Source organism: Microcoleus sp. B9-D4, assembly GCF_036705105.1.
In the GTDB taxonomy this organism is placed as follows: Bacteria; Cyanobacteriota; Cyanobacteriia; order Cyanobacteriales; family Microcoleaceae; genus Microcoleus.
Window position 1 is genome coordinate 1 of record NZ_JAUBTS010000043.1, and the last position, 56,998, is coordinate 56,998.

Here is a 56,998-nt window from a genome sequence, read left to right on the forward strand (position 1 = left end):
CCTACAGATTCGGGCGGGCACGGGGGCACCGCCCCTACAGATTCGGGCGGGCACGGGGGCACCGCCCCTACAGATTCGGGCGGGCACGGGGGCACCGCCCCTACAGATTCGGGCGGGCACGGGGGCACCGCCCCTACAGATTCGGGCGGGCACGGGGGCACCGCCCCTACAGATTCGGGCGGGCACGGGGGCACCGCCCCTACAGATTCCGCCAACTCTCATTGGTATCGGTTGTTTGTGGGCGATTTTAGAAGAAGCTCACATTATAATGCTGGCAATTCATCCTCAGTTTCAAGGTCAGGGTTTGGGACAAGCTCTGCTTTTGGCTTTGCTAAAATCGGCTTGCGACAGGCAATTAGAGCGATCGACTTTAGAGGTGCGGGATTCTAATTTAGCGGCAGTTTACCTGTACAAAAAGTTTGGTTTTAAAGAGGCTGGACGGCGCAAGCGATACTACGAAGACACTGGGGAAGATGCTCTGGTGATGTGGCGCAGCGGTCTGGAAAAACCGGAATTTCAGCGATATTTGGCGGATGAGAAACGGGAGATGTGCGATCGGCTGCATCAGAAAAACTGGCATTTGGCGATCGATAATTTTGATTTTTGAGTGTAATTTGTTGCGTATTTAACTGGTTTTGACAAATAATTGGTTACTCGATATCAATTTAGTTCAAAATCCTCATATAGAATCAACCTCAGCTCTTGACGAAACATCTGCCTGCCCGGCCATACTTACCGCTTTGCTTCGCGCTTCGATAATTTGACCTATCTCGCGGCCCAAGCTTGGTTGACGTTCAATCATCGTATTTACAGCATCTGAGTAGACGACAAGAACCTGCAAATCGTCAACGGCGACAACCGATACCGGACTCGGTTCCCCACTAAACAGCGCCATCTCGCCAAAAAACTCACCACTCAAGATAGTCATTACCTCCAACTCCATGCCCAACTTGTTCGTGACTGTTACCTTAGCCTGACCCGCAATGATAATGTACAAAGCATTACCAGGATCGCCCTGCCGGATGACTTTCTCACCCGCACCAAACTTCTGTAAAATAGTTCCCTTAGTTAAGTCATCTAAATTTTTTGGCTCTCTAGCTAAAGGCATAAATCCGGGAATTGAGTGCAGGCTTTGGGCTAACTTACTTGAAGCGCTATCTGCCTTATCAGCAGCTTCCACAGCATAGGAGTATCGGTAGCGATATAGCGTCAGGTTGTTTCGCTGCGCTGCGTACCAGATTCGTGTCATAAATCGATCGAGTATCTGCTCCATATCTTCAAAGTTTTCGATAAAAAACTCCACCTCATAGATAATTGCAGTCTCATCATAGGATGTAGTTTTGCTCTCAGGTTCGGGTTCGGCTAATATCCCCTGTGTAGCCAAAGCTGTACTTAGCAGTACCTGCTTCACCAGGTTAGGGGGGCTATCGTAAGAAAAGCCAATATTGATACGTTGGTTGTAAATGCGTTCTGGTTGGCTGTAATTATGAATTATTTCTTTTCCAACAAATTGATGGGGAACGATAATCACCTGCCGCTGGAGATTTAGCAGGCGAACAGAGCGCCAATTGATATCAATTACCTGCCCTTCGATATCTCCAATTCGCAACCAATCACCCACACTGAAGGGGCGTTCTAGAAGCAGCGCAATGCCAGACATGATGCTGCCTAGTGTGTCCTGAAGCGCCAAACCGATCACGATCGAACTCACGCCCAATCCCGTAGCAAGACCAGCCAAATCTGCACCCCACACCACCGCCAGCACGATCGCGCTTCCCACAAGCACCAAAAATAACCTAGAAAGGTCGATCAGCAGTTTGGGCATCCGTGCCCGCCATGTATTTGCCTCAGCTTCTTCAAACAAAATTACATTAAACAGCGAGAGAGAAGCGTAGATAACAGATATCCAAAACAGCGTTGCGACGAGCTTTGCAAAATTCCCGTCAACGTCAAGCCTCACGACATTCCTGATTAAAACCATCAGCATTAAGACTGGCAGTACGAGGTTTTTTACAACCTGCAGCGTAGCCGCCAGCGGTCTACCGCGCCTTTCTAGATGATAAATAACCTCTCCTAGTAAAACGACCAGGAGTGGGAACCCTAATCCGACAATTACCGCCCAGGTTTGCCAGTCATTTGAAAAGCTTAAATTACTCATAAACTTCTTCCTCTCGAACACTTACGGTCAGCTTAGAAGTTTTGACTTGCCAAGCCACTAGCTTTTCTTTTCCAGGTTCTTGAATTTCACCAACCAGCTCAAAATCGTAGAGATCGTGGAGCCGCGAGCAGAGGTCTTGAGAAACTAAGATTGTTCCTGGCCCACAAGCCGACTTCAATCTATTGGCAATATTTACACTATCGCCCCAAACGTCGTATAGCAATTTATTTTTACCAATCACGCCTGCAACCACATCTCCTGAATTGATACCGATCCGCAGGTCTAGATGTAAGTCTTTTTCATAACTAAATCGGCGGACAAACGACAGCATTTCCAAAGCAAAATCTAGCGTGCGTTTGTCATGATCCAGACGCGGCATACCAAGCCCGCATACAGCCATGTAACCGTCACCAATAGTTTTAATCTTCTCTAGACCGTATTTATCTGTCATTTCATCAAAGCCTGTTACCAGTTCATTCAGCAAGCGAACAACCTCTTGAGGCGACATTGATTGAGTCAGTTTGGTGAATTGGTGGAGGTCGGAAAACAAGATCGAGACATTAGAAATTTGCTCGGCAATTTCTCGATCGCCCTGTTTGAGGCGTTTGGCGATTGCCGGACTAAATATACTTAAGACTAATGCTTCATTTTCGCGATTTTCGCGATCGATTAGTTGAGTTTCGGTACGAAGGCTGCCTATCGTTTGGTTAAATGACTTAGCTAAGTCTCCAAATTCATCTTGCGAACCCGATTTGACCACGGCATCAAATTCCCCAGCCCCCACCTGGCGAGCGCTTTTGATTAAAGTATTGATGGGTCTGACAAAGATTGAGGTCAGCCACATGGCAACAAGGGTGATTAGCGCGATGATTAAAGTAGCGCCAATCAAAACTTTTTTTTCAAACGAGTGAATTGAGGCATAGGCTTCAGAAACATCCATCTCCGCCAAGATCGCCCACTTCAATCCATTAATCTCTAGTGGAGCATAAGAACTCAAAACTGGAATATTACGATAATCGTCGATCGCCTCCGTGCCCTGTTTCCCAAAAAAAGCTTCCTTCACTGCTTTTGTTTGCACTTCCTGTAGGAGGATTGTAGTATTGAACTCTTTGATTTTCTTGACAGTCTTTTCATCAGTGCCGATCGAGCGTAGAGTTTTTGCATGACCTTCTGGGTCTTCAATCTGGAAACGAGACGCAGAGCGCATTAAATAATCCGACCCAACCAGATAAGTTTCTCCTGAATCGCCCAGACCATTTTTTTTCCAATTTTTGTTGCCAGTCATCACATTGTTAATTTTGTCAACGGGAAGCTGGAACGCCAAAACACCAATGAATTGGGAGTCGTTAAAGATTGGGGTAGCGATAAAAGCCGCAGGCGAACCGTAGGAAGGGCTGTAGGGTTTGAAATCTACTATTTTCACATAGCCCTTTCCATTTGCTTGTCGTGCCGCGGCGATCGCGGATGCTAGGTTACTCTCGTTGTAGGGGCCGTTGGTGAAGTTTGTGGTAAAGTCAGCTTCTTTAAAAACCGTGTAGACAACAGTTCCTTCGGGATCGATCAAAAACATATCGTAGTAACCGTATTTTTCCACTATATTGCGAAAAATAGGGTGGTAGCGGGCGTGAGCGCGGCTGTAAGCGCTGGCGTCGCCTGGATTGTCAAGGAGAAGTTTTTTGCCAACGGGGTTGGGGTTGGCAGCGATATAGTGGTACTGCAAGTAACGGGCAGCAGTTGTTTTTGGCGTGTAGGATGCCAGAACGGGGGAACCCTCGTTAGTTCGCGTTAGTTTAGTTAAAAATTCTGTCCGGTAGAAGGTATCAATTTTTGCGTCAAAATCCGCTGGTACTGTTGATTGTTCAAGTTGGCGGTAGGCTGTCTTGAACTCCTGCATGGCACCGACGACTGTTAGGTCTTCGCTTAAGGTTTGGCTATGGTGGTAAAGGCTTTGAAAATAATCTTGGATTTGATCAGTTTTGGCCGCCCGAAGGCTGGTTAATTGGTTGAAGACTTTTTCGGTCAGAGTAGCTTTCCCACTGCTAGAGCATATATAGGTGGTGGCGACCATAGCGCAAACACTGACTACCAGCAACATAACTATGAGTTTTGTCTTTATACTTAATTGCTTAAATAATTGCATAGGATTTTTCCTTATCTTCTTTCCCTTATTTATTTTATATCCAAAAAATTAAAGAGTAATTTCTCACCATTAGTAGCGATCGCATTTCAGTAAGCCAAAGCTTTTCTACTCACGGTGTCGTCACCTTGAGTAGAAAAGCAGACATGAAGGTCAAAAACAAGCTGGGATCAATTTATTTGTTTGTGGCCTCATCTTCCAGAGACTTATACTTCGATCCATCAGGCATAACAGCACCTTCGAGCAAAGCACCACTCAGGTCAGAAATGCTAACTTTAGCACCTTTGAGATTTGCACCAGTTAGGTAGGCACTCTTCAAGTTTGCACCACTCAAACTAGCATCTCTCAAATCTGCACCACTCAGGTTCGCATGACTTAAATCTGCACAAATTAAACTAGCATTACTAAGATTCGCACTACTAAGATTAGCCTGAGTCAAGCTAGCAAAACTCAGTTTTGCATGACTTAAATTTGCACCACTAAGTTTCACCTGACTGATATTAGCATTATCTAAATTGGCATAAGTCAAATTAGCATTACTCAAGTCGCTTTCCATCAAATTGGCTTTACTAAGATTGGCATGAGGAAGATTAATATCTACTAACTCCGCACCAATAGCATCCAAACCTCTAAGAGAAACACCATCCTCATTCAAATCTTGGAGTGCCAGAATTCTGGCATAGCTAACTTTTACGCCGTGTGCTGCATCAACTATACTCCAAGCTTGGTAATGAAATTGCTTTCTGCGATCGGGTGCTTCCTTAATGAATAAAATTAAAGCAACGACAAGACTGAGAGCATCAACACTCTCCAAAATCTCTCCAATCAGAGAATTATCATCCGCCCCCACATAAATTATGATGAAGAGAACGGCTGAAACACTAGCCACTAACCAGGCTGGTTGCGTCCAAAAATTATCAATGAATTTTTCTAAAATTCCTTTGAGAACTTCACCCAATCGCTGAACGAATGATTGACCTTGAAATTGCTGATAACTCTCAGTTATTTTCGAGAGCATTTTGGGGATAATTTTACCATCCAACTGAATTAATCCTAAAGGCTTTTTTTGTTCCTCGGTTGGCGGCGCTATGGGCTTAGATTCGTTCAGTAATTGTGTCTTTGATTCTTGTGGCTGATGGTGGGTGACATCTTTTTCATCTGGAACAACATTGGGTGTAGAAACAACACCTGCGCCTTTTAACATCAAACCAGTAATTGTTCTGTAGGCATCTGTCCATGCCCGCTTGACTTCGGGAGTCCAATCTTCTTGGAGATACTGCTCAAAAGTCATCAGCAGTGCGTCTCCAACTGGCCCATAATATTTGGGAATTACCCCATAGCCGATGTGTCTGCCTCCCAAGGCCTTGAGAACTGGCCCTAAAGCTGCTGGAGAGCGGAGATTTTCTACTACCAATACCAAAGCATTTATGAGCTTTTTCTGTTGCTTTTCTATCTCAATATTGGCAAACAGCGGTTTATATTCTGGGTGAGCGATGAAGAGGTTTTCGTAGAAGCTAGCGGCAAATTCATCAGCACGAGGTTTGATTTTATCGAAACTGCTTTCCAGTACATCTACGGCTAACTCTGGCTCTTTTTCTGGAACTGATTCTAGTGGGTGATTAGCTGCTATATTTACCTGTTTATCGGGAATAATCTCTGTTTCTAATTGAACTTCTTCAGGTGTAGTTTCTACACCTGCGCCTTTTAACATCAAAGCAGTAATCGCTCCGTAGGCATCGATCCATGCTTGTTTGACTTCAATAGTCCAATCTTCCTGAAGATACTCCTCAAAGGTCATTAGTAGTGCTTCTCCAACTGCCGGGTAAGAATTGGCGATCGCTCCATAACCCACGTGTCTCCCTCCCAGTGCGTTTAGAACTGGCCCTAAAGCCTCTGGAGAACGAAGATTTTCTACTACTAAAACCAGAGCATTTATCAGCTTTTTCTGTTGCTTTCCCATTTCAGTATTGGCAAACAGTGGTTTCACTTCTGGATAAAGTTTAAACAGGTTATCGTAGAAAGTAGTCGCAAATTCATCAGCACGAGGTTTGATTTTCTCAAAACTTTGCTCTAAAAGTTCAACATTTAAAGACATATTTTTGTTTCTCTCTTGAAAGTTGACCATCCCTTGTCTAAAGACCCGGTTTTTTAACGATCCGGCTCTGATGAATGCTTTTAATAGAGAGTTGGAAGAGAGTTTATTTGCTGACGCCAGGGCAAAATATTACAAACTCAAATTTTCCAATTCTTGAGACACCATAGCCATAAACTCTCCTGCATCGTTGATGCCCATTTCTCCTAAAGCTTTCCACTCTTCACTGCTGTAATCTAAATCGAGTCCCATCACCTCTTGAGTCCAATAGGGCAAATTAGATGGGTTTTCCATTAGCTCACAGGTGATCCTTAAGATTTCTGTTCCGCTCATCTTTTTTCTAACCTTTGTGGCCAAGCAAAAGGAGAACAATTTCGCCAAATTACTTTCTGGTGGGATGGCTATTAGAAATGCCATATTTTGTGCTAGTACAAACTTGTCTAACTTCATTGGATCTTTACCTCGTATTTTTGTATTCAACTAAGTTTTTTTTGTATGAGGGAGAGCAAGTTCAGGAATTACGCAAAAGTTCAAATAAACCTGGTTTTTTGACTTGGATAAATAGCCAGTAAGCCGATTTTACGTCAAAGAACCCCGGTTTATGTGTAAGTCCTAAACTTATGACTCTCGCTGAAGATCATAAATCAATTGCCAGAAGTTTTGCTAGAAATTTTCTTTCCTATAGCCAAACCCGTATTTATGGCAGAGATTTCTCAATTGTACCGAGAGTCCAGGAGGGCCGCAGAAATATACGTCAACTTTATTGGGCGCGTGTTGCTGCGCTACATCTTTAAAAATCTCCTCCCAGTCTGGACGACCCGTTTGTGTACGGCTCTTTAAACCTGTAATCAAATCAACCTGTGTTTGGGAATGCATCAAATCCATTGCCACAAATAGGGTGCTGGATTTCATATCTGACTTTTGTTGGGCACCTGTCAGATACAAATTAATGTCAAATAAGTTGTTAGTGTCTTGGGCTTCGATTCTGGATAAGAGTTCAACAAACCATTCAAACGCTTTTTGCTCTCGGTTGAGCCAGTAAAAATGTACCTTTTGTAAACGCATTCCTGAAGAACCGTGTTGGCTTCGGTACAGCATACTTTTCAGAATAGAGGCAAAGGGAGTTACGCCAATACCCGCACCGATGAGAATAGCGTACTTAGATTCAAAGATATGGGTACTTGGTGTCCCATAGGGCCCATCTAAATGGACAAGCACTCCAGGCTCGTATTTAGAGTTACCTGACCGTATCCATTGCTCGTGCTGTTCTCGGAAAAGTTGATATAATTTTCCAGTCCAACTGCCCGCAGAGCGTATGTGTACAGATAAGACATCCTGCATTTCGGGGGCGCTACTAATTGTGAATGGATGCCATTCATATTTGGAGAGACTGGGACATTTAACAAACACGTAGTCCCCTGGTTGATAGTGGAAAGATTTCGGACGTGCAATTTCCAAACCTAGAACTTTGGAGGGGAGTAAAGAGGCATTAACTACATAGGCAGGCTCTTTTGTATTCTGGCGGCGAATAACCAGTTCGATCGCGAATCCCACAACAGGTAACAACACCCACTGCCAAAAAACTGGCCCGTGAACTAACGCCAGGGCAAACCACACGACGTACAACATATGAGCTGTATAGAAAAGCGCAAATTTTCCGCCTTTGCGGATTGGAGCTTGCGCTGTCACCCACATAACTGCGAAAACTAGCAGTAATAAAAATCCTGACAAGCCAGCCTTCGTTGCAAAAAGACTTTGTGCAAAGGGAACGGGCAATGTGGTGTAATTGAGAAAGTGCGCGATCGTATGGACGATCGCAAAGGCAAACATGAATTGACCCACGAGCTTGTGAAACTCGATGCCCTCATCTATCGGCAGATAGTTGTTGATCCTCGTTTTGCGAAGCCAAGTCATAAAATGCCGCAGCATGGGAATCAGGATCAATGCCCCGTTGAAGTTGAGCGCTGCGCCACATCCCCGCGCAATTTGAACGTACACATTTGCGCCTTGACTTGCATATCGATCGACAGCCCCAAAGAAAAGAACCAGATTGGCAATAAGATAGAGGGACAAAAAAGCGATCTTGACCCAGTTGTTTTGAATATAATGCTTGATGTACGCCTTTGGCGACCTTTTCTCTTTGGGCGCAACTGCTATGGCGTCGTCGTCTGGCTGGCGAGGTTTTAACCAGCTAACCGGGCTAACTGCCATCGCCTCAAGCAGATCGGGATGCTTTCCGATTAAACCTTTGAACTCTTCAAAAGAAATTTCGCCACTTTTATCGGTATCAGCTTCTAAAAACAAAATGTCAACCAGACCGGTAACTTGTTCCGGCGGAAAGGTTAAATTATTTTCCTTCAAGCTAGCAGCAATTAAGTGAGAAACTTCGTCTTTTTCGATGGAGCCATCCCCGTTAATGTCGTGCAATTGATAAGCAAATTTTAGTTTTTCTTCTTCTGTGGCAAAGACAAGTTCTTCTACTGTTTTCAAAAATTCATCAAGGTCTATAACGCCACTTTTATCGTTATCAAACATCGCAAACATTCGCTCGGCAAAATATTCATCTTTCAGCCCCATAGCTTTCTTAAACTCTGAGCGATCGATTTGTTGGTCTTTTCCACCAATCTTGGTAAAGACTTGTCGCAATTCCTCTAAAATTTTTCTCGGAGTATCCATCGTGAGATTAACCTCGGTTTTTTTTGTTTTCCAATTTTTCGCCAGTTATGGAGCCAGCTAAAACTATCATTCTTGCATTACTGTATACAGCAGTCGGACAAATAAGCATGACATCATTTTTCAAATTTGAATATGATGTCATGCTTAAGCTGTGGAGCATTTAAACCACTAAGGATCGTCAATGAAATAATTTCCCTTTTTTCTTGTGGGATGGGCGTCCCGCCCGTCCTTTCTGGGCGGGCGTCCCGCCCATCCCACAACAGTCATGAAAAGTGGATTTTATTTAATTCTCATCCCTAACGAGGCCAGTAGGGTGCGTCAGCTCTATCGCTTCCACCGGCAAGGGAAACGCTGCGGAATGACGCACCATACAATACTATTTTAAATGCTCCACAGCTTATTGAACCAAAGTTTAGATTTGAGCAACGTTAAGGTTAGCAACTAACCCATACGTTGATATGTACTCTTCTAACTCCGCTAAATCAACACTGCCATTTTTATCGGAGTCAAGAGTATTAAAAAGATAATCAGTGATGTAGCTTCTGACTTCTTCAGAGCTACGTTCGCCTGTTGTCATATCTTCGATTAGCCCTAACAACTCCATAATCTCAGTTCGTTCTAGCGCCTTACTTCCATCCGTATCCAATTGCATGAAAAGCTTTTTGATATCTGCTGTTGCCACTCTCGAAGAACGCAGTGTTTCTCTCAGTATGTCATTGCCAAATGAATTCATGAACAATATCTGTTCGATGAGTGGTATGCAGAAGAACCCCAGCGCTGCCCAAAAAATTGCATATCTTACGGCTTCTGGATTTGCAGTTGTACTAACTCCGATGAAAAGAGCAGCCCAAAGGAAAAAGTTTGGATTCACAAGCAGGATGTAAGCATCGCGAGCTTCTGCCTTGCTAAGCTTGCCCTTTGTAAATGCTGAGGTTAATACAGCCAAAACCCGCATTGAGACAAAGACCAAAGTTGCCAATGCTAGTTGTTGCAGACAAGCGAGCGAGCGATTCGGATCGGTTGAAGAAAATAGATCCGAAATGAAGGTTGATGGAGTAAACTGAAAGCCTGTTGCCAAGGCCATGAATGCGACAGCAAGCACTCCGATGAATTTCCAGTTTTTACTGTGGTGGTTTGATTCAACAGGGGATTTGTCGCGCCAAAACTGGGCGATCGCACCCGGTATTGCCAGACCTAAAATTAGAATAATGCCGAAAAAGATCAGGCTGTCAACGTTAATGGGTAAATTGGCAACCTTCAATGTAGCCAGAAGCGCCAGTGGAGCAACGATTGATAGCGTTCTTGACAAAAGAGCCGACGGATAAAGATTACCGCCCCAAAGCACTGATAAAACTGGGGAAGTAAGGGCTGGCGGAACCATCCAAAACAGCACCCACAAAACTTTGTACAGATCCGCTTCAGTCTGATACAAAAATCCAGAAAATATTAAAAATAGCCCAACTGCCCATCGCACTGCCATCCACCCATAAACTAGATATTTCACAGTAGAGGTTACTTTGCGTTTACTCGCTGCAAAGTCAATGTCTAGGTAGGTATAAAACGTTGAGGCGGCAAGACACGCAACGATTATTGCTCGAAATAGGACTGAGGGAATCCCTGCTTCTGAGGTGCTGATTGCCCTTGCCAAGCTTCCCAGCAAGAAGGCGGTGGCATAGATCAAAATCGCCCACATAATTGAAAGATCGTTGATCTCTTTCCGCAGGGAAGCAGCACCGCCGGATTCCTTATCGCGAAACTTGACGAGATCCACACCGCTGAGAGCTTTGCCATTGGGGAGTTTCAGGTGTTTATAAGCTGTCGGCGGTAGACCGCTTAAATAAAGTGCTAGAGGCTCCAATACATATTGGTGGCACACTACTAGAACTGTTTCTCCCCGTTCCAAGTGCGGTACTATTTTGTCTTCGTAGAAACGGGCTGCGCGAGAGTAAACTTGGGCAATCTTTTCGCCAGCCGGAGGTGCTTCGTTATGTGAATGCAACATTTCCTCGAAGCCTTCGTAGCCCAGTGCTAGACGCAGCAAATTTAGGTTACGGCCCGCAAAAATGCCAAAGGATTTCTCGCTAATTCGATGGTCTATCTCAACCGGGGTATTTGGCGACTTTAGTGCTTGACTTTCAGCAAGGGCGATTTCACAGGTTTGCCTAGCGCGTCTCATGTGGGAGACATATACTGCGTCAAACTTTGTACCTTTTTTCTTGAGGTCAACACCTGCACGGCGTGCCTGCAATCGGCCAAAGGATGTGAGGTCAACATCCAGAACTCCTGCAAAAATATTGCGTTCGTTACTGGTACTTTCACCGTGCCGAATAAAGTAAACACGTCCTAGCTGTTCTGCATTGAATTCTTTGTGTGAAGCCACAGAAGTTGTTGTGGATCCATCCTGGAATTTACCTGTAACTTCGATCGAGCCATTGTCGGTACTTTCTACCTGGTCATCTAAGTTTTTAGTGTTCATTATTTACTTTAACTACGCCTTAAACAGGATTTAGATTCTTTTCCACGATTGAAGTTTCAGACTTTTAAGTTCAGACGAGTTAACGACCAAAGCACTCTGCTACGAAAGCAAGGTCTTGAACCATGCTGAGTATAGTCTGAGGCAAACTCCTCGGAGTGTAGCAACGCTCACTAATTGCTCAGGAGCGATCGCACAACTGACAACATGAATACTACCCAAATCTTCAAAGGATCTCAAACAAAATTTTAGAGAAAAAAGCCCAGCTCGCTCTTTCCCTCGCAAACCAAAAGATTCTTGAGATGGACAGCAGCTTAAGAGGGAGTTTAGGGGATCGATCGCCCATCTAACTAATAAGTTTTGTGCAAAACCCGGCCTGTACTTCGAGAATTATCACTTTTGCACCTGCATGACAGCCAAAAAGATTATGCTAGAATCCTCAATACATAGTCGTAGGTTGGGCACAGGCCGAGAAGAGCAATCTTCTTGCAGTCTAGGGGAGGTTGTAGGTCAGCCACCATTTGGGTCTTCCCAGTTGAAAGCCATCCTGCAACGGCAGCCTAGAATCTGCAACCGCTTTTCCAGTGCGGCAGAGCGGTTGGGAGTGTCACGCTAGAATAAGCAGTACGAGTAGGGACACGGCATTGCCCTGTCCCTACGAGAACAAAAACGCTCGTTGTGCGAGCGTGACCTCGAAACGGGCACATAGCAGCAGGTGATGGGAATAAATCATGTTTGAACGCTTCACAGAAAAAGCAATAAAAGTAATCATGTTGGCCCAGGAAGAAGCTCGCCGCCTGGGTCACAACTTCGTAGGGACAGAACAGATCCTCCTGGGTCTGATCGGTGAAGGAACCGGGGTTGCAGCTAAAGTCCTCAAATCAATGGGGGTCAACCTCAAAGACGCTCGGATTGAAGTGGAAAAAATCATCGGGCGCGGTTCCGGCTTCGTAGCAGTAGAAATTCCGTTCACCCCCCGCGCCAAGCGGGTTCTAGAACTATCCCTAGAAGAAGCTCGTCAACTCGGACACAACTATATAGGTACTGAACACCTGCTGCTGGGCCTGATCCGCGAAGGTGAAGGAGTAGCGGCTAGAGTCTTAGAAAACCTGGGAGTAGACTTGTCGAAAGTCCGCACCCAAGTGATTCGGATGCTGGGAGAAACCGCAGAAGTCGCAGCCACTGGCGGCGGCGCTCGCACCAAAACCCCAACCCTGGATGAATTCGGTGCCAACCTGACTCAAATGGCGGTCGATGGCAAACTAGACCCAGTAGTCGGACGCCAAAAAGAAATCGAACGGGTAATTCAAATCCTCGGTCGCCGCACCAAAAATAACCCGGTGCTCATCGGCGAACCCGGAGTCGGCAAAACCGCGATCGCCGAAGGTCTGGCCCAGCGCATTGCTAACAACGATATCCCAGACATCCTCGAAGAAAAGCGCGTTGTTACCCTCGACATCGGCTTGCTGGTTGCCGGTACCAAATACCGGGGCGAATTTGAAGAACGCCTCAAAAAAATCATGGACGAAATCCGCACTGCGGGTAACGTGATTTTGGTGATTGACGAAGTGCACACTTTGATCGGTGCGGGTGCTGCTGAAGGGGCGATCGACGCTGCGAACATTCTCAAGCCGGCTTTGGCAAGAGGCGAACTCCAGTGTATCGGCGCTACAACTTTAGACGAGTACCGCAAACACATCGAACGCGACGCAGCCCTAGAACGGCGCTTCCAGCCCGTGATGGTCGGCGAACCGACTGTTGACGAGACGATCGAGATTCTCTTCGGCTTGCGGGAACGCTACGAACAGCACCACAAGCTGAAAATCTTGGACACGGCCCTGGAAGCTGCAGCCAAACTATCTCATCGGTACATCTCCGATCGCTTCCTCCCAGACAAAGCAATTGACTTGGTAGACGAAGCTGGTTCTAGAGTCCGCTTGATCAACTCCCAACTGCCCCCGGCTGCCAAAGAACTTGACAAAGAACTGCGCCAAGTCCTCAAAGATAAAGACGAAGCGGTGCGTTCTCAAGACTTTGACAAAGCCGGCGAATTGCGCGATCGGGAAATGACGATCAAAGCCGAAATTCGCGCTATTTCCCAAGCCAAAAAAACCGACTCGGCCCGCACCGGCGAAACAGACCCATCGCCAGTAGTCACCGAAGAAGATATCGCTCAAATCGTGGCAAGCTGGACGGGAGTCCCGGTCAACAAACTGACCGAATCCGAATCCGAAAAGCTGCTGCACATGGAAGATACCTTGCACCAGCGCTTGATCGGCCAGGAAGAAGCAGTGAAAGCCGTTTCCCGCGCCATCCGTCGCGCTCGCGTTGGCTTGAAAAATCCCAATCGCCCGATCGCCAGTTTCATCTTCTCCGGGCCTACCGGCGTAGGCAAAACCGAACTCACCAAAGCCCTAGCCGGCTACTTCTTCGGTTCAGAAGACGCGATGATTCGGCTGGATATGTCGGAGTACATGGAACGTCACACCGTCTCCAAACTCATCGGTTCTCCTCCCGGCTACGTCGGCTACAACGAAGGCGGCCAACTCACAGAAGCAGTCCGCCGCCGTCCTTACACCGTCGTGCTGTTCGACGAAATCGAAAAAGCCCACCCCGATGTCTTCAATATGCTGTTGCAAATATTGGAAGACGGCCGCTTAACAGATGCCAAAGGTCGCACCGTGGACTTCAAAAACACGCTGCTGATTATGACCTCAAACATCGGTTCTAAGGTGATTGAAAAAGGCGGCGGCGGCCTCGGCTTCGAGTTCAGCGACAACCAAGCCGATGCTAATTACAACCGCATTCGTTCTTTGGTTAACGAAGAACTCAAAAACTACTTCCGCCCCGAATTCCTCAACCGACTAGACGAAATTATCGTCTTCCGCCAGTTGAACAAGGAAGAAGTCAAGGAAATCGCGGTTATCATGCTCAAAGAAGTGTTCGGTCGTTTGACAGAACAGGGAATCACCCTGGAAGTGACCGAAAAATTCAAAGAACGGCTGGTAGAAGAAGGCTACAACCCCAGCTACGGAGCCCGACCCCTGCGCCGCGCCATTATGCGCTTGTTGGAAGACAGTTTGGCTGAGGAAATCCTTTCTGGCCGCATCAAAGACGGCGACACCGCTGTTGTGGATGTGGGCGAGGACGGAATTGTTAAGGTGCTGCAAGGTCAAAAGCGGGAATTGCTGCCCCAAGGCGTTGAGTAAGTTTGAGTAAGTGCGATCGCGAGTTAAGTTGGGAAAGAACCAATCTCGCGATCGCAAACAACTCAAAATCCTCACATAAAAAAGGTAGAGAATTTAAATTCTCTGCCTTTTTTATGAGTTAATATCAACAGGAGTTATGGCATAAATATTTGATTGATAGGGAAACCGCAGATGCAACGCAGATGCCTTTCAAGATACTTTACAAAGGCTTGCACTGCACGTCTAGTAATTAACAGCGACATACTTCAATGGTAAGATCTACTGCATTTAAATTGTATATTTTGGGCTGGTTCGCGTGCCCAGCCCGCTCATGCTTTGATAATTTGTAGAGATGCAATTTAAATGCTGAGTGAGCTTAATCAGATAATTAGTGGCAACTATTTAGCGAGGACTTTCATGACATCTGAAAAAAAGAATGTGGGTACAGAAGTAGCAGAAAATCCCCCTGCTGAAAGCTGGTGGCAGAAAGCGTGGAAGTCACAGCGAGAAAATCTTCAGATAGTGATTATTGCTTTGAGTTTAGCAATAGTGATTCGAGCCTTGGTCGCCGAACCGCGCTACATACCCTCAGATTCTATGGTACCAACTCTGCACGTGGGCGATCGGGTCGTAGTCGAAAAAATCTCCTACTACCTCGAACCTCCGAAAACTGGCGACATCGTAGTATTTGCTCCTCCCGAAAAGTTGCAAGAACAAGGCTTTACCCAAGACCAAGCATTCATCAAGCGGGTAATTGGCTTACCGGGTCAAACCGTCGCCGTTAAACAAGGTTTAGTTTATCTCAACGACAAACCCCTCGTCGAAAAATATATTGCCGAACCTCCTAAATACCAGTGGGGGCCTTATCGCGTCCCAGACAATGAATACTTTGTGATGGGAGACAACCGCAACAACAGCAACGACTCCAGCAGGTGGGGATTTTTACCTAAGCAGAATATCATCGGCCGCGCTGTAGTGCGGTTTTGGCCTCTAGAACGCATCGGGGAAGTTTGAAGTCAGTTGACTGTTGACAGTTGACTGTTGACAGTTGACTGTTGACTGTTGACTGTTGACTGTTGACTGTTGACTGTTGACTGTTGACTGTTGTCATCGCAAGCCCGATGCCCGATGCCCTGTTTGGCCGATGCCCTGTTTGGCCGATGCCCTGTTTGGCCCATGCCCGATGCCCTGTTTGGCCCATGCCCAATGCTCAATGCCCGATGCCCAATGCCCATGCCTTATGCTGTACGGAAATTTCTACTTATTCTTGTACCTTGAGGGGTAGGGACTTCCTCCGGCAACTGATAAAATAGTAGAAAAAGCAGCGGGATTTCTCGCTTAGATCAAAATTAGTTGAATATTAAAAAATTAGGAAAGCTATGGGATTTTTTGATTCAGAAATTGTTCAGCAAGAAGCCAAACTGTTGTTTGAAGACTATCAATCTCTCATCAAACTAGGCGGCAATTACGGGAAATTCGATCGCGAAGGCAAGAAAATGTTTATCGCTCAGATGGAATCGATGATGGAGCGGTACCGTATTTTTATGAAGCGCTTTGAGCTGTCTGAGGACTTCATGGCTCAGATGACTGTAGAGCAGTTAAAAACACAGCTCAATCAATTTGGCATCACGCCCCAGCAGATGTTTGAGCAAATGAACTCAACGCTGGAGCGGATGAAATCTGAGCTGGAAAAACAATCTTAGTGAGCAGAACGAAGAAGGAAGAAGGAAGAGGGAAGAAGGAAGAAAAAGAAAGTATTCCCAATGCCCTGTTTTTGTTTTGCCCATGCCCTGTTTTGCCCATGCCCTGTTTTGCCCATGCCCAATAATTAAGGGCGCTCAAAAGATGAAGCAGGTTTGAAACTTTCTGCGGGAACTCCCTGCAAAGCTTGGCTCATAAAATCGCGCCAAACAGGGGCGACAATCCCACCCCCAGTAGCACCGTAGCTCATCGGTCTATAATTGTCGTTGCCCATCCAAACAGCCACCGACAACTGCGGCACGTAACCCACAAACCAGATATCCCGTTCTGAGGAAGTTGTACCAGTTTTCCCAGCAGCCGGCCGGCCAAGTTGAGCCGCCCTTGCCGTTCCGCTGGTAATTACTCCTTGCAGGGCGCTGTTGACAGATGCCGCCGCCCAGGAATTGAGGACTAATTTGGGTTTGGGCGTATTGTCGAGCAAGACGTTGCCGCTGCTGTCAGTGACTTGCACGATAAAAGTGGTGTCAGAATGCCAGCCGTTGTTGGCGAAGGTAGCAAAAGCTCCGGCCATTTCTAAAGGAGTGAGGTCAACCGCACCCAAGGGCAAAGAAATCACCGGTTCCATCGGACTTCTGATGCCGAGCACGCGGCAAATCTCAATCACTTTATTCAATCCGACTTCTTGGCCAAGCTTGACGGCGGGAATGTTCAGAGATACTTCCAAAGCTCTGCGGATGCTGACTGCACCGGAGAAGCCGCCGCCGTAGTTTTGAGGGTAGTAGTAGCCGTCGCCGTCGCGGTAGCCCACAGGGGAGTCGTAGACAACTGAATCGGGGCTGTATTTCCCGCTAGCAAAGGCAGCGTAGTAGATAAAAGGTTTAAAAGAAGATCCGGGCTGGCGGCGTGCTTGAATGGCGCGGTTGAACTGACTCTTTTCGTAATCGACGCCGCCAACCATTGCTTTGACGAAGTGGGTGCGGGGATCGACGGCGGCTAGGGCAATTTGACCTTCATCGCGATCGTAAAACAGCCCTTGGTAGTAAAGCCGATTGTGCCACGCTTTGACTGTTTCTTCGGCTATGCGCTGCATTTTGAGGTCGATCGTGGTTTGAACGCGCATTCCTCCCTTAACCACGGCATCTCGCCCGAAACGCCTCGTTAGTTCCTGGACTACGGCTTGTGTTACGTAAGGAACTTGAGAGCCGCCAAAAGAGGTAATTTTGCCTAGCTTAATTTTTTCCTGGCGGGCAGCAGTCTCTTGTGCCGGCGTAATCCATTTAAGATCCTTCATGCGGCCTAAAACGAGGCTTTGCCGCTCTTTTGCCAACTTGTAATTGACGAAAGGACTGTATTCTTCGGGGGCAGAAATTAAGCCGGCCAGCATCGCTGCTTCTGAAAGAGTCAAATTACTTGCTGATTTGTTGAAATAGCTTCGAGAGGCTGTCTCTACGCCGTACAAGTTGTGACCTAAGTAGATTTGATTGAGGTATAGTTGCAGAATTTGGTCTTTGTTGAGAATTTGCTCCAAGCGGATAGACATTACCGCTTCAGCTACCTTGCGACTAAATTTTGACTGGGGAGAAAGAAACAGGTTCTTGACTAGCTGCATAGTCATAGTCGAGCCCCCTTCCACGGTTCGACCTTTCTCTAGGTTGACTATCAGAGCTCTGGCTATCCCGCCAGGGTTGATGCCTTTGTGGGTAAAGAAGTTGCTATCTTCGATCGCCAGAACTGCTCGTTTCAGGTGCGGGGAGATTTGGTCAAGGGGTACGACATCCCGGTTGGCTTCGTCGTGGATGCTGGCTAGCGGCTTGCCGTTGATGTCGTAAATGTGGGTAGTTTCGGTGGGAGAGTAGGTTTGCAAGATCCGAACATCTGGCAAATTGCGGAAGCTGATCGCTAAGCCAACCAGTCCACCAGCGACTACGGAACTGGCAAGCATTGTCATGCTGAGTATGGTTCCGGCGGTCACTTTACTGACTGACTGAACAAACTCGAATACGGGGGCTGAGTTTTCCGTGTTATTGCGGACTGCGTTGGTTGACACGTGGATTTCACTTCCTCACTCGATTTGGGGTTTAAGACTTTTAATTTTAGATGCGAAACCTAGAGACTGTCAGTCGATTTTAGATTTTAGATTTTAGATTTTAGATTTATTCCACAGATGAATCTGGGAGTTTGAACAAGAGTCTAAAATTTGGGGATCTCCACGACTGTTGTACGTGGCAGCGTATCCGTTTTTGGGCGGGGTCAGCTAATGAAAGCCGGTCAGCTTTGGGATTATAGTAGCGCTATAGTTATGTTTTTATGCGTCAACCAGTGAGTGTAACTAATTCTGCTGCACTTTGGCAAAATATGATGGACGATCGCTCCCCGATGATAACTCCTAACCTTTCAGCGCTTTACCGCGGCGTCAGCGAGATTTTTCCAGATCGACCTGATTCTAGCAACCCTGACGAAAATTTAGCCCAACTCCTGGCCCAAGTCGATCGACCGTTGCGCGTCAAACTGGGAATTGACCCGACAGGGAGTGACATTCACTTGGGACACAGCATTTGCGTCCGCAAGCTGCGGGCTTTTCAAGATGCCGGTCACACAGCCGTACTGCTGATCGGAGATTTTACCGCAAGAATTGGCGATCCGACAGGGAAATCCGAGATGCGCCCCCAGTTGACGGCCGAACAAGTGGCGGAAAATGCCAAGACTTATTTAGACCAAGTGCGTCCGATTCTAGATTTTGACACACCCGGACGTTTGGAAATTCGCTACAACTCCGAGTGGTTGTCGAAATTGGACTTGGCGAAGATTTTGGAACTGCTGAAGACCATGACGGTGCAGCAGATGCTCGCTAAAGAGGGATTTGATAACAGGATGCAGCAGGAGAATGCGATTTATCTGCACGAGTTTTTGTACCCAGTAATGCAGGGTTACGATTCGGTGGCTTTGGAAGCGGATGTGGAGTTGGGGGGAACCGACCAAAAGTTTAATATTGCGGTGGGGAGAGATTTGCAGCGGCATTTTGGGATGAAGCCGCAGTTTGGTTTGCTGATGCCGATTTTGATCGGAACTGACGGCGTGCAGAAGATGTCGAAATCTTTGGGAAATTATGTGGGTTTGTCGGAAGACCCGCTGACGATGTATTCTAAGTTGGAGAAAATTGCCGATAGTTCGATCGCCCAATATTTTGAACTATTGACAGATTTGCCGCTTGATGAATTGCCAGAAAATCCGCGAGAAAAACAGAAACTTTTGGCGGTTGATGTGCTGCGCCAGTATCGCGGTGCGGAAGCGGCGGATCGCGCACAACAAGATGCAATTGCGCTGGTTAAAGGTGCTGCGGGACAAGCTGATGCTGTGCCCGAGTTTTCTTTGGCAAGTGTGCAGTTTCCGGCTAAGTTGTTTTATATTCTGAGTGCTAGCGGGCTTTGTAAAAGCAGCGGTGAGGCGCGAAAGTTGATGCAGGGCGGTGGGGTCAAGTTGGAGGGCGATCGGGTTTCTGATGTTAACCTTACTTTTGAATCACCTGCTGATTTATGCGGTAAGGTTTTGCAGGTTGGGAAGAATAAGTTTGTGCGATTGGTGTCTTGAATCTCTTTTTTAACCGCAGATGAATACTGAAGATGAATACTGAAGATGAACGCTGATAATCGAATTATTGTTGCTTTGGATGTTTCGAGTCAAGAAGAGGCGATCGCACTTCTTGACAAACTGCCTGATGTATCCTTCTGGAAAGTGGGTTTGGAACTGTTTGTGAGTTCCGGGCCGGGGATTTTGGAAATTTTAAAACAGCGGGAAAAGCGGATTTTTCTCGATTTGAAGTTTCATGATATCCCGAATACTGTGGCTGGTGCTTGTCGGGCTGCTGCTAAGTACAATGTGGATTTATTGACGATCCATTCTACTTGTGGTAAAGATGCTTTGAAAGCGGCACAGTTGGCTTTGACTGAAGGGGCGGCGGCTGTCGATCGACCGACTCCTAAGTTGATTGCAATTACCCTGTTAACGAGTTTGAATTCGCGACAGTTGGCTTTTGAGTTGAAAATACCTTTGGAGTTGCCGGAATTTGCTTTGCACATGGCATTGTTGGCTAAGGAAACGGGTTTAGCTGGGGCTGTTTGTTCTCCGCAAGAGGTGGAACAGTTAAGAATGAGTTGCGGGGATGATTTTGTGTTAGTTTGTCCCGGTGTGCGTCCGAAATGGGCTGATGGAGGCGATCAAAAGCGATCGATGACTCCGAAGGCTGCTTTGAAAGCTGGTGCGGATTATCTGGTGATTGGGCGCCCGATTACTGCTGCGCCCGATCCGGCGGCGGCTTTTGCGCGTATTTGTGAAGAATTGGAGTAACAATAGGAATGTTGTTTTTACCGCCGATAAACGCCGATGAACGCCGATAGAATTTTATCTGCGTTCATCTGTGTTTATCTGCTTATATCTGCGGTTGCAACTCCGACTTGGGCAGTTAATTTGGTGACAAATCATGCTCACAGTATTAATGCCAGTGGGTATGATTTGTTAGCGCGATCGCCCTGTCCCGCTGATTTAGAAACTTTGGTCGATCGCCTGTTGCAAGATTTGCCGAGTTATGCTAATCGCGTAATTGTGCGATCGCACTTTTCTCCTAACAAAAACACACCGCCCGGTTACGCGCTGCCGCAAATAATTTTAGCCGGCCGCCCGGAGTTTGAACCGCTACCTTTAAATTTTGAAGATGCACTTCCTGAAAATGCCAGTCAAGTTTTCATTACTACTTTGGAACGGCAGTATCGCGGGGGAAAACCAGTCGAAATTGAGCAATATCATTGGTTATTTTTCACTAAAACCGAGAACGGGTGGGAATTAGTGAAAATTGTTTCTAGGTATGATACCGTGGCGGATGTTAGTCCGTTGTTGCGGCCACAGGGGGAGAAAAGCGAAATTGCAGAGGCGATTCGTTTGTGGCTGCGAGATTGTCAGGCAAAGCCATAACTTTCGCTGGTTCCGATGATTTTTTTTACACTTAAAAATAGCCTCTTGACAGCACGTCATCTTCGTCTAGTTCATCTTTACCAATCATCCCTTCAATCTCATTTAAAAATCTCATAAAAACTTCCGGTGCAAAGGGGTTGTTATCGAGATGGTTGACAAAATAATCTTTATTTTTCTTTCTTCCCTCTACCGTACTAAAAGCACTTCTTATATTAGACGATAAGCGTTTTGCTTTTCTTAAAATTAGTATCTCATCAATAGCTGTGAGTGATGAGCTAATCGGCGACATATCAAGCCACTCACATAGCAAGAAATACTTGGCTCCTGGTACACTCAATTTTACATCCAGGGCAGTTGCTGCGCCCTCTTGAAACATGGTTTTATCAAGATTTGTTTTACACTCAGCCGCAACATAAGCAATATTTGCCTCACGGGAGGTAGTCTCCTTAAAATCTTGGTTATGAGAGGCTTTTAGGAATATTTTTCTACTAATCGCAAAATCTTGATCCTTGGCTCGAATACTCATCCCGCCGCCTTTTGGACTGAGTTTTAAACTTGACTCAAATCGTAGTGATGAAAAACACTGTGTTGGGCCAAAGGATAATTCTTTGTCCTTTAATGAATCTGCAAAGACGGTTGTAACTAAGATAGGTATAAATTCTTCAATAATTGAGTTGTCAAGTTTTAATTGCCCTTTTTGACGGTACAAAAAATCATTGTCACTGTCAAAAATTAGTTCAACGTCAATGTATCGCTTATAGGAGGTTAGATGGGATACCATCTCTGGAACAACTTTCAGATCATCCCCCCTGATGTTTTTAAGCGTTTCCAACCATTTTTTATAGTATTCGATTGCTTGATTAACACGCCGTTTATCTGTAGGAGGTAATTTCACGTTATCAAGTAATGCTGCTAGTTTGTCCCCATGTGGTTGAGCTAAATTAAACATAATTTTCTTCTTTTGGGTTGAGTATTTCAATGGTTTTTCGTGAACGCTGCAGATCGAAATAAGGTGAGGGCTGTACTGTGGCAGCCTTATCGATAGCATCCTTGATTTCATCTTTTACTTGTTCATTGGCTACGGAATAAGCAGATATTAAAGCTTCTATAGAAAGAGTTCTGGCTTGATGTATGGCAAAATAATACTGTAAGTCTTCTCTTTTTGTAAAGTGTAGTATATCTTCTTTGATAATTTTTCCATAACGATTTACAAAACTTCTTTCTTGACGGATATCTAAGCTAATCCCCAATACTTGACGAGCAACTTCTGCAACTAACTCCCCATTTAAAAAAGGCGTTCCTCTAATATTTGATTCTTTACCTACTACAAATATTATTCTACTGTTAGGGCGGCATATTCTTAACAATTCTTGCAAAGTATAGGCGAGGTCTAAGCAATATTGAATGACAGTTAGAAATCTATTACTTCTATGCTTGCGATTAGAACCAAACTCGGATTTTGCCACCTCTAAAATTTTCCAGTTTAGTGCTTCAGTAGAACCGCGATACTGCTGATGATAGTTAAATACATTGATATAAGGGGGGGAGGTAATCACAAGATTGACGCTGGAGTTTTGTAAGGGAACGTGTCTTGCATCGGCATTGTAGGCATTTATCGGCTTTTTACTATAGGGTAGTTTAAGGACAAAAGTAGCGATATTTTCCGCAATTGTAAAAACTCTTAATTGGGTAAGTTTTTTGTTTTCTAAGTCTAGCAATATCACTAATGCTTTATGTAGAATATTAAGGAACTTTTCTTCATCATCAACGGCTACGTCTACAATTTTATCTATTAAATCATTGGGTGTAAGTTCTTTTTGTATAGTTTGGAATAGTGGCATTCTCTCCCATATCTCTGTTTTTAGTTGAGTGAGAAAACAATTGATACATTTTTCACGCTTTCTTGGTGAGATAGTGATGAATTTATAAGTGTTAGCTAGGATTAAAGCTGCTGGATTGATTTCTGTTCCGCAGGCTTCCAGTCCGAATCTTCCTGCCTCATATAAAACAGTTCCACTACCTAAAAATGGATCAAAAATCACACTATTTTTATTGGCATATTTCTCAATTAAAGTTTCGACGAACTGGGGTGAAAATTGCCCTTTCCAAGGAAGTGGATTAGTACGTTGTTTATCTTCAATGTCTAATAGTTCTTGAGGAATTTCTTGTCTATTGATAGGAGTTTCACTAAAAATACTAGAGACAACCATAATTCGGATTTTTACTACGGGGCGTGAATTTATGAATGGAAAGCGGGAACTTGTTTTGTAGATGGCAGGTAAAAATCAGAGATTGTTGGTGAAACCAGCCCCCTACAAATTACACATGAAAATTAATTATAATTTTTCGGTGGGTGGGGGCGGGTTTTAAGATTGTGGGTAAAAATCCGAGATTGTGCCTCAAACCAGCCTACAAATCCACAAGAAAAATTGATTAGAATTGCTCTTTGAATTCATCCAGTTTAGCCTTGATAGCCTGCATATCTTGCCACATATACCATTTTGGAGTTTCCGGTTCGCGGGAGGGGTTTCGCAGCAAGTACGACGGGTGAAAAATTGGCATACACAAACGATTTTCCCATTTAATCCATTGACCTCTGATTTTACTAATGGGGCGCTTGTCGCTTAGCAAACCTTTGAGGGCTGTTGCACCGGTTAATAAAATAATTTTGGGGTCTAAGATGCGAATTTGTTCGAGCAAGTAAGGTTTGCAAGCTTCGATTTCTTTTGCTGTCGGAGGGCGGTTGTTGGGAGGGCGACATTTGATGACGTTGGCAATGAATACGTCGGTTTCTGCACTCAATCCCACGGATTCTAAAATCTTATCTAACAGTTTGCCCGATCGCCCGACGAAGGGCAATCCGGTTTCATCTTCGTTTTGTCCGGGCGCTTCTCCCACAATCAAAATTGAGGCTTGAGGATTGCCGCGCCCGATGACGGCGTGAGTGCGGCTGTTGCCCAATTCGCAGCGGTAGCAGCGGTTGCAGTGCTCGCCGATTTGTTCCATATTTTGATAAGTGCCCGGAGGAATGGGAATTTTGGCATTTGCTGGTATTGAGTCTGTTTGGAAAGTGGCACTTTGATTGTTGTCAAAAAGGCTGAGTTGCAAGTCGCTGGACATAGTTTTTACAATTAGGGAGATATTTTGGAGTCTAGAGTTTATAGTTTAGATCGGGTTTGGTGATTTGAGATTGGCTAGAAGCTTGTAGGTGATGCTGTCGATTCCCTACGGGATAGCTACGCTGGCGCGTACAATCTCCAATTGTTTGGTTGAGCTCGTACAGGCAAAAATATGTTCTCTAACCCGTTTTTTGACGATCGCGCCGATGCAGGCGAAAAACTGGCCGAGGCAGTTGCGGACGAGTTCGGCAAGTTGAGTTTAATGACACAGAAGGCGCTGAAACCGATTGTTTACGCCTTGCCGCGCGGGGGTTTGCCCGTTGCTGTGCCGATTGCGCGTCGCTTGGGCTGTCCTTTGGATGTGGTTGTTGCCAAGAAAATTACTCGTCCAGATAATTTAGAATTGGCGATCGGGGCTGCAACTGCTGATGGTCACGTCCTCTGGGAAAAGCAAAAGCAGCACAATTTACGCTTGCAAAAATCAGCATTGCCCGTGGCTCAAAATAATGCTCAATCTCTGCTGGCAGATTTGTCTCCGGGACGCCCCAATATCAGCGCGGCGGGGGCTTTGGCGATTTTGGTTGATGACGGCATTGCTACAGGGATGACGATGGCTGTGGCGGCTAAGGCTTTGCAGTCGCAGCAACCGCTGGCTTTGTGGATTTGCGCGCCTGTGGCCCCGGCAGATTTGATGGGATTTTTGGCCAAAATGGGCGATAAGTTGATCGTTCTGGAGACTCCTCACCCTTTTTACAGTGTCAGCCGCTTTTACGGGCAATTTCCGCAGGTTGAGACGGCTGAGGCTTTAAGGTGTTTGCAGCAACAAACTGAATGGCGATCGTAGGTTAAGCTAGAAGGCTAAATCCAAAAGCTCGATCGCTAACACATGAGACCTTGGCAATATTGGTTGGACACTTTGATTCTGTCTACTCAGCACAATCCGCCTCGCTTTGTTGAGTTGGTAATGTTGACTTTGGCGATGATGTTGCTGGGGCTGTGGAGTGTAACATTGCAGTGGCAGTATTTAACGCTGTGTTTGAGTTATATAATTGGTTCGTCTTTTTCAATTTTGGTGCGGGAATCGATCGATCCCCGGTCTCAATTTCAGCTAACTCACCTGACTGCTTTGTTGTTATTAATATTAATTATCAGTTTTTATAGTTTTGCTGAACTGATTAGGTAGTTGATGTTTTTTTTGACGAACCGCGAAGACGGGAAGAACCACAGGCGGGACGCCTGTTCCACAAAGGAAGAGAAGAGGATAGAAGAGAAGATCGAGAGTTCACCAATAATTAGCCCTCATCCTACATTCTCATGGGATTGATGTAAAATTATGCGGTTCCCGGCAGGATCGAAGGCATAGATTTCTAGACCGTGAGAAGCTTTGATAATTTCTCCGCTGGGCGGATAACCTAAAGCCCAAATTCTGGCGATCGCAGTTTCGATATCGCTGACTTCCAAACAGAGACTCATGCCTGTTTTTGCTCGACTTGCAAATTCCGATTTGTGGGAATCTTTGGGTTTGAATATGCCGAGTCTTAAGCCTGGGAGTTGAAATTCAGCATAAGTATTGGGAATGTAAGGGTTGGGTTCTATGTCGAGAAATTTTGTGTAAAATTTAACTAGAACTTCTTTATCAAGGTCGGCTAAAGTCACTAGGGCGGCGCTGTATAAAAAACTCATATAAATTGGTAATGGGGAATTGGTAATGGGGAATTGGTAATGGGGAATTGGTAATATTATTATAACTTTATCTCTATTTAAAATCTTCCAATTCGTCCGACTATTTGGATTTTACCTTGTGGATATCCTTTGAGAATCACAGCTTCGCCGCTTTGCGGTACAATATCAGTGATAGCGGTAATATTTACTTGATGAGTTACCATAATAATCGCGCCTTTAGTGTTGCGGTTGTCCAGAATTAATTTGCGAATGGCTGCTGTTTGGCTGGCTTCTTTGCTGCTGTCGCTAAAGAACGAGTTCAGGGCTGGGAACGGTTCGACTTTGCCTAAATTTATCAGTTTTGCTGTTTCCAAACACCGACACCACTGACTCGATAAAACTCTGGCAACTTTGATGTTGCGGTTGCGAAATTCGGCTCCAATTTGCTGGGCTTGGGTTCTTCCTTGTGCAGATAAATTGCGCTGGGTAGAACAGTCGCCCAACTTAAAGTTAGCAGGATCTCCCGTACCTGGGGCGATCGCGTGTCGCATTGCTACCACCAACCCTGTCTCATCCCGCTGCAACAATTGCCACCCTGCTTGAGTTTGCGCCTTGGTTGCTGCGTCAGAACTTGCAGTTGCAATCATTAAGCCGATCGACCATACTAAAGCTAGCGACCGGAAAAACCATTTCCAGTTAAGGTAAATCCGTGCAGCCATTGTTGCAGAAGTTAGGAATTAACTTATCATATTATAATACAACAAATATTGCTCTATGGAACTCACCAATTTTATTGCTCTGTCTGTCATTATTGCCCTCGTGCTGGGGATTGGGTTTGGAACAATGACTTGGGCTTACTTCGGCAAGGGCAGCATTTCTGTACTATTTAAAGAACCAATTTTAACTTATCCAGAATTTCCCGATACCGACAGCGGTACCAAAGCTTCCGTTTATTTTCAACAAGGAATTGAGGCTTATCAGTCGGGAAAGTACCGCAAAGCAAAAGATAAATTTACCAGCGCTGTAGAACAAGTTTCAACTTTGGCAGAAGCTTACCACAATCGCGGCTTAGCTTTTGCAAATTTGCGATCGGATGAGGAGGCTGTGGCAGATTTGATCCGTGCCAGCGAATTATACCAACAGCAGGGGGCTGGATTTGCGATCGACACAATTAAACAAAATCTTGCCGCCTTGAAGCAGCGCAAATTAGAACGAGAAAAACAAAAAGCAGTAGCGACCTAAATTATTAGGTTCGCCCCCTGGAACTCAACCCAAACCTAGAGTTTGGGCCTGAAAAACCCGGTTTCTTTAAGGGTGGGGAGAAACCGGGTTTGTTTACATAATTTTTATTAAAGTTGAAACTCAATATTTAACCTTCTCCCGCTCAACTAAATTGTTCTGGAATCTTCTATTTTGTCGATTTTAGCAATCATCATTTCTCGGCTAGGTGCCACAACTCGATAATTAGTAATAGGATCGTAAGCTTCCCATTCTTGAGTTACTTCGCTGTCTTGCCACAAAAACCATTCGCGGTAAATTTCGCCGTCATCAATGTCGCCGCACAAGGGAAGCCAATCATCTCCTCCCAAATTATCAAAGTCTCCTCCTACTAAGTCAATCCAAGCTGTCAGGATACAAGAGTCAATAGCATTATTATTAACAGTGACTGCGTTAGAGTGAAGAGAAGTTTCGGGAAAACAAAGTGTGGATTTCATAAGCTGTACCTGAATGTTATGTTATTAATTTATAAAAAAATCCTCTACGGCAGTGACAGCAGAATGCCACTATCCTAACCTCCACAGTTCCCACCTCGAAAAACCTTGACACCAAAAGTGCTCAAATGCCTCTGCTGTATGACTTGAGACCGCTTTGAGTCAAGTCGCTACACAGGCTAAATTGAGCCACTTTGCCAACTGGCATACAAGAAAGCCCGATCGACCAAATATTGCTGGCGAAGGATCTCGCGCATTGAGGAGCAAAGACAGCGCGACTGGCAATTCTATACTGGGTAAGTTGGCGAGTTTCCGTACAGTTTTTGTGATAAAATTAGCAGTAACCGGACTTTCGTACCGACAGCCTGGTCTTGTCAAAAGCTTTCCAACGAGCTTTCCAATCGTGGTGCGATCGCCAGTTTTGATTTATTGTTAATTTTGCGAAGTCCCGATCGACTGTTAGGGGGAAAAAATTATGCAAGCAACCAACCAAGAAGGAATTATCAATCTGACAATCCACTATACCAACGGCAAACAGCAACACTTCCAGTTCATTGCGCCAGAAGGAACAGTAGGAGAGCAAGCAACTTTAGGCACTCGCCTGCACAAAATGTTGACAGCAGACCCGGTAATTCTCGAATTGGCAGATAAACTGGTAGTTATCCCAGTTCACAACATACAAAGTATTGAAATATCGCCGGTTCCTCCCAAATTGCCAGAGGGTGTCCTTTACCCAATGCGAGAAATCAAGAAATAGCTAAGCTGTTTTGCATCTAAATTCAACTGAAAAGGCGGACAGGATGCTCAACATACGCAAATTTTTAAGAAACAGAAAGGTACAAAGTTAAGGCGGGAAAACTTATTACAGCTAACAGATTTAAATAACAAAAAAACTTGTTGGTTGCACTGAAATCAGTTCAGAAAAAAAAGGCTATTGTAGATAACAGCCAACCGTTATAGCATCACTAATTCAATCTAAAATCGTTCTCCTCTAGCGATCGCGCCCAAGTCTAAAATCTAAAATCTAAAATCTAAAATCTAAAATCGCATGACGGTATATCTCACATGAGTGAGGGGAATAATTGCAGGTTTCGCAGACTTTAACTTACCGAAAAAAATGCTAGAACTCCACTGTCACACAACTTATTCCGACGGCACTCTCACCCCTGCCGAACTCGTAGCCGCCGCCGCGTCTTCGGGGGTTCGCGCCTTGGCCGTCACGGATCACGATACGATGTCTGGTTGGGATGAAGCCTTCGCCGCCGCTGCTTTGTACGGTATCGAAATAGTCCCCGGACTCGAACTCAGCACCGTTCACAACGGCCGTTCGCTGCACATTTTAGGTTTTTATCCCGATGCAAATAAGTTGCGAGTTCCTTTGAACGATCGCCTGGAAGGAAGGTTTCGCCGATCGCAGGAAATGGTCGAAAAATTAGCAGCAATGGGATACGCGATCGAACTGCCAAAAACATCCCCAGGAATGGCACCGGGAAGGCCTCACATTGCCTCTGCGCTGGTAAAAGCCGGTCACGCGAAATCATCGCGGGAAGCATTCGATCGCTGGCTGGGAGATGACGGCCCGGCTTATGTTCATTACGAGAAATTCTCGATCGCCGAAGGCATCGATTTACTGAAGAGTTGCGGCGCAGTACCAGTTTGGGCTCACCCTTATTTATTTCGCGGTGGTGCTGTTGAGGAAGTCTTAAAAGAATTAGTAGATGCTGGTTTAATGGGAGTTGAAGTATACCATCCCAGCCACAGTTCCAGCCAAATCCAAAAGTTGAAAGATTTGTGCCTTCACTACGGTTTGCTGGCCACTGGTGGCAGCGATTATCACGGCCCCGATCCGGAAAGGAAAGCAGCAGATAGCACCCAATTGAATATGCTGCATTTGCCGTTAGAATTGCTGGAACCGATTAAAGTTGCTGCGGCGAGTTTGAAATAGTTTTTTAGGACGCATTTTGCACCATTCTCAAGAACGGGCTCTTCGGCCCGTTCCACAAAAGATAAATTTTCTTGTGGAACAGGCATCTTGCCTGTTCATAAAAGCCGTTCCACAAAAGATAAATTTTCTTGTGGAACAGGCATCTTGCCTGTTCATAAAAGCCTAATTTAGAAGGGTGCAATATCTAAGTTATGACTAATTTTGCGGAGGTATACAGTTGTAAAAAAAAAATCCTTGGATTTTTGAGTGACGTGTTTGCCGGAAGTAAATCATCAGCAGAAGATCGATGTCAAGCAGAATATAAATTAATATGAAGTTAAAGGCAATTGCAGGCGAGTTGATTTTACAATGTTACTAAAGCAACTTGCCAAACGGAGCTTATCATGACTACAGAAGACAGAGCGAAGGCGATCGGCAAAAATTTAGAAGGCAAAGCTCAGGAAATTTTCGGTAATATTACGGGAAACAGAAAAGACCAGGTTGAAGGCAAAGCCAAACAAGCCGAAGCTGCCGCCCGCCACGCTGCAGAAGATGCTAAAAATGCGGTGAAAAATCTGGCAGATAAAGCCAAAAGGTCGATCGACAAATTGTAAGCTGTCGATCATCTAAATTTTATTTTTGGGGCGGGCGAGATGCCCACCCCACAATAATTTTATAGCGCCTTGAATGTAAAATTTGTATGGGTCTGAGCTGAGCAAATCCTTTGTCATCAATGGGGTTTGATATAATTTATTCTGGGAATTTGCATAAAACTGAGGTCGATCGCAATTACTTGTTGTGCTCTTTAAAAACCAGTATCTAGGCGGGGCGGGTTTAGGAGATATTTAGTTTTCAACATAGATGGTTGGTAAAACCCGCCCCTACGATCGCACAAATTATCCAATAACGACTCAACATATTTCACCTACATTAATCCCCGTTCACCTGCGCTTAAAAATCGGGTTCCGCAGCCAAAAGCTCGATCGACAAATCCATCTGTTCCTTCCCCCGCGCCAAAAAGCTTTCGCACTCCTGCCAACACTCCACAGCCACCCCAAACTGCTCGAAAACCTCCTCTAGAGGCAACTCTCCCGATTCCACCCGATCGATAATTGCTTCAATTCGATCGACCGTTTCCTCATAATTCCAGTCAGACTGGCGCAACTGCGAATCAATCATAACTTTTCTTCCGCATCCAATACTTCTACAATCTTAACTTTCAGCACGCCCCGACTCAACCTCACAGTCAATTCCTCTCCCAATTCCAAACCGTCAGTTGTGCGGACGATCGTACCATCACTTTGGATTACCGCCGCATAACCCCTTTGCAATACCGCCGCCGGATTTAATGCGGATAACTTTTCTTGCAATACTTCCAGTTTACCGGTTGCTTGCCGCAAAGTTCGGGATGTCGCAGGCAAACGTTTTAATCGATTTTGTAACAGTTGTAAATGCTCTTCTTCTGTCTGAAATCTTGCCCGCACAGCACTTGCTAAATTGACCATTCGCTGCTTGTGTTCAAAGTAAATATCTGCTAAAATTGGTACAGCTTGAGCCGCCGCCGCAGTGGGAGTGTGTGCTCGTTTATCTGCTACTAAATCGGCGAGAGATTCGTCTCTTTCGTGCCCGATGCCTGTAATAATTGGAATCGCACAATTCGCGATCGCCCTGACAACTCTCTCATCATTAAAACAAGCCAAATCTTCCGCCGAACCGCCGCCCCGCGCTAACACGATCACCTCCGCCCTACCGTCCAATTCTACACGGGCGATCGCCCGCGCGATCGCAGCAGCAGCGAATTCTCCCTGCACTCCTGTCGGCGACAGCAACACCCGCAAACCCGGATATCTTTGGGCTAGAGTCCGCTGAATGTCTCCCCAAGCAGCGCCAGTATCTGATGTCACCACGGCCACAATTTGCGGGTGTGCGGGAATCGGGCGCTTTCTGGCGGGATCGAAAAAACCCTCAGCATCCAAGCGCGATCGCAATTGCTGCAACCGCAAAGCCTGCAATCCTTCCCCAGCCGGCAGCGATTGCACAACAGTCAACTGGTACTCGCCGCGATTTTTGTAAACCCGGATGCTTCCCAAAACCAGCAACTGTTCCCCTTTTGCGGGTATTTGCACCAATTTTTGCCGCTGAGAATTCCACACCACGCAGCGAATCGCAGCGCTTTTGTCGGTGTCGCACAGAGTGAAAAAGCAGCCGCTGGGGTGGTGCGAAACGTTCGACACCTCGCCTGTCAGCCAAACTGATTGCAGGTTGCGATCGCCCTCCAACAACTCTTGCAGGTATGATGTTAGTCCGGCCACAGATAAAGCTGTATCGGGAAGAATTGAAGTCATCCAATTTTAGATTTTAGATTTTAGATTTTAGATTTTAGCTACTATCAATGCTTCGGGCAGTGTGTGATTGCCAAGCGTAAAATAAGGGTTTCAGGGCGATTGCCGAATCGACTTGCTAACGAAAAATCAAGGGTTTCAGAATACAATCTCAAAATAGTCCGGACTATTGTACTATATCTAAGGTAATTTATTTGTAGGCTGAACGGGCGATCGTAATTTTAACTGCAAACAAACTAATGATATCAGATACAATGACTTCGATTAATGTGCTGCGCCAAGAGGCTGCGGCGATCGGCATTACTGAGGAAGAAGCCAGAAAATATGGCGACCTCCGACATAAAAGAACTTGGTCTTTGGCGATCGAACATCACCTCTCAATGCAAGATTTTGCCGATCGCATAGAACAATCCTTCACAACTTCCGAACCCGATTCCTCCAGCGCACTCAACCACTCTCAGACTGAGGAGTCTAAAGACTATGGTATTCAGCTAACAGCGAACCTAGGCGAATCTAGAGTAACCAGGGAGAACCAAACAGCCTCTCTTGCTTCGCCACAACAGCAAGCAGTAGCAATCGGGCGATCGCACGGTAATTCCGACCACCGCAGCGACCAAAACCGAGGTTTTAAACAAGTAGTTCAAAATCATATTAAAGCATTAACAATTGCATCCGCCTCCCGCACAAACCTGCCCCATTCACAACTGGGCAATTGGGTTTGTCCTGAGTGTGGGCCGGAGGGCGAATTGGATTGTTACCTTTGCGCCGGAGAAGGCAATGTAGGGGACATTGCAGCTATTGGCTGGACGCTAGCTTATATGGAAATGTTGGGCTGTTCTGCTCGCGAAATTGAACCGTTGAGAAAATTTTCGCCTTCATTGAATATTCTGGAATTGAATTTCAAAGTTTGTGTTGCTATCAAACAAAGTAGCGAAGTTTTAGCCAGGACGGAGAAATGGGTAAGATTGAAGGAACAAGGAATGCACGACACTGATTTTGACACGGATACACGGATTAATTCTTAATGGTGATTCAGAAGTGAGAAGAAAAAACAACTATCAGTGTATCCGTGACTTCCGTGTCGTGCTGTTGGGCATTAGTCTCAATAAAACTTCAAAATTCACTCATCCCCACCTAAAAATTACTCCAAATTAAGTATTGATTCTAGCTTTTTCAAAGCAAATTCCAAGTCGTCATTAACAACTTGGAAATCGAATTCCCCCGCAGCTTCAATTTCCTCTTTAGCCCGCACCAACCGACGGGCGATCGCACTTTCGGAATCTTGACCCCGACTCCGCAGCCGCCGCTCTAATTCTTCCCAAGAAGGAGGTAAAAGAAAAATTCGCAGCGCCTCTGGAAACTTATTTCTAATTTGCCTAGCCCCTTCGAGCTCAATTTCGAGCAATACCCATTTTCCCTCACCAATTCCTTGTTTAAGACCAAAATAGGGAGTACCGTAAAAATTACCGGCAAACTCGGCCCATTCCGCCAACTCTCCAGCCTCAACCATTTGTTCAAAGCGGCTGCGGCTGACAAAATAGTAGTGCTGTCCCTCAATTTCTCCCTCACGGGGCTCACGAGTTGTCACCGATACCGAAAGATATAATTCAGGATGGCGATTGAGGAGCGATCGTACTAAGGTGCCTTTCCCCACACCGCTAGGCCCCGTCAGAACAATTAATTTACCAGATTTCATTTTTAGAATAGATAACCTGTAACAATTCAAGTTTTCGCTTACTTTAGACTGTAAGCGCTCAAATTGCAACTGACAAACCTCAATCATCCCGACTTTGACCGTCTTTGCTCACCACAAAACGATTAGCAACCGTTTCCGGCTGAATCGCCGAGAGGATGACGTGACTCGAATCTGTAATAATTACCGCTCTCGTGCGGCGCCCGTAAGTAGCGTCAACCAGTTGTCCCCGCTCCCGCGCATCAGTAATAATCCGCTTAATTGGCGCTGACTCTGGACTGACAATGGCAATCACTCGATTAGCAGACACAATGTTACCAAAACCGATATTAATTAATTGAATATCCATGAAAATCTTAATCTATGGGTGAACGACTAACTATCAATCCTTACTTTTTATCATATAATATACAACGATTTTTTCTGATAATCCTCAAATTAATCTCAACTAAGTTTTTTAGTTTCTACCTAAAATTTTTACCCTTTTGACACCCAGTACGCCGTTCTTTATCAAAAATTCAAAAAAGACTCGCTGTTGTAGCTCTATCTTAAAGATTTGGTAAAAGCGTCGATTTTTAGTTGCAAATAAAAGCATTAGCTGTATCGAGAAAAGAGTCCGTCAATGTTGCGAAATATAAAGTTAATTTCAGGGAGAGGGAAAGTTAAGTATAATCAGTGATCAATGACAACAAATATTCACAAATGCTAGTTTGATGAGCATTAAACCTAAACTAAAAGCTGCTGGCGATCCTCTTCGTTGGCGTAGCCCCCGTAGGGGCGGGCTTCGCTAACGCACTTTTTGCCCGATTTTCCACAAAAATATTGGGGATGATGTGCCAAACTACAGATGTTTATTGCATGATTTTCTACAATAAAATTGGTTTGTAGTGAGGACTTTAGTCCTATTAATACCAATAAAAAAGTGTTGCTAGAATTCTCAATTTTATAACTATTATGAAATTTTGTCGAGTCCCGCGCCGGACACGGCATTGCCGTTTCCCTACAGATGATAGCAGGATTATAGCTAGCAAGAATGGGGGGAATTAGTATAAAAATCTGAACCTTTTAGTTTTTACTACAAACATTTTGAATTCAGCACAAGTTAGGCAAAAAGTGGTTTGACGCATGATATGAATTCCGGTTGAATTGGAATGATTAAACCGCAGAGGACACAGAGAACACAGAGGAAGAGAACAGAGAGATATAATTACGATGCTACTGGATTTGATATGAATTATAGCGGTAATAATTCATGCACACCGCACCCTACACATACAGGATATGTGTAAATCTTGTTTAACAAAAAACAGGGATTAATGCAGATAAATTCACCCGCATTAATCCCCACTAATTGCACACTTAAATTAAGCGGCAAATAAACCGCTGTGCCTCAACAAAGCTTTAGTGCTCGGTTCGCGTCCCCGGAAAGTTTTAAACACTTCCATCGGGTGCAAACTGCCGCCCAATCCTAACACTGTATCTCGGAAGCGCTTGCCTGTAGAGGCGATCGCACTTTCATCTTCCAAACCCGCTTCCTCAAAAGCTGCAAAAGCATCAGCGCTGAGCACTTCCGCCCATTTATAACTGTAATACCCCGCCGCATAGCCGCCCGCAAAAATGTGTCCGAAAGCGCACAAAAATGCGTCTTCTGCCAGAGGTGGCAAAACAGTGGTAGTTTTAGCGATACGGTTGCGGACATCGGCCACAGTTTCGCTGCCGCCCGATCGATAGCGGTGGTGCAATTCTATGTCAACGCTGCTAAAATGTACTTGCCTGAGCATGACGCTGCCGCTCATGTAGTGGCGCGCTGCTAGCAGTTTTTGGTAGTAGTGTTCCGGCAAAGTTTCTCCGGTTTCGTAATGCTTTGCCATCCCGAACAAAGTCGCGCGATCGTAACACCAATTTTCCATAAATTGACTGGGCAATTCCACCGCATCCCACTCAACATTATTGATGCCCGAAGCCCCCGGATAGTCTACCGTTGTCAGCATATGCTGCAAACCGTGACCGAATTCGTGAAACAAAGTTTCGACTTCCCCAAAAGTCATTAAACTCGGTTTGCCGTCAACCGGAGGACTTTGGTTGCACACCAAATAAGCCACCGGCAACCGCGTAGTTGTTTTTCCTGCTTCGACCAATTTAGCGCGCACCACACAATCGTTCATCCAAGCACCGCCGCGCTTTTCTTCGGGGCGGCTGTAGGGGTCTAAATAGAAATTGGCGATCGTATTTCCTGCTTCATCATCTATTTGGAAATAGCGCACATCTTTGTGCCACACAGGAGTTTGACCGTCCGCCGCAGTTACTGTCACGCCGAACAGCCGCTTTACTAATCCAAATAATCCCTCTAATACCTGTGGCAAAGCAAAATAAGGCCGCAATTCTTCGGCACTAAAAGCAAACTTTTCTTCCCGGCGCCGTTCCGACCAAAAACCAATATCCCAGTGCTTCAAATCTCCAGCTTCCGCCGCGCCTTTTTCGGCAGCAAAAGCTTTCAATTCTTCTAAATCTTTGACAGCAGCATCATAACTAGCCTGACGCAATTCTTCTAACAAAGCTTCCACTGCTGTAACGTCGGGAGCCATTTTGCTCGCCAGACTCAATTCGGCATAACTGCTAAACCCCAGCAAAGCAGCTTTTTCCTGGCGCAAAGCTAAAATGCGATCGGTTAACGGCCAGTTATTCAATTCTCCGCTACTTGCTCTGCCGATAAAAGCTTTGTACAACTTTTCGCGCAACTCGCGGCGGGTGCTGTGCTGCATGAAAGGGCCGTAACTCGGAAAGTCTAAAGTAATCCGCCAAGGGCCGTTTTCGGCATCCGCATTTTCTTCGCCGGCGCTGCGAGCGGCTTGAGCTGCTAAACTCAACAAACTCGGCGGCAAACCGTCAATTTCGTCTTTGTTTGTGAGGGTGATGCTGAATGCTTTGGTAGCGTCGAGGACGTGATTGGAAAATTGGGTAGTAATTTCGGCCAATTCTAATTGAATGGCATTAAAACGCTCTTTTTGCTCGCCTTCTAAACCGACGCCGGAGAGTTGGGCGTCTCGGAGAGCGGCTTCGACAATTCGCTTTTGAGCTGACTCTAAGCTGTCCCAATTTTCACTAGCCCGCAGCGCTTTAAAAGCTTCATAAAGCGGTTTGCTTTGACTGAGCTTGCTCCAAAATTTTACTACTTCCGGCTGCACTGTTTCGTGAGCCGATCGCAGTTCCGGGCTATTTTTCACCCCCATCAAATGTCCGACAATGCTCCAGCTCCAATTTAAACGCTCTCCGAGTCGCTGCAATGGTTCTACTAAGCCGCTCCAAGTCGGTTCTACAGAGGCTTCTAAGTCAGCTAGCGAGGCTTCTAGTTCGGTCAGCAGTTGGGTAACAGCGGGGACTACGTGTTCGGGTTTGATCGCGTCAAATGGGGGCAATCCTTGACCGATTAGTAACGGGTTATCAGCAATAGTTACAGTTGCAGTCATTTAATTTTCTTGTAACAGGTTGAAAATAGGTGAACTAGACAGATTAGCTTTTAATCTTTTAACACAGTTGTCGAAAAAGTAGGACTCGATCGGGCGTGAGTCGGAGAGTCGGAGAGTGTCGAGCGTGTCCGAGGGGAAAAGTATTCCTTCTGACTGATGACTAATGACTGCTGACTAATGACTAATGACGGGTCTCTTGTGTGTGCTGCAACTCCTTGACAACTGAGATTAAGCGCTTGAGGTGAGGTTTGACAACTTCTTGCTGCTCGTGTTCCAAACGGTGGATTTGAGCTTGGACAATAGACAAATCCGCAGTCGATTGGTGTGCGGGAGCTTGCAGTTGGCTTTGCAAATTGGCCATGACTTTCTGGATTTCCAAAAATCGAGTATTTACTACTTCCCAGTCGTCTCGGCTGATAGAAGTTTCTGCCAAGCCTTGCGTGGCGCTTTGCAGTTGCTCTATAGCCTGTTCCACAGCTTGGAGATTCGCCCGTTGGCCTTCTCGAAAATCTTGCACTTGTTCGCTCACCTGCTGGCGGACATCGAGTACAGCAGACGCCACGATTTCTTGCAAAGAAGCTACCGACTCTCCTAAACTCAGCAATTGCCGCTGGATATCGATCGACTCCTCAAAAGCCTCATGCCTAGGCAGTGCAGCCATTTGCTGGCGCAGCGCTGCAATATCTGCAGACAACTGCCTGCGTAATTTAACAATTACCGTCACCGCCGTTTTTTCGACTTTATTGACAGACTTTTGGACTTGGGCCATTTCCGAATTTTGATGCACCCGCACTTGCTGCTCGAACCGATACCGGTTAGCAACATTCAGCGACAAAGCCAAAGTTAGGGGAGCAACCCCGTAAAAAGCTTGACCCGACACAGCCACCGCCAGGGAACCCACACCAGAGGCCGCCAGAGAGGCGTACTCTGCCATCTCCAGCCAGTGCCTTTGAGGAAAACTTGGTCTCAAGTGGTTTGCAACAGAGGGTTTTGGCTTCCGCACGGCTCTTTGGGTCATAGTATTTGCTCGTTGTTGGTAAGGTTGCGAGACTGGGTGGAGCATCGATTTCTATCCTTTTTTCAGTTATATGTTTTAGATTATTTCTGGGCACTCTTCTATTTTTACCTTTGTGAGTAAGTTAAGGATGACTGCCATATTATTATGTATTTGGGAGCCTGTGGCGATCGCGCCCAATTCCGGCTGTTAAAAGGTTCGCCCCCACGCGCCCTCTATTTTACAGGAGTTAGCGCGATCGGGTTCGGGCGATCGACAATAGCTGCCCAGGCTAACCGAACAATGCCTAAGACTATTTTAGATTTTAGATTTTAGATTAAAAGTTAAAAAATGCGACCTACTGAGGGCGATCGTCGTTTGGAGCGTGTCGGGAGTTGCATTTTTGTTCGCCCATTGGTATAATTTACTCTTTCTGAATTGCCCCTCTCAAATTTACTGCAAAAATTGACCAATGAACTCAGAAAAACCCGGAATTGGCGATCGGCTAAAGTCTATTTTCAGTATCGCCATCTTTATCATTCTCGTACTAGGAGTAGGCTTTTTAAGCGTTAATTTTATTTCAGCTCTCTCTGCAAAACTTTCTTAAAATTAGGACTTACGCATGGGGTTCAGAAACCGGGTTTTTTGCGAGAATATTTTGTCGCAGCCACAGATTCGATGAAAAACCCGGTTTCTTTGGCTTTGATGCGTAAGTCCTGAAAATGACTGATGAGTAACGCTCTTTTTTTAGATTTCAAACTTCGCCGAAGTTGTCGGGAATCGGGAATATTGTGTTTTTTTCAAAATTTATTATAATTTCAACTATAAAGATTGTGGTCTGGATCTAGCCAGACAATATAAAAAACATTTTCACTAAAAAAGCCATGCACCCTGCCGTATTCATTAGCAGATATTTGAAACTGGTAGGGAACATTTATTAGGATATCTTCATTGGGAATGCCAAAGCCATTAGGTTCAGTAGTATTTTTCCAAACTATGCTATGACAGCGCAGACTTTTACTCTGATTATTGATAACCTCTTGAGCATTCAATTGTGACAAATCGCGCAGCCGTCTCAGTAGAGACGCTAGATACTTAGCGTCTCTACCACCAATTGAAAACTTATCTTTATCATCCTGGTAATACCTGAAAGAAAAACTAATTCCTTCGGGAATTTGGATATTGACAACCTCTCTCTTTGGTGAAGATGGTTGACTACGAATCTCTGTATCTTGTCTTTTTTTATGCTTCTTCGATGACACGGGTTTTGTAAAATTTTCTCATTGATTCCTTCGTAATAATAGCATGAGAAGGTTCATCTTTTGGCAACTCACCTCTAGCATTAATCCAAGGATCTTCACGGCGCACCATCAATTCTAACTCATAGGCATCCCGAAAGAGGTAATCGTCAGCTAACTCGTCTAAAAACTCTTGTACTTCTTCGGGAAACTCTGGTTTTTCGACTTCTTTCAGAATTGGCTTCCAGTCAAATTGTTCTTTGTATTCATAAAATAAAGCCGGGATAGTCGGCCCGTGCACCCAAGCTTCAAAATCTTCATCAAAAAGCGGTGTATCTTCAAAGGCTAAATACCATGCTTGGGCGTAGTACAATAGTTTTTGTAGCTTGTGGTTGCTGAGATAGGAGCCTACATCATTCGCGAACCAGATGTAGTAATCAGCGAGTTTTGAGGCTGTTGTGACTGTAGTTATTGTGGTCATATAACTCGACTCAATAAGTTTTGTATTCTATGATAGCACAGACTGTTAACAGTTAACTATTAGAGGTTATAATATGTTTGTTTGCAGTTAACTTTTTTTCAGGCAAGGTTAAAGTTGATTTTTGATGAAGGTAGGCAATTAGAGATTGGGCAGGCAATTGAGCGGGTGAGAGACGGAATTTTCTGGAAACCAGGAAAAGCAATGTCTCATTTACTCAAAAGGATTAATTTAGGTCATTTAGGGCCGGATGCGACCCTTGAAGAATATAATGGAGTTATCAGTTTTATTGTGAGGGATGCTGATGCTAAAGTTTATGTGTATGTCTACGGAGAAACGTTTTATCCGACAGTTACCAGCAGTGTAAATAACACAATATGGCTGGTAATGATGGGCTTGGATGGAGTTTTAGAAACGGCTTTTCCTCCAAAGGAACCGGAAAGCTACCTGGCTAATTCAATGTTTATTTATGTAGGTTTAGTTAAGGATTTGTTATGAATGTTTTGGTAAAAAACTATTGTGTAATGGTTGAATTTCCTGATGTGAGTGGGGCTGAACATTTAGAAATGTTGCAACTTAGAGATGAGTTGGCAAAAGTTGAATCTCAACTGAGTGAGGAAGAGAAAGGTTTATTAGCAAATGCCGATCGACGGTTAGTTGAACAAGCAAATGAGTTTTATGAGGAGTTGTCGAGATTTGTGGATTTAATGCAGAAGCGCAAATTTGAGGAGATTACACCTCAGCGTTGGTGGTGGTATTTGGATGTTTTGGCATTGTTGCCGAATTTGAGGAAACAAGAGTTGACAAGCGGTGTTGTTTGAAATGTTTATTCATTGTCGATGTTTGTTAAGTGCGATCGTCGAGTTTTGATATACTGCTTCAGTACAGGTGGCAAAGTGTAAAGACTTTCCTGTTTTTCGATTAAGCAGCGCCGCGATAGAGATTGCAATGCGTTTAGCAAATCGGATGATGATATTTGTCCGTTTTGTAGCAAGTTGGCGAAGTTGACTGGCTGGTTTTCGGTCGCCAACAATGACATGACTTGTTTTTCTAGTTCGGAAGTGCGATCGTACTGCTGTTGTAAAACATCTTTTAAATCTTCGGGTAACAATATGGTATCATCTATTAATAACTCTGTCGCGCCGATTCCCAACTCTTGAATCAAAGTCGCCACGCTTTTTAACCATAAGGGATTGCCTTGGTAGCGGTGAATGAGTGCTTCGCAGTTATCAATTTCTGTTAATCCTTTATCTCTGAGGATTTCCTGTGCGGTCGCAGTGTCTAAACCAGTGAGTTGTAAGGTACGAATGGGAGTATTTTCGCTGGTGAGTTGAGGAACTTCTTTGGGCGGTTCCCAACCGATTAGCAGAAAGCAACTTTGATGGGATAATTTTTCTATCTGTTTAAATAGGGAGCGATATTCTTCGTATTGTGGTTTATACTTTCCTGCCAATTCGCCGCTACAGAAAAGGTTGTGAACGTCATCCAAGACTATTAAACAGCGATGGTTTTGTAAATACTTAATCAGCGGTAAGCCTTTCTGGTTTGTTGGGGATGAATCTTGTTTTTCTGACTGGGAAAAAAGCTGTGTTAGGTTGGATTGAAATTTATCGATGGTGGGGAATTCGTCTAGTGTGTACCAAGCTGCGTATTCAAACTCGTCTTTGATTTGTTGTACGAGTTGTACTGCTAGGGATGTTTTGCCGATGCCGCTGATACCGGTGAGGGTGATGAGGCGGCAGTTTTGTTGTATAATCCAGGTTGTGAGGGTGTGGAGTTCGAGGGTGCGATCGAAGAAATTACCCAACTCTGGCATTTCGCTTAAATCTTGATGCGAAGTTTCTTGATTTGGTGGTTCTGAATTTGGGATATCTGGCGGGTGTCTGCCTTCTCCGCAGATGTTAAAACTACCGCTAACGTTTTGTGCAAAGTTTAAAATATTAGAGTTCTGCAACCTCTCCATTGCCGATCTAAAATTCGTTTTACTAACATCTTCTCCCAACTCTTCTGAAAGTATCTGCCATAATTCCGAACCAACTTGCCTAACATAACTCTCATTACAGTGAATCTCCTCGGCAATTTTGGTGTATTTGTCACCTTGCATGGTTCCTCGCAGAATTGCCTCTTGTAAGTTATCGAGGTGCTGACCAGTTTTGGCAAACACCATCTCGTCAGCCATTTTTAACACTTCCTTAAGATTCATGCAGTATCGTGGATGTTGTGATTTTCCGTATTGTACCTAACATTTTATAACTTTTTCTAACTATTCCTGGCATTTCCCAACATTTTAACACAGAGCGCAGTGGATTAGCCAACAAAAGTGCTAACAAATTGGGTATTTTTAGAGCTGACAGAGCTTTAGTTTTTTGATAATATTTTATTTTAGAATACTTAAACTCAAATAAAAACACTATCAATTATGGATATTATTCTTCAATCGTTTTTCAATGACTTTAAAAAGAATTTTGAATTAAATACTGTTGAATCAGATCCTGCCACAAACGGTGCTGCTTTTGAGAAATTTGTTAATTATGTTCTGTTTAGTCTTGATTATCCTGATATTTTTACGGCAGATGCTGAATTACTAGATTTTGTTTGTGTTGGTGCCGGCTATGATACAGGTATAGATGGAATAGGAATTAAGGTTAACGATAGATTAGTTAAAAGCATTGATGAGATTAGTGACATTGCACAGGAAAGTAAAAGAATCAATATTGAATTTTTATTCATTCAATCGAAAATGCGAGCGGAATTTGATGTTACAGTCTTGAATAAACTTGGAACTGGAGTTAAAGTCTTTTTTTCAGATGATCCCTATCTACCTCAGAACTCTAGAATTAAATAATTTCGGGAAATTAAGGATTTTATCTATTCTAACGAGGAAGTAATTAGAAAACTTGATAAAATCCCAAGTCTTATTCTTTATTATGTTAGTACAGCAAGATCGGAACCAACAGATGAGAATTTTTTAGGCTCTAAAAAATTCCTGATAAAGGAACTTAAAAACCTAGAAAAAGAAAACTTTGAAACTGTTGAAGTAAAAATTGTTGGAGGAGATCGGCTCAAGAATTTCTGTCGAGAGTTAAAAAATCAGTTTGACGTTCAAATGAATGTCATTGATATTTTTCCAATGATCGTAGACAGTAAAACAGATGTCAAAAGAGCAGATGCTTTTACTTGTGAAGCGTCAGAGTTCTTGAAAATTCTCACAAAAGAAGATGGTTCACTGCGTCGCTCTCTATTTAATGACAACGTTCGTGACTATTTAGGAGATAATAAGACTGTCAATAGTGAAATCGAAACTACAATCAACGAAAATCCCGAAATGTTTTTGCTTTGCAACAATGGAGTTACGATTGTATGCACAGAATTTCAAAATCCTCGGGGTAAGCTAGTAAAAATTACTAATCCTCAAATTGTTAACGGTTGCCAAACAAGTAACTCCTTATTTAACCAAAGAGAGAACCCAAGGATTGAGAAAGTAAAACTTCTTATCCGACTGATATCTACCGAAAATCCCGAAATCTCAAATAAAATTGTTAGAGGAACTAATAAACAAAATCAGGTTTTGGAAGAAGCTTTTGAAACGACGCGATCTTTTCATAAAGAAAAATTAGAGCCTTTTTTTCTTGCATTTGAAAACGATGTAAAACTTTATTATGAAAGACGGTCTAAACAATATAGCAACGATCCTCACATCAAAAAGGATCAAATTGTAAACTTAAGAACTTTGACTCAGGTATTTGTTAGTGTTTTTCTTGATTCTCCTCATGATGGACACAGACATGAATCAACACTCTTGAGAGAATATGTGGGACAAAAAGAACCAAGAAAAATTTTTGTAGAAGAGCATAGTCCATATCCTTACTATGTCTCGGCTCTTATTTGGTATAGGTTTGAGAAATACTTTAGAAATGGGGAAAAAGATCAAACATCTAAAGAAATATATAAAACATATAAAGCTCATCTTTATTTAATTTTTAGGATGACCCTAGGAGAATTTCCTCCAAAGCTCACAAAACAAAAATCTATAGAGGATTATTGTAAAAAACTCATTGAGATTTTACAAGAAGATAAATTTACGGAAAGATTAGAAAAAGTTTTGGAAATATTTTACATAACTCAAAAATCATGGGTTGGGCAAGGAAAAAGCCGTTACGGAATGAAAGATCGCGAGGAATTTACTGACTTGCTACTTAGAGTGGCTCGTGAGAAGTTTATTCAAACTCAAGTCGTAGAACAAGAAGAAGATGAAGATAACATAATTTACGAAGGAACTATTCTGAAAATTATACACAAAGATGATGGATCTTGGTTTGGTTTCATAAAACACGTAAATCGAGATGAGGATGAAGATAATGTATATTTTGACAATCGTAGCTATAAAGGAAATATAAGATATCTATCTCCTAATACTACTTATGTCCGGTTTGAAAGAGGAAGGAATCAGAGAGGGTATTATGCTATTGATGTTCAACGAACTAATTGATGAGATAATACAAGTTTTGTTCAAGTAGCGATCGCCCTTTGTTTTTTCAGATGAGCGATCGCCTAAAATGAAAGAGCGATCGCCATAACTCAAGAACCCCGGCACACCCTATGACAATCAAAGAACAACTCCTCCAAGCAATCGAAGCCTTGCCCAGTACAAGACTTGCCGAAGCCCTCACCTTCATGAAATCTCTCTCCACCAAACCTTCTATCACATCTGCTAAATCCTTCCTCGCTCACCTCAAGACAATCGGCACTTGGTCAGGCGACGACTTCCAAGAATGTCTAGAAGCCGTCCACAACTCACGCGGCGAAACCGAATTTGACTACAGCCCCAATCCCTTTGAATAATGTTTCTTCAAGGGCACCAACCATTGTAGCTATGCCCTACTAGGCAACACTCAAATACTCGATCGCCTTGCCAACCTTGGGGATGAGTCGATCGCCACCTGCACCATCGTCAAGGGTGAACTGATTGACATGGCGGCGCGATCGCACGCAACAACGAGAGGTAAATCTTGCCCTAGTTCAACGCTTCCTGCTTGGGCTATACATCTACCCCATCGACGAAACCACCGCCGAAATTTACGGCAATCTTAAAGCGGCAGTTTTCGATCGCTACGCCCCAAAAGACAAAGCCCAACGCCGTAGAACCAACATGACTCAATTGGGCATCGGCGAAAATGACCTGTGGATTGCCGCCGTTGCAATCCAGCATCAACTCACCCTAGTGACGGCCGATCGAGACTTCCAACGGATTCAAGCAGTTCAGCCATTTGAGTTGGAATCCTGGATCTTAACATCGCCAGAGTAAGGAGGAAGGATCTCGCCCCACAAAAACTCATAGCGATCGCCCTTTCTTGTTTCTGATGAGCGATCGCCTAAAATGAAAGAGCGATCGCCCCTAACACCAAATACCAAACACTGCGATGATTGTACGGGTGGCGATCGCCCATCAAAACTCATAGCGATCGCCGTTACAATCAAAGTATCAATCCTCGTGAGATGCCGCGATGACCATCAAAGAACTCCTCATCCAAGAAATAGATAGCACCCCTGACGAACTGCTTGCGGATCTTCTCAGTTTGGTACGATCGCTAAAATCCACTCCAAACCCCCAACTTAATACCTACGAACAACTGCTAGAGCGTATCGACTACCTCGAAGCTATCATCGGCATCCGCAAAGGACTTGAAAGCTTCGATCGAGGTGAAGGTATTCCAGCCGAGAGAGCTATGACAGCGCTACAGCAGCAGTTCAACATCCCCCCTCGTCTATGAGTTATCAAGTCCTAATCCAACCACCCGCCTTTCAAGAAATTGAAAACGCCTACCGTTGGATGTGCGATTATCTGAGTGCTGATGCCGCAAATCAGTGGTACTACGACCTCCAAGATGTGATCGCATCCCTGGAACAGTTTCCTTACCGTTGCTCAGTTGCACCCGAAGCTGCCATCATTGGTAGGGAAATTCGACAACTGTGGGTTGGTAAAGGAAGAACCTATCGAATTCTGTTTGTGGTGGAGGGCGATACCGTCGCAATAATACACGTTCGTCACCGCCGTCAAGCCCCTCTAGGTACTGAACCGCCAGAGTAATCGCATGAAATAGTCAATCAAGGGCGAGCGCATAAAATGAAAATGCGATCGCCCCTAACACCAGATACCAAACACTGCGATGATTGTACCCAGCTTGATCGCCCTTCACACCAAATACCAAATCGATGTCGGCAGTACAATCAAGGTAAAACGCATGATTAATCTTTCAAAAATTACCACGATCAACTGACTGCTGACTAACTAATGTAAAAACTTGCGAACTTGATATTCGCGACTTTCGGCGATCGCAATTTGCAAATCGCCCATTTGGCTATCCAACTCATCTATTATGCTTTGCGGAACCGACTTCCACTTCTCCCTAGTTTCCCAGCGAATCAACATCACCACCTCATTTTCCACCGCATCCACCCAAACTTCTTTGCCCAAAAAACCGTCCCAACTTTTTAGTCCTGCCGTCCAAACTTCCTGATCTCGCTGAATAAACTGCTCCCACTTTTCTTGAGGTACTTTAAATTTTAGCCACTCAATTACCATCTTATTTCCTATTTGTCAATAGCTAATTAATCGTTACCGATCGCAATTTTAATTATCAACTCCGTTCCCTCTCCCGGACGCGAAACACAGTGCAACTTACCGCCGTGCTTTTCTACTACTAAATGCTGGGATATTGCTAGACCCAAACCAGTGCTCGTGTCTGGACATTTAGTGGTAAACAAAGGGTCAAAGATGCAGTCTAGGACTTCTTCAGTCATGCCAGGGCCGTTGTCACTAATGGCGATCGCAACTTCGTTGTCCCCTACCACGGAGGTGCGAATCCGAATTTCGGGATTGAATTTTTCAGACTTCGACCTGGCTGAAGACAAGTAAGACTGATTTTGAATTTTACCATACTTTTCGGCATTTCTCCCCCCTTCTTCCAAAGCGTCGATCGCATTTGTCAACAAGTGCATGAACACTTGGTTTAAGTGTCCCGCATAGCAGTGAACTCGCGGCAAATCTCCGTACTCTTTAACTAGAGAAATCCCCGGCCGTCCCCCTTTAGCTTGCAGTCGATTTTGCAAGATCAGCAAAGTGCTGTCCAAACCTTCGTGGATATCAGCAGGCTTCATTTGGGCTTCGTCAGTACGCGAGAACAAGCGGAGCGATCGCACGACATCGCGAATCCTTTCCGAACCGACTTTCATAGAATTTAGCAGTTTTGGCAAGTCTTTTTTGATGAAGTCTAAGTCTAATTCTTCTATCAAATCTTGAATTTCCCGCACGGGATGGGGATAATACTTTTGGTAAAGGTCGATCGTTCGCAGCAGTTCTTGAATGTAGCCGGTGGCGTGGCTGACATTGCCGGAAATAAAACTAACTGGATTGTTAATTTCGTGCGCTATTCCTGCTACCAACTGCCCCAGGGATGACATCTTTTCTGTTTGAATCAGTTGAGTTTGAGTTTGCTGCAAAATTAACAGCGTCTGCTCTAATTTAGCCGCTTGTTGTCGCAGGCGTTCTTCTGATTCTTGCAAAGCCAAAAGAGACTGTTTGCTTTCGGTAATATCCAATCCCACAAATACCGCCGCCGTACTGTTATGGTATTTTTGAGCGACAATTAGATAAGTTTTATTTTCTCCTCTAATGCTCGCTGTTACTTCTTGAGATGTCTTCTTTTTATGGTTGGCAAAGAAATCGTAGACTAAATCGTTAAATTTGGGACTTGTATCTAAAAAACCTACTTTTTGACCGATAAATAGTTCTGCCGGCATTTTGTAAGCGCTAGCTAAATGTCGGTTTACTCCCAAGTAGCGCAAATCGGAACTTACCCAAGAAACTAATCCGGGCACGGCGTCTAAAACCGCTTGAAGTTGCTCTTTTGCCTCTACGAGCGCTGATTCTGCTGCGAGGCGAGCGGAAATGTCGCGGGCGATCGCGCAGCGGTATTCGCAGCCGCCGTATTCTAAATAATTAACTTTAACTTCGACCGAAAAACTGGCGCCGTCTTTGGTTTTGTAACTGGTTTCAAAAGTGAGGTTGGTTTCCTGCTTGAGTTGAGCCCAGTGTTCTCGCCAATCCGATGCTGGCAACTGCGAATCGATGTCGCTAACCCTCATGTTTAGCAGTTCCGATTCCGAGTAGCCGAAAAGATGGCAAGCGGCTTTGTTCGCGTAGCAAATTTGACCGTCTGAGGTACTAAAAAAGATTGTATCAGCAGCATTTTCGAGGGCAATTTGAGTTAGTTGTGGTATTGTTTCTAACTGCTTTCTTTTGACCTCGGACTGAAATTTATTATAGCAATTGGTTTGAGGGGGAGCCTCAGCTATCTTAGATGCAAACAAAATCAAACCGCCGATCGCACCTTCGCTATTTTTCCAAGGTTGAAATACCCATCTTACCGACTCGCTGACAGAGCAACTTGCGGTTTTTCCTGATACAGATGCGATCGATCGCCCTGCCACAAACTCGCTGTATTCCAAAACTCCCGTCAAACAAGCCTGGGCATTTTGCTCCCAATATTCCGGGAGATTCGGGAACAGTTCCCAATGAGATCGGCCGATGACCTCGCCGTCGCCCAACCCGCAATCTGTTTCCCAGCGACGAGAAACCGACAGATAGCGCATTTCACAATCTACCATTGCCACGGCCTCGGCGGAGCGCTCCACAAACCGCCGAAATCTGTCTTTACTCTCCGACACGGTTGCCTCTGCGGGTTGTTGGGCGATCGGGAAAGTCCCGTCAACGTACCTTCCCAGTCCCTGACTTTTTTGCTGAACTGGCTTAGTTTGCACGGTTTGGGATTTCCTCCATAACTGTCAAGTTTGAAAAATTCTGTTTGAGACCAAAAATGCTGTTTTCCCCTGATTTGCTCTCTCGGACGATACCCTTAGAGGGTATCACCCATCATTGATATCATTTTTGATGGGGATATGTCTATAGGCATTAGTGTCAATTTAAGACCAAAGCTAGTGCCAGGTTGCCGTTTGACGATTAGGCATATATCGCGCCAGCGCCCCCCGAATAATAGTCGGAGGGGACTGGAGTGCTCTGTTGTGTCCCCCCACTATTCCGGGGCGCAGGAGGGCAGCCAGACTAGGCAAAAAACGAGAGATAAAAAGGGTTTTAGGCGATTGTTGAGACTAATGGTCTATAGGTACTCAAAAAAGTTTCCCCCAAACTTTGAGAGTCAGAAGATTTCCTGGTAATTGTGGGATATTTTATACAAGCTCCCAAAAGAATGCAACTGTCCGCCCGCGATCCAAACCATGAGCTTCATCAGTCATTCCCAATTTTTTAATTGAAAATCCCAAATCGAACATAGTATTAGATCGTGTAGCCAGTGCGATCGCCAGATAGCTTGAGAATGCAAGAGAGCGCTCAAACAAATTTGTGCGTAAATTCACTGGTAAAATCCACTCTCCCTTTCCGTAACATTGCAGGATCTAATCTTTCCGTCGTGTTACAAGTCATCAAAACTACGAGTTTTTGCTGAAATTGAATGCCGTGTTCGTCGATGACGCTTTGATACAAAGTGCCATCCAGCAAACTCAAAATGTGTTCAGTTTTGTTAGTGCGTTGTGCCTCTGCAGTCGATCGATCTTGAGCCAAATTATCAGCCTCATTGATAATAATACAAATCCGCTCTAAATAACTCGGTGGCACAAAATTTTCCACAGCATCGTGGTCTAAGATAAAAATCACATAACCCAGCGGCACTAAAATTTCCTTTGCTACCGCTTGCGTCCAAGCAGTTTTTCCCGTTCCCGGTTCGCCACTAACCAAAACAGCCAACTGATTTTGATCCAAAATTGCCTGCTGAACTGTATCAGTAAAACTTTGAACCTCCGCAGAAAACGTGCGAATTGGGAACTGACTGTGAACCTGTCCGACGCGGCTTTTGTACCCGCCCAGAATCACCGCTAAATTATAAGTTGCCTTGCTAACGAGCGGCGCAATATCTTGGCAAATCAGAGTGTAGCAGCGTCTTCCCCTATCGTAGCTGTCAATTTGCAGCCAGCAGCCGAATCGAGCCCAAGAAGCATAAACAGTACCCAAAACTTCCAAGCGTTCCCAGCTAACAAACCGCTCCGGGGGATAAGAAAAATGTCGCTCCATAAAAGACTGGGTAATTGCATCCGGTTTCCCTAGCAAATCCAGAACTTTGAAAACAGTAATTTCTTGGAGTTTGTTGAGAACGTAGTCGATGGGAATGCTAGCGCGGCTGACCAATTGCACCACAGGCGTTTCGGTAACTAAAACGTCTTTGTAGCGGTAATCCGGGTAAACTGGCTGCGGAGTAATGTAATCCCAAAATTCATCAATTTCGTAGCGAGTATTTTCCGAAAATACATTTAAAATATTTGCCCACCAAGTATATTGGTGTCGTCCCATTGCGTCGGCAATATCGCTAGCTGCCCCTAAAGTTTTTTGAGCTAGTTCTTGGGGGTCGCTAGACGCTAAATGTACCAGGTGTTCCCAATCAAATTGACGATAAAAAGGTCGCCAACCAGAGCCTAGCAGACCTCTATTTTGAGAATTATTTTGATGAAAAAATTTTTCGCGCTCGCCCATATTTTCCGCACTCATTTTGCCAAAGTCCTACTTACTCTTATTTTACATTTTTTGTGGCAGACATTCTACAAAAAAAAGGAAAATTATCAACTTATTTTGAGATAAGCTGGCGGCACAAAATCTACTAACCAAACTTTGTTTTCCGAGCAGTAAAATGTATGACCGTCGCGTTGCATTGCTGCGGCATCTACAGTCAAGACTGCCGGGATGCCATGTCTTGCACCTACTTGGCGCGCCGTCTGGATATTCACTGACAAATGAACATGATGCCTCGACATTTTCCTAATTCCTTGACTGAGAATATACTCCACTGCAGTGCTACCTGTTCCGTGATATAAAATATCTGGGGGAACAGCGGGTTCTAACTGCAAGTCAACCTCTACGCTGTGCCCTTGGTTGGCACGAATTAGAGTGCCTGTGGAGTCAAATGAAAAGCGCTGCTTGTCGTTTTCCGCGACTACTTGTTTGAGTTCTGCAAGCTGAACAGGAAATTTATTTTTTTGGCACGCATCGAGGAGTGCGCTAACAGGAACCCAGCCACCGGGAGCGAGTTCAATGCCGATGCGCGAGGGCGCGTGACGCAGGTGTTTGCTGAGATATCTGCTGATTTTTACTAATCGATAATCCTTCATAATTTTAGTTTATTTATTGAGTTTTTCAATCACCTTTTACAAAATGTCACTAGCGGGTTATATCGTTGATGGGAGGCGGGTTTGTTGAATCTGTTTACACTGCTAGAGGGCGCTTGAGTGAATGATCATCTACAGATTGTTTTAAAAACTAGCCACAATAAAGAAATGTTTTAGACCATAATTATAGCGGTGAATTACGCCATTAAGCACCTACACAATTAGGTTCTAGTTCCGGGAATAAAAAATGTTATGTGTGCGATTTTTCACGAGGTTTATCTTTTGATAATTATCAAAAACTCTACATTCTGTCGCAGGTCTTCTACCTTGGGATAACTCCGCCAAAAATAGCAAAGTTGAGATAGCGCCAGTGACATCCTACGTCGGCAAAACCAGCTTCGGCAAGCCACTTTGTCTGCTCTTCCACAGAGGAGGGAATATCTTCTTCTCGATATTTTTGAAACCAGGCTGCATCGTCTTCTCCGTTAGCTTTCATGTACTGCCGCCACAACTGTTCGTATTGCTCAGTCAGCCGGGGAGTAGCACCTGTCACAATATCTCGAATTAGCAAGGTTCCCCCTGGATTCATGGAGTGGAAAAGTTTGTGAAATAGCTGTTGTTTACCTGCGCTGTCGAGGTGGTGGATTGCCAACCCTGAAACTACCAAATCGTGACCGCTGCCGAAATCATCTTCGGCAAAGTTTCCTTGCTGCAAGGTCAGCCGTTCTCGGAAAGCGGACAAGTTAGTTTGGCAAGTTTTCAGCATATTTTGGGCGATGTCAAAGGCTAGGACTTTTGCTTGAGGAAATGCTTGCAGAATCAGACCCGACATTATGCCAGTTCCCGCGCCTAAATCCAAAACTTTTATGTTAGCATTAGTTTCAGAAGGGATTAACTGCAATATTACATCGTGTTGCTCGCCATAGCGCGGAATGAGGCGGGGAATTAAGCCGTCAATCGATTTTAGATTTTAGATTTTAGATTTTAGAGGCGACCCCACGGATAAATGCGGGGGCTTGAGGATTTTCGATTTTCGATTTGGGATTGATTCCACTGATAAATCACGTGGCGGGTACCACCTTTGAAATTCGCTTGTCATAATCAAAGGCTCTTTGTTCAAATTGCTCGCGTACAGCGTCTAAATTCACAGTCTAAATTCACAGAGGATTTTCCTCAAATTGTTAATAGTTGAGTGCGTCAAGGCAGTTGGCCTGTTCTCTTCTCGGCTAGCATATTACATTTTATAATACAAAAAATATACAGAGCTGTCAAGATGTTGAAGAAAATAATTTAAAAGAAGTTATGGACGATCGCCAGACAGGGACTTTGTGCGCCCAAACCCGCCCGTGATTTGGGAACTGTCTAGCCCTGCACATATATCTGCTTCAGTGGAGATGAGGCAGAATGCCACAGACGCGAAAGCCTGCCGAAGACGAGACTTTGTGCCAGATACTAGGAGTAATTGTGAGAAAAAAGTTGACGGTTATGATATCCGTTTCAAACAACAATGCAACTGTCGGTGTGTGCTCCACACCATAAATTTCTCAGTGATTCCCCTTAGTAAAATATAAAAGATACAAAGATAAAAAAAAATGAGCTAGCAGCCGATGAGCGGCTAGATCTGAAAAAATCAGTCCTCAGATTGACAAACTTTAGCCAACTATAAACAAAAATTGAGGTGACTCCCGATTGGAAGTGGTACCTGCCAATTTTTCAGGAAGATGAAGAGATACAAAATATTACACCCGCCGGCGCGGGAAAGAAAATTGTGATAATGAATCAGGATGCGAGTAGATTAGGTGTCAGCCGTCAGGGGAAAATAGAAGCAATGGAAATCCAACAACGGAGTAAGGATAAGCCCGATCGCCAGCAACAAAACGCGCCCGATCGGGTCGGTCAATTTTCTACGACAAAAGAACTAGATTGGTCGCTACAAGAATGTTTAGATTTTAAAAGAGCGATCGACCGATCGACACTGGCGCTGAGGACTGACGCGCGAGGAATTATCAACTATGTCAGCGAACGAGTTTGCTCCATCTCCAACTATTCCCAGGCAGAACTAATCGGCTCCCACTTCGGCATCCTCCCTTCGGAATATAAATCTTCGGAAATAATCAAAAATCTGCTATTAACTGTTGCCAAAGGTGAAGTTTGGCAAGGAGACATTCAGAATAAAGCCAAGGATGGAAGTGATTATTGGGTGTACGCAGCAGTAGTTCCACTGTTGGACTGCAAGGGAAAACCCTGTCAGTATTTGGCGATCGGATTCGACATCACCGATCGCAAAGCCGTTGAAGCAGCCCAAGCCGAAGCGAACCGGGCAAAAGACGAATTTCTGGCGATCGCCTCCCACGAACTGCGATCGCCCCTGAGCGCGATTTTGGGATGGGTGCAGCTAGCTCGATCGCGCAATTTAAACGAAGCCACCACCAGCCGCGCTTTGGAAATCATCGAGCGCAACGCCAAATTACAAAACCGGCAAATAGACAATCTCCTCGACCTCTCGCGGTTGCTGCGAGGGAAAGTGTGCCTGAACATCGGCGAAGTTCACCTCCCATCTATCATAGAATCTGCGATCGACACCCTCCGTCCCACCGCCGATGCCAAAAACCTCCGCGTAGAAAAACATTTCGACCCTGCCGTCAGCTACGTTTTAGCAGATGCAGAACGCTTGCAGCAAGTAGTCTGGAACCTGCTGGCCAACGCCATCAAATTCACCCCAGAATCGACACCATACCCAGTTCAAGTGCGGATCGAGCCTACTGAGTCGGGCGTGTTGATTCGGGTCAGCGACAGTGGTTGCGGCATCGACCCCAAATTTCTGCCGCACATCTTTGACTACTTCCGCCCTGCAGACAACTTCCAGAACAAGGAACAAAATCGGCTTGGGCTCGGACTCTCAATTGTGCGACAGTTGGTGGAACTGCACGGGGGAAGTGTTTGGGCTTCGAGTCCCGGCCTCGGTCAGGGGGCGACCTTTGGGGTGCTGCTACCGAGCGCCAACAAAAATGCACCCGACGATCGCACTGCTGCGATCGCCCAAAGGGAAAGCAGACCCGGATCGGTTTCCAAACCCCTAGCGGGAAAGCAAGTCCTGGTGGTGGAAAGCAGCGCCGAAATCCGGCAATTTCTCAAAACTGGCCTCGAAGCATTTGGAGCCAAGGTAACAGCGGTGGGTAGCGCCGCCGAAGCGATGGCCGAGTTGCAACAGTCGCGCCCCGACGTGTTGGTCAGCGATATGACGGTATCGGGAGCCGACGGCTGCGATTTAATCCGCCGCATCAGAGCAATGGAAATGTCCGAGCACAGGGAACTGCTGCCGGCCGTGGCGCTGACGGGAGGGATTGAGGAAGAAGATTCGGCCGAAGCGCTGGAGGCGGGGTTTCAGAGGCATTTGTCCAAGCCGGTGGAAGCGAATCAGTTGGTGAGCGCGATCGCCCAATTGGCTGGACTGACTGGATTCGGCTCCGGAGAGTGGGGTTCGGGAAATATCCGGGCGATCGCACCCCCGGCACTGCTGCCGGAACCTAACAGTTTTGACGACAAAAATTATCTGGAACAATTAACAAGTGACAGTAGAGAATTACCGCTGTTGCTGGTAGTAGAAGACAACAATTTTCTGCTAGCTTACCTCCAAACTTTATTAACTCCGTACTATCGAGTCGCCGTGGCGAGTGACGGGGTTGAAGGTTTAGAAAAAGCCAAAAGTTTGCAGCCCAATTTGATTGTTAGCGACCAAATTATGCCCAGACAAAACGGACTGGATTTGCTCAAGGAGATTCGGAACACGCCAGAATTGAAATCTACTCCGGTAATCTTTTTGACAGCGCGATCGGGGATGGAAGCTCGGATCGAAAGTTTGGATGCGGGTGCTGACGATTATATCTCTAAGCCTTTTGACGAGAGGGAATTGCTGGCGAGGGTGAGAAATTTGTTGCGATCGCACTCAGCCGAACAGCAGTTGGCGGAGCTCAACCGTCAGTTGCAACAGCAGAAACAGCAGTTAGAAACAGTGAATCGAGCCTTGCAGTATTTGGCAAATTACGACAGTTTGACTGAGGTAAGAAACCGCCACTCTTTTAATGAATACCTTGATACGGAATGGCGGCGTTTGGCGAGGGAAGAAGCACCGCTGTCTTTAATTATGTGCGACATTGATTATTTCAAACTTTACAACGACACTTATGGGCACCAAGCGGGGGATGAATGTTTGCGGCAAGTGGCGACGGTGATCCAGCATTCGGTAAAGCGAGCGGCAGATTTAGTAGCGCGTTACGGTGGAGAAGAATTTGTAGTAGTTTTGCCGAATACCGATATTGAAGGTGCCACTTGCGTAGCTGAAATGATCGCACAACAGGTGCGGGGCTTGCACATAGCTCACGCTAAGTCTGCTGTCAGCGAATATGTAACGCTGAGTTTGGGTGTAGCTTGCTGCATTCCGGGGGCGAAGTCGCAGCCAGGGGAGCTAATTGCGATGGCCGATGAGTCGCTTTATCGGGCGAAAGAAGCAGGACGCGATCGGGTTTCGGTTGCCGCATTTCAAGGATAATATAATAGTTCAATCAAGTTGTATGGTGCGTCAGACATCGATCGTTTCGATTTAAACAGGTTTTTTTCATGTTACGCACCATACCAATGTGCTTGCAAAATTGTGCGAATTCAAATTGCTATAAAATAGTTAAAGGAGGTCGTGCCATGACAGCAACATTAGACAAACCAAAAGACCAGCGCCTAATTCACTCCTGGATTGATTGGCAACAATTCAAGCTAATCGAGCAGGGGTTTTCTGACTCCCCCGGCATCCGACTTTTTTATTTCAAAGGTGAGGTAGAAATCTTGGCAGTTTCGCAATAACATGAAGTCTTCAGCGGTGTCATCGCCCTGTTGCTGGGTACGTATTTTGTAGAAAAAGAAATCGATTTTACTCCCACAGGAAGCTTTACCCAGGAAAAAGAAGGAAAAGCATCCGCACAAGCAGACCAATCTTACTTAATTGGCAGAGCATCGGGAGGCATTGCAGACCTCTCGATCGAAGTTGTATTTACTAGCGGCAACGAGAGCAAGTTGAATCGCTACGAAGCCTTGGGAGTGCCCGAAGTTTGGTTTTGGGAGGATGGAGTATTTGGCCTGTATCATTTGCGATCGCACGGATATGAAAAAATTGACCAAAGCGAAGTTCTGCCCGGTTTAGACATCAACCTGCTGTCTCGGTGCTTGCTGATGGCTTCTAGGGTTGAAGGGGTTAAGGAGTTTCGGCGCGGGATTTCTGCAGTTTAGAGGAAAAGTTGACAAAAGCTTCTCATTTTCGTAACAAATTAAAATAATATTGCCATGTCAGAACAACAGCCAAATCCAGCAAAATTCAGCAGCTTTTCCGAATGGTGGTTGCACAAAGACAGCCTTTCAAAAGAAGCAAGACATACAGTTGAGGTGCTGTTAGAATGCACTGGCATTTCTTACATTATTGAGGAAGCGATAGCGATAGTGTCAAGTAAGAAGTATCTGGAGCTGTACGGCAATCAAATATCAGACATCACACCCCTGCAATCTCTGACTCATTTGACTGAGCTGGATCTCGACAGCAATCAAATATCAGACATCACACCCCTGCAATCTCTGACTAATTTGACTTGTCTGAATCTGCGCGACAATCAAAGATCAGACATCACACCCCTGCAATCTCTGACTAATTTGACTGAGCTGGATCTGGGCGACAATCAAATATCAGACATCACGCCTCTGCAATCTCT

The 56,998-nt window shown here is 45.0% G+C and carries 58 protein-coding genes; 29 read left to right on the forward strand and 29 right to left on the reverse strand.

The genetic code is table 11. The features are described from left to right. The first annotated feature begins 7 nt into the window (after positions 1-7). On the forward strand, positions 8-607 hold the full coding sequence (rimI, locus tag QUB24_RS22405) for a ribosomal protein S18-alanine N-acetyltransferase (RefSeq protein ID WP_333155668.1): 600 nt from the start codon (positions 8-10) through the stop codon (positions 605-607). A 72-nt stretch (positions 608-679) separates the two neighbouring features. On the opposite strand, the gene QUB24_RS22410 is transcribed toward rimI, so the two are convergent. The 6 genes from QUB24_RS22410 to QUB24_RS22435 form a co-directional block, all read right to left on the reverse strand. Further along, positions 680-2,158 (reverse strand): mechanosensitive ion channel family protein, encoded by a 1,479-nt coding sequence (locus QUB24_RS22410; RefSeq protein ID WP_333155565.1) that lies wholly within the window; start codon positions 2,156-2,158, stop codon positions 680-682. After that, entirely contained in the window at positions 2,151-4,298 is a 2,148-nt protein-coding gene (locus QUB24_RS22415) for an adenylate/guanylate cyclase domain-containing protein (RefSeq protein ID WP_333155566.1), read from the reverse strand. The genes QUB24_RS22410 and QUB24_RS22415 overlap by 8 nt, the downstream gene beginning before the upstream one ends. Positions 4,299-4,470: 172 nt before the next feature. After that, complete coding sequence (locus QUB24_RS22420; protein WP_333155569.1) at positions 4,471-6,390, reverse strand: globin domain-containing protein; 1,920 nt, start codon at positions 6,388-6,390, stop codon at positions 4,471-4,473. A gap of 129 nt (positions 6,391-6,519) precedes the next feature. After that, on the reverse strand, positions 6,520-6,720 hold the full coding sequence (locus QUB24_RS22425) for a hypothetical protein (RefSeq protein WP_333155571.1): 201 nt from the start codon (positions 6,718-6,720) through the stop codon (positions 6,520-6,522). A gap of 330 nt (positions 6,721-7,050) precedes the next feature. After that, positions 7,051-9,063: an EF-hand domain-containing protein gene (locus tag QUB24_RS22430; RefSeq protein WP_333155572.1), complete on the reverse strand. Its 2,013-nt coding sequence runs from the start codon at positions 9,061-9,063 to the stop codon at positions 7,051-7,053. A 412-nt stretch (positions 9,064-9,475) separates the two neighbouring features. Continuing rightward, positions 9,476-11,539, reverse strand: coding sequence for a histidine phosphatase family protein (locus tag QUB24_RS22435; RefSeq protein WP_333155574.1), 2,064 nt, complete (start codon positions 11,537-11,539; stop codon positions 9,476-9,478). A gap of 728 nt (positions 11,540-12,267) precedes the next feature. Between QUB24_RS22435 and QUB24_RS22440 the strand changes: the two genes are divergently transcribed. Together QUB24_RS22440 and lepB are read left to right on the forward strand one after the other, a co-directional pair. Further along, entirely contained in the window at positions 12,268-14,745 is a 2,478-nt protein-coding gene (locus tag QUB24_RS22440; protein ID WP_333155576.1) for an ATP-dependent Clp protease ATP-binding subunit, read from the forward strand. Between the two features lie 396 nt (positions 14,746-15,141). After that, positions 15,142-15,738 (forward strand): signal peptidase I, encoded by a 597-nt coding sequence (gene lepB, locus QUB24_RS22445; protein ID WP_333155578.1) that lies wholly within the window; start codon positions 15,142-15,144, stop codon positions 15,736-15,738. Between the two features lie 2 nt (positions 15,739-15,740). On the opposite strand, the gene QUB24_RS22450 is transcribed toward lepB, so the two are convergent. Then, on the reverse strand, positions 15,741-15,902 hold the full coding sequence (locus QUB24_RS22450; RefSeq protein ID WP_333155581.1) for a hypothetical protein: 162 nt from the start codon (positions 15,900-15,902) through the stop codon (positions 15,741-15,743). 201 nt (positions 15,903-16,103) lie between these two features. Here QUB24_RS22450 and QUB24_RS22455 point away from each other — a divergent pair, with 201 nt between their 5' ends. Beyond that, positions 16,104-16,427, forward strand: a complete 324-nt coding sequence (locus tag QUB24_RS22455) for a DUF1825 family protein (protein WP_006632589.1) — start codon at positions 16,104-16,106, stop codon at positions 16,425-16,427. 125 nt (positions 16,428-16,552) lie between these two features. Here QUB24_RS22455 and QUB24_RS22460 read toward each other — a convergent pair whose 3' ends face one another. After that, positions 16,553-18,472: a transglycosylase domain-containing protein gene (locus QUB24_RS22460; protein WP_333155583.1), complete on the reverse strand. Its 1,920-nt coding sequence runs from the start codon at positions 18,470-18,472 to the stop codon at positions 16,553-16,555. 308 nt (positions 18,473-18,780) lie between these two features. Between QUB24_RS22460 and tyrS the strand changes: the two genes are divergently transcribed. The 3 genes from tyrS to QUB24_RS22475 are packed head-to-tail and all read left to right on the forward strand — an operon-like array spanning position 18,781 to position 21,390. Next, positions 18,781-20,013, forward strand: coding sequence for a tyrosine--tRNA ligase (gene tyrS / locus QUB24_RS22465; RefSeq protein WP_333155670.1), 1,233 nt, complete (start codon positions 18,781-18,783; stop codon positions 20,011-20,013). Between the two features lie 45 nt (positions 20,014-20,058). After that, positions 20,059-20,769 carry an orotidine-5'-phosphate decarboxylase gene (pyrF, locus tag QUB24_RS22470; protein WP_333155586.1) on the forward strand — a complete coding sequence of 237 codons (711 nt, stop codon included), beginning with the start codon at positions 20,059-20,061 and terminating at the stop codon, positions 20,767-20,769. A 36-nt stretch (positions 20,770-20,805) separates the two neighbouring features. Beyond that, a complete protein-coding gene (locus QUB24_RS22475) occupies positions 20,806-21,390 on the forward strand; it encodes a hypothetical protein (protein ID WP_333155589.1) in 585 nt (194 codons plus the stop codon). Positions 21,391-21,421: 31 nt separating this feature from the next. Here the strand turns inward: QUB24_RS22475 and QUB24_RS22480 are convergent, their stop codons facing one another. The 3 genes from QUB24_RS22480 to QUB24_RS22490 form a co-directional block, all read right to left on the reverse strand. Next, the gene (locus QUB24_RS22480; RefSeq protein ID WP_333155591.1) at positions 21,422-22,339 is read right to left on the reverse strand and encodes a Bpu10I family restriction endonuclease; all 918 of its coding nucleotides are present in this window, start codon (positions 22,337-22,339) and stop codon (positions 21,422-21,424) included. Beyond that, positions 22,332-23,600 carry a DNA methyltransferase gene (locus QUB24_RS22485; RefSeq protein WP_333155594.1) on the reverse strand — a complete coding sequence of 423 codons (1,269 nt, stop codon included), beginning with the start codon at positions 23,598-23,600 and terminating at the stop codon, positions 22,332-22,334. The genes QUB24_RS22480 and QUB24_RS22485 overlap by 8 nt, the downstream gene beginning before the upstream one ends. A gap of 223 nt (positions 23,601-23,823) precedes the next feature. Continuing rightward, complete coding sequence (locus tag QUB24_RS22490; protein ID WP_333155596.1) at positions 23,824-24,510, reverse strand: uracil-DNA glycosylase; 687 nt, start codon at positions 24,508-24,510, stop codon at positions 23,824-23,826. A 171-nt stretch (positions 24,511-24,681) separates the two neighbouring features. Here QUB24_RS22490 and QUB24_RS22495 point away from each other — a divergent pair, with 171 nt between their 5' ends. Both QUB24_RS22495 and QUB24_RS22500 read left to right on the forward strand, forming a co-directional pair. Beyond that, positions 24,682-25,353, forward strand: coding sequence for a phosphoribosyltransferase family protein (locus tag QUB24_RS22495; RefSeq protein WP_333155600.1), 672 nt, complete (start codon positions 24,682-24,684; stop codon positions 25,351-25,353). A gap of 42 nt (positions 25,354-25,395) precedes the next feature. Further along, positions 25,396-25,692 carry a hypothetical protein gene (locus QUB24_RS22500; protein ID WP_333155602.1) on the forward strand — a complete coding sequence of 99 codons (297 nt, stop codon included), beginning with the start codon at positions 25,396-25,398 and terminating at the stop codon, positions 25,690-25,692. Positions 25,693-25,808: 116 nt separating this feature from the next. Here QUB24_RS22500 and QUB24_RS22505 read toward each other — a convergent pair whose 3' ends face one another. Both QUB24_RS22505 and QUB24_RS22510 read right to left on the reverse strand, forming a co-directional pair. Next, the gene (locus tag QUB24_RS22505; protein WP_333155603.1) at positions 25,809-26,192 is read right to left on the reverse strand and encodes a VOC family protein; all 384 of its coding nucleotides are present in this window, start codon (positions 26,190-26,192) and stop codon (positions 25,809-25,811) included. A 77-nt stretch (positions 26,193-26,269) separates the two neighbouring features. Beyond that, positions 26,270-26,890, reverse strand: a complete 621-nt coding sequence (locus QUB24_RS22510; protein WP_333155605.1) for a histidine phosphatase family protein — start codon at positions 26,888-26,890, stop codon at positions 26,270-26,272. Between the two features lie 55 nt (positions 26,891-26,945). Here QUB24_RS22510 and QUB24_RS22515 point away from each other — a divergent pair, with 55 nt between their 5' ends. Beyond that, complete coding sequence (locus tag QUB24_RS22515) at positions 26,946-27,413, forward strand: hypothetical protein (protein ID WP_333155606.1); 468 nt, start codon at positions 26,946-26,948, stop codon at positions 27,411-27,413. A 146-nt stretch (positions 27,414-27,559) separates the two neighbouring features. On the opposite strand, the gene QUB24_RS22520 is transcribed toward QUB24_RS22515, so the two are convergent. Then, positions 27,560-27,886 (reverse strand): hypothetical protein, encoded by a 327-nt coding sequence (locus QUB24_RS22520; RefSeq protein ID WP_333155608.1) that lies wholly within the window; start codon positions 27,884-27,886, stop codon positions 27,560-27,562. A 154-nt stretch (positions 27,887-28,040) separates the two neighbouring features. On the opposite strand from QUB24_RS22520, the gene QUB24_RS22525 reads away from it, so the two are divergent. The 4 genes from QUB24_RS22525 to QUB24_RS22540 all read left to right on the forward strand — a co-directional run bounded on the left by QUB24_RS22525 (position 28,041) and on the right by QUB24_RS22540 (position 30,421). After that, positions 28,041-28,319, forward strand: a complete 279-nt coding sequence (locus QUB24_RS22525) for a hypothetical protein (protein ID WP_333155609.1) — start codon at positions 28,041-28,043, stop codon at positions 28,317-28,319. A 39-nt stretch (positions 28,320-28,358) separates the two neighbouring features. Beyond that, positions 28,359-28,640, forward strand: a complete 282-nt coding sequence (locus tag QUB24_RS22530) for a hypothetical protein (protein WP_190740781.1) — start codon at positions 28,359-28,361, stop codon at positions 28,638-28,640. Between the two features lie 360 nt (positions 28,641-29,000). Continuing rightward, entirely contained in the window at positions 29,001-29,828 is an 828-nt protein-coding gene (locus tag QUB24_RS22535) for a PHP domain-containing protein (protein ID WP_333155610.1), read from the forward strand. 383 nt (positions 29,829-30,211) lie between these two features. Then, positions 30,212-30,421, forward strand: coding sequence for a CsbD family protein (locus QUB24_RS22540; protein WP_333155612.1), 210 nt, complete (start codon positions 30,212-30,214; stop codon positions 30,419-30,421). 337 nt (positions 30,422-30,758) lie between these two features. Here the strand turns inward: QUB24_RS22540 and xseB are convergent, their stop codons facing one another. Both xseB and xseA read right to left on the reverse strand, forming a co-directional pair. After that, on the reverse strand, positions 30,759-30,986 hold the full coding sequence (gene xseB / locus QUB24_RS22545) for an exodeoxyribonuclease VII small subunit (RefSeq protein ID WP_333082161.1): 228 nt from the start codon (positions 30,984-30,986) through the stop codon (positions 30,759-30,761). Continuing rightward, complete coding sequence (xseA, locus tag QUB24_RS22550) at positions 30,983-32,152, reverse strand: exodeoxyribonuclease VII large subunit (RefSeq protein ID WP_333155613.1); 1,170 nt, start codon at positions 32,150-32,152, stop codon at positions 30,983-30,985. The genes xseB and xseA overlap by 4 nt, the downstream gene beginning before the upstream one ends. 251 nt (positions 32,153-32,403) lie before the next feature. On the opposite strand from xseA, the gene QUB24_RS22555 reads away from it, so the two are divergent. Further along, the gene (locus QUB24_RS22555; protein ID WP_333155614.1) at positions 32,404-33,174 is read left to right on the forward strand and encodes a hypothetical protein; all 771 of its coding nucleotides are present in this window, start codon (positions 32,404-32,406) and stop codon (positions 33,172-33,174) included. 116 nt (positions 33,175-33,290) lie between these two features. Here QUB24_RS22555 and gmk read toward each other — a convergent pair whose 3' ends face one another. From gmk to QUB24_RS22575, 4 genes are all read right to left on the reverse strand, one after another. Next, the gene (gene gmk / locus QUB24_RS22560) at positions 33,291-33,845 is read right to left on the reverse strand and encodes a guanylate kinase (RefSeq protein ID WP_333155616.1); all 555 of its coding nucleotides are present in this window, start codon (positions 33,843-33,845) and stop codon (positions 33,291-33,293) included. A gap of 79 nt (positions 33,846-33,924) precedes the next feature. Continuing rightward, positions 33,925-34,191, reverse strand: a complete 267-nt coding sequence (gene remA, locus QUB24_RS22565) for an extracellular matrix/biofilm regulator RemA (RefSeq protein ID WP_236503792.1) — start codon at positions 34,189-34,191, stop codon at positions 33,925-33,927. A gap of 1,015 nt (positions 34,192-35,206) precedes the next feature. Continuing rightward, the gene (locus QUB24_RS22570) at positions 35,207-37,309 is read right to left on the reverse strand and encodes a M3 family metallopeptidase (protein WP_333155619.1); all 2,103 of its coding nucleotides are present in this window, start codon (positions 37,307-37,309) and stop codon (positions 35,207-35,209) included. A gap of 181 nt (positions 37,310-37,490) precedes the next feature. Continuing rightward, entirely contained in the window at positions 37,491-38,327 is an 837-nt protein-coding gene (locus tag QUB24_RS22575; protein ID WP_333155620.1) for a hypothetical protein, read from the reverse strand. Between the two features lie 144 nt (positions 38,328-38,471). Here QUB24_RS22575 and QUB24_RS22580 point away from each other — a divergent pair, with 144 nt between their 5' ends. Both QUB24_RS22580 and QUB24_RS22585 read left to right on the forward strand, forming a co-directional pair. After that, positions 38,472-38,639 carry a hypothetical protein gene (locus tag QUB24_RS22580; protein WP_333155622.1) on the forward strand — a complete coding sequence of 56 codons (168 nt, stop codon included), beginning with the start codon at positions 38,472-38,474 and terminating at the stop codon, positions 38,637-38,639. 136 nt (positions 38,640-38,775) lie between these two features. Next, on the forward strand, positions 38,776-38,910 hold the full coding sequence (locus tag QUB24_RS22585) for a hypothetical protein (protein ID WP_333155623.1): 135 nt from the start codon (positions 38,776-38,778) through the stop codon (positions 38,908-38,910). A 211-nt stretch (positions 38,911-39,121) separates the two neighbouring features. Here the strand turns inward: QUB24_RS22585 and QUB24_RS22590 are convergent, their stop codons facing one another. Next, positions 39,122-39,565 carry a hypothetical protein gene (locus QUB24_RS22590; protein WP_333155625.1) on the reverse strand — a complete coding sequence of 148 codons (444 nt, stop codon included), beginning with the start codon at positions 39,563-39,565 and terminating at the stop codon, positions 39,122-39,124. Continuing rightward, positions 39,546-40,022 (reverse strand): type II toxin-antitoxin system antitoxin SocA domain-containing protein, encoded by a 477-nt coding sequence (locus QUB24_RS22595; RefSeq protein ID WP_333155626.1) that lies wholly within the window; start codon positions 40,020-40,022, stop codon positions 39,546-39,548. Before QUB24_RS22595 ends, QUB24_RS22590 begins: the two co-directional genes overlap by 20 nt. 81 nt (positions 40,023-40,103) lie before the next feature. Between QUB24_RS22595 and QUB24_RS22600 the strand changes: the two genes are divergently transcribed. Together QUB24_RS22600 and QUB24_RS22605 are read left to right on the forward strand one after the other, a co-directional pair. Further along, a complete protein-coding gene (locus tag QUB24_RS22600; RefSeq protein WP_333155628.1) occupies positions 40,104-40,517 on the forward strand; it encodes a hypothetical protein in 414 nt (137 codons plus the stop codon). 26 nt (positions 40,518-40,543) lie between these two features. Further along, positions 40,544-40,840, forward strand: a complete 297-nt coding sequence (locus QUB24_RS22605) for a hypothetical protein (protein ID WP_333155630.1) — start codon at positions 40,544-40,546, stop codon at positions 40,838-40,840. 5 nt (positions 40,841-40,845) lie between these two features. On the opposite strand, the gene QUB24_RS22610 is transcribed toward QUB24_RS22605, so the two are convergent. Continuing rightward, a complete protein-coding gene (locus QUB24_RS22610; RefSeq protein WP_333155631.1) occupies positions 40,846-42,222 on the reverse strand; it encodes an NB-ARC domain-containing protein in 1,377 nt (458 codons plus the stop codon). A 216-nt stretch (positions 42,223-42,438) separates the two neighbouring features. Between QUB24_RS22610 and QUB24_RS22615 the strand changes: the two genes are divergently transcribed. From QUB24_RS22615 to QUB24_RS22630, 4 genes are all read left to right on the forward strand, one after another. Then, the gene (locus QUB24_RS22615) at positions 42,439-42,864 is read left to right on the forward strand and encodes a hypothetical protein (RefSeq protein WP_333155632.1); all 426 of its coding nucleotides are present in this window, start codon (positions 42,439-42,441) and stop codon (positions 42,862-42,864) included. A 261-nt stretch (positions 42,865-43,125) separates the two neighbouring features. After that, positions 43,126-44,508, forward strand: coding sequence for an AIPR family protein (locus tag QUB24_RS22620; RefSeq protein WP_333155634.1), 1,383 nt, complete (start codon positions 43,126-43,128; stop codon positions 44,506-44,508). A gap of 110 nt (positions 44,509-44,618) precedes the next feature. Beyond that, positions 44,619-44,861, forward strand: coding sequence for a hypothetical protein (locus QUB24_RS22625; RefSeq protein WP_333155635.1), 243 nt, complete (start codon positions 44,619-44,621; stop codon positions 44,859-44,861). 124 nt (positions 44,862-44,985) lie between these two features. Next, on the forward strand, positions 44,986-45,324 hold the full coding sequence (locus QUB24_RS22630; protein WP_333155638.1) for a type II toxin-antitoxin system VapC family toxin: 339 nt from the start codon (positions 44,986-44,988) through the stop codon (positions 45,322-45,324). Here QUB24_RS22630 and QUB24_RS22635 read toward each other — a convergent pair. Continuing rightward, positions 45,279-45,497, reverse strand: coding sequence for a hypothetical protein (locus tag QUB24_RS22635; RefSeq protein ID WP_333155641.1), 219 nt, complete (start codon positions 45,495-45,497; stop codon positions 45,279-45,281). The two genes, QUB24_RS22630 and QUB24_RS22635, sit on opposite strands and share 46 nt — an antisense overlap. Before the next feature lie 26 nt (positions 45,498-45,523). On the opposite strand from QUB24_RS22635, the gene QUB24_RS22640 reads away from it, so the two are divergent. Together QUB24_RS22640 and QUB24_RS22645 are read left to right on the forward strand one after the other, a co-directional pair. Further along, a complete protein-coding gene (locus QUB24_RS22640) occupies positions 45,524-45,790 on the forward strand; it encodes a prevent-host-death family protein (protein ID WP_190733723.1) in 267 nt (88 codons plus the stop codon). Then, positions 45,787-46,107 (forward strand): type II toxin-antitoxin system RelE/ParE family toxin, encoded by a 321-nt coding sequence (locus tag QUB24_RS22645; protein ID WP_333155644.1) that lies wholly within the window; start codon positions 45,787-45,789, stop codon positions 46,105-46,107. The genes QUB24_RS22640 and QUB24_RS22645 overlap by 4 nt, the downstream gene beginning before the upstream one ends. A 201-nt stretch (positions 46,108-46,308) precedes the next feature. Here QUB24_RS22645 and QUB24_RS22650 read toward each other — a convergent pair whose 3' ends face one another. The 5 genes from QUB24_RS22650 to QUB24_RS22670 all read right to left on the reverse strand — a co-directional run bounded on the left by QUB24_RS22650 (position 46,309) and on the right by QUB24_RS22670 (position 52,149). Beyond that, a complete protein-coding gene (locus tag QUB24_RS22650) occupies positions 46,309-46,602 on the reverse strand; it encodes a TIGR03792 family protein (protein WP_333155646.1) in 294 nt (97 codons plus the stop codon). 26 nt (positions 46,603-46,628) lie between these two features. Continuing rightward, complete coding sequence (locus tag QUB24_RS22655) at positions 46,629-48,839, reverse strand: PAS domain S-box protein (RefSeq protein ID WP_333155649.1); 2,211 nt, start codon at positions 48,837-48,839, stop codon at positions 46,629-46,631. Positions 48,840-49,425: 586 nt separating this feature from the next. Continuing rightward, positions 49,426-50,634 carry an AAA family ATPase gene (locus tag QUB24_RS22660; RefSeq protein WP_333155651.1) on the reverse strand — a complete coding sequence of 403 codons (1,209 nt, stop codon included), beginning with the start codon at positions 50,632-50,634 and terminating at the stop codon, positions 49,426-49,428. 71 nt (positions 50,635-50,705) lie between these two features. After that, on the reverse strand, positions 50,706-51,251 hold the full coding sequence (locus QUB24_RS22665; RefSeq protein ID WP_333155653.1) for an RNA 2'-phosphotransferase: 546 nt from the start codon (positions 51,249-51,251) through the stop codon (positions 50,706-50,708). Between the two features lie 319 nt (positions 51,252-51,570). After that, positions 51,571-52,149, reverse strand: a complete 579-nt coding sequence (locus tag QUB24_RS22670; RefSeq protein WP_333155655.1) for a class I SAM-dependent methyltransferase — start codon at positions 52,147-52,149, stop codon at positions 51,571-51,573. A gap of 777 nt (positions 52,150-52,926) precedes the next feature. Here QUB24_RS22670 and QUB24_RS22675 point away from each other — a divergent pair. The 4 genes from QUB24_RS22675 to QUB24_RS22690 form a co-directional block, all read left to right on the forward strand. Continuing rightward, positions 52,927-55,797: a diguanylate cyclase gene (locus QUB24_RS22675; RefSeq protein ID WP_333155657.1), complete on the forward strand. Its 2,871-nt coding sequence runs from the start codon at positions 52,927-52,929 to the stop codon at positions 55,795-55,797. 146 nt (positions 55,798-55,943) lie between these two features. Continuing rightward, entirely contained in the window at positions 55,944-56,102 is a 159-nt protein-coding gene (locus tag QUB24_RS22680; RefSeq protein WP_333104085.1) for a hypothetical protein, read from the forward strand. A gap of 30 nt (positions 56,103-56,132) precedes the next feature. Then, positions 56,133-56,525, forward strand: a complete 393-nt coding sequence (locus QUB24_RS22685; RefSeq protein WP_333104084.1) for a hypothetical protein — start codon at positions 56,133-56,135, stop codon at positions 56,523-56,525. 54 nt (positions 56,526-56,579) lie between these two features. Then, positions 56,580-56,998 (forward strand): leucine-rich repeat domain-containing protein (locus tag QUB24_RS22690; protein WP_333155660.1); only part of this gene is annotated, 419 nt, incomplete at its 3' end.

What these genes read in the sequence shown, in the direction of transcription:
- QUB24_RS22480 (WP_333155591.1), bottom strand. Translation starts at nt 22,339, where the DNA reads ATGTTTAATTTAGCTCAACCACATGGGGACAAACTAGCAGCATTACTT.
- tyrS (WP_333155670.1), top strand. Translation starts at nt 18,781, where the DNA reads ATGATGGACGATCGCTCCCCGATGATAACTCCTAACCTTTCAGCGCTT.
- QUB24_RS22665 (WP_333155653.1), bottom strand. Translation starts at nt 51,251, where the DNA reads ATGAAGGATTATCGATTAGTAAAAATCAGCAGATATCTCAGCAAACAC.
- QUB24_RS22440 (WP_333155576.1), top strand. Translation starts at nt 12,268, where the DNA reads ATGTTTGAACGCTTCACAGAAAAAGCAATAAAAGTAATCATGTTGGCC.
- pyrF (WP_333155586.1), top strand. Translation starts at nt 20,059, where the DNA reads ATGAACGCTGATAATCGAATTATTGTTGCTTTGGATGTTTCGAGTCAA.
- QUB24_RS22520 (WP_333155608.1), bottom strand. Translation starts at nt 27,886, where the DNA reads ATGAAATCCACACTTTGTTTTCCCGAAACTTCTCTTCACTCTAACGCA.
- QUB24_RS22495 (WP_333155600.1), top strand. Translation starts at nt 24,682, where the DNA reads ATGTTCTCTAACCCGTTTTTTGACGATCGCGCCGATGCAGGCGAAAAA.
- QUB24_RS22490 (WP_333155596.1), bottom strand. Translation starts at nt 24,510, where the DNA reads ATGTCCAGCGACTTGCAACTCAGCCTTTTTGACAACAATCAAAGTGCC.
- QUB24_RS22580 (WP_333155622.1), top strand. Translation starts at nt 38,472, where the DNA reads ATGTATTTGGGAGCCTGTGGCGATCGCGCCCAATTCCGGCTGTTAAAA.
- QUB24_RS22475 (WP_333155589.1), top strand. Translation starts at nt 20,806, where the DNA reads ATGAACGCCGATAGAATTTTATCTGCGTTCATCTGTGTTTATCTGCTT.
- QUB24_RS22515 (WP_333155606.1), top strand. Translation starts at nt 26,946, where the DNA reads ATGGAACTCACCAATTTTATTGCTCTGTCTGTCATTATTGCCCTCGTG.
- QUB24_RS22425 (WP_333155571.1), bottom strand. Translation starts at nt 6,720, where the DNA reads ATGAGCGGAACAGAAATCTTAAGGATCACCTGTGAGCTAATGGAAAAC.
- QUB24_RS22570 (WP_333155619.1), bottom strand. Translation starts at nt 37,309, where the DNA reads ATGACTGCAACTGTAACTATTGCTGATAACCCGTTACTAATCGGTCAA.
- QUB24_RS22505 (WP_333155603.1), bottom strand. Translation starts at nt 26,192, where the DNA reads ATGAGTTTTTTATACAGCGCCGCCCTAGTGACTTTAGCCGACCTTGAT.
- QUB24_RS22555 (WP_333155614.1), top strand. Translation starts at nt 32,404, where the DNA reads ATGACTTCGATTAATGTGCTGCGCCAAGAGGCTGCGGCGATCGGCATT.
- QUB24_RS22595 (WP_333155626.1), bottom strand. Translation starts at nt 40,022, where the DNA reads ATGACCACAATAACTACAGTCACAACAGCCTCAAAACTCGCTGATTAC.
- QUB24_RS22660 (WP_333155651.1), bottom strand. Translation starts at nt 50,634, where the DNA reads ATGAGTGCGGAAAATATGGGCGAGCGCGAAAAATTTTTTCATCAAAAT.
- QUB24_RS22450 (WP_333155581.1), bottom strand. Translation starts at nt 15,902, where the DNA reads ATGGGCCAAACAGGGCATCGGCCAAACAGGGCATCGGCCAAACAGGGC.
- xseB (WP_333082161.1), bottom strand. Translation starts at nt 30,986, where the DNA reads ATGATTGATTCGCAGTTGCGCCAGTCTGACTGGAATTATGAGGAAACG.
- QUB24_RS22455 (WP_006632589.1), top strand. Translation starts at nt 16,104, where the DNA reads ATGGGATTTTTTGATTCAGAAATTGTTCAGCAAGAAGCCAAACTGTTG.
- QUB24_RS22605 (WP_333155630.1), top strand. Translation starts at nt 40,544, where the DNA reads ATGGTTGAATTTCCTGATGTGAGTGGGGCTGAACATTTAGAAATGTTG.
- QUB24_RS22415 (WP_333155566.1), bottom strand. Translation starts at nt 4,298, where the DNA reads ATGCAATTATTTAAGCAATTAAGTATAAAGACAAAACTCATAGTTATG.
- QUB24_RS22485 (WP_333155594.1), bottom strand. Translation starts at nt 23,600, where the DNA reads ATGGTTGTCTCTAGTATTTTTAGTGAAACTCCTATCAATAGACAAGAA.
- QUB24_RS22645 (WP_333155644.1), top strand. Translation starts at nt 45,787, where the DNA reads ATGAGTTATCAAGTCCTAATCCAACCACCCGCCTTTCAAGAAATTGAA.
- QUB24_RS22540 (WP_333155612.1), top strand. Translation starts at nt 30,212, where the DNA reads ATGACTACAGAAGACAGAGCGAAGGCGATCGGCAAAAATTTAGAAGGC.
- QUB24_RS22410 (WP_333155565.1), bottom strand. Translation starts at nt 2,158, where the DNA reads ATGAGTAATTTAAGCTTTTCAAATGACTGGCAAACCTGGGCGGTAATT.
- xseA (WP_333155613.1), bottom strand. Translation starts at nt 32,152, where the DNA reads ATGACTTCAATTCTTCCCGATACAGCTTTATCTGTGGCCGGACTAACA.
- QUB24_RS22500 (WP_333155602.1), top strand. Translation starts at nt 25,396, where the DNA reads ATGAGACCTTGGCAATATTGGTTGGACACTTTGATTCTGTCTACTCAG.
- gmk (WP_333155616.1), bottom strand. Translation starts at nt 33,845, where the DNA reads ATGAAATCTGGTAAATTAATTGTTCTGACGGGGCCTAGCGGTGTGGGG.
- QUB24_RS22575 (WP_333155620.1), bottom strand. Translation starts at nt 38,327, where the DNA reads ATGACCCAAAGAGCCGTGCGGAAGCCAAAACCCTCTGTTGCAAACCAC.
- QUB24_RS22620 (WP_333155634.1), top strand. Translation starts at nt 43,126, where the DNA reads ATGAATGTCATTGATATTTTTCCAATGATCGTAGACAGTAAAACAGAT.
- QUB24_RS22650 (WP_333155646.1), bottom strand. Translation starts at nt 46,602, where the DNA reads ATGGTAATTGAGTGGCTAAAATTTAAAGTACCTCAAGAAAAGTGGGAG.
- QUB24_RS22435 (WP_333155574.1), bottom strand. Translation starts at nt 11,539, where the DNA reads ATGAACACTAAAAACTTAGATGACCAGGTAGAAAGTACCGACAATGGC.
- QUB24_RS22625 (WP_333155635.1), top strand. Translation starts at nt 44,619, where the DNA reads ATGACAATCAAAGAACAACTCCTCCAAGCAATCGAAGCCTTGCCCAGT.
- QUB24_RS22610 (WP_333155631.1), bottom strand. Translation starts at nt 42,222, where the DNA reads ATGAATCTTAAGGAAGTGTTAAAAATGGCTGACGAGATGGTGTTTGCC.
- QUB24_RS22535 (WP_333155610.1), top strand. Translation starts at nt 29,001, where the DNA reads ATGCTAGAACTCCACTGTCACACAACTTATTCCGACGGCACTCTCACC.
- QUB24_RS22680 (WP_333104085.1), top strand. Translation starts at nt 55,944, where the DNA reads ATGACAGCAACATTAGACAAACCAAAAGACCAGCGCCTAATTCACTCC.
- lepB (WP_333155578.1), top strand. Translation starts at nt 15,142, where the DNA reads ATGACATCTGAAAAAAAGAATGTGGGTACAGAAGTAGCAGAAAATCCC.
- QUB24_RS22420 (WP_333155569.1), bottom strand. Translation starts at nt 6,390, where the DNA reads ATGTCTTTAAATGTTGAACTTTTAGAGCAAAGTTTTGAGAAAATCAAA.
- QUB24_RS22530 (WP_190740781.1), top strand. Translation starts at nt 28,359, where the DNA reads ATGCAAGCAACCAACCAAGAAGGAATTATCAATCTGACAATCCACTAT.
- QUB24_RS22430 (WP_333155572.1), bottom strand. Translation starts at nt 9,063, where the DNA reads ATGGATACTCCGAGAAAAATTTTAGAGGAATTGCGACAAGTCTTTACC.
- QUB24_RS22615 (WP_333155632.1), top strand. Translation starts at nt 42,439, where the DNA reads ATGGATATTATTCTTCAATCGTTTTTCAATGACTTTAAAAAGAATTTT.
- QUB24_RS22510 (WP_333155605.1), bottom strand. Translation starts at nt 26,890, where the DNA reads ATGGCTGCACGGATTTACCTTAACTGGAAATGGTTTTTCCGGTCGCTA.
- QUB24_RS22585 (WP_333155623.1), top strand. Translation starts at nt 38,776, where the DNA reads ATGAACTCAGAAAAACCCGGAATTGGCGATCGGCTAAAGTCTATTTTC.
- remA (WP_236503792.1), bottom strand. Translation starts at nt 34,191, where the DNA reads ATGGATATTCAATTAATTAATATCGGTTTTGGTAACATTGTGTCTGCT.
- QUB24_RS22640 (WP_190733723.1), top strand. Translation starts at nt 45,524, where the DNA reads ATGACCATCAAAGAACTCCTCATCCAAGAAATAGATAGCACCCCTGAC.